Source organism: Arthrobacter sp. KNU40, from assembly GCF_051515115.1.
Classification (GTDB): domain Bacteria; phylum Actinomycetota; class Actinomycetes; order Actinomycetales; family Micrococcaceae; genus Arthrobacter.
Genome location: NZ_CP195850.1, coordinates 959,931 through 1,016,192 on the forward strand (window position 1 = coordinate 959,931; position 56,262 = coordinate 1,016,192).

Below are 56,262 nucleotides of genomic sequence, written 5' to 3' on the forward strand. Positions count from 1 at the left end.
GTCGGCAATGACGAAGCGGGCGTCGAATACAAGCAGGCGCTCATGGCGTTGCTTGAAGCCGATCCCCGGGTGGCGTCCGTAACCGACGTGGGCGTCGGCGCCAACGACTCCACGGCCTACCCGCACGTTGCCGTGAACGCGGCGCGCAAAGTGGCCGAGGGCGAGGCGGACCGGGCCCTCTTGATCTGCGGAACGGGCCTGGGCGTGGCCATCGCGGCCAACAAAGTCCCCGGAATCCGTGCCGTCACCGCGCACGACAGCTACTCCGTGGAGCGCTCGGTCCTCAGCAACAACGCCCAGGTTCTGACGTTGGGCCAACGGGTGATTGGCCTGGAACTGGCCAAGAAACTGGTGGGCGAATGGCTGGGCCACCACTTTGACGAAACATCCTCTTCCGCCGCCAAGGTGGACGCCATTTGCTCCTACGAGCCCGATTACACCAAGGCAGTGTGACATGACTGAATCAGCAAGCAGCGCCGCAGGCGACGGAAGCGCGGCCCGGAAGATCGCCGTCGTCGGATCCGGTTACATGGGCGGCGGGATCGCGCAGGTCCTGGCCCTCGGCGGAGCGCGCGTGGCGCTGGCGGATGTGTCCGCCGAAATCGCGCAAAAGAACTACGACCGCCTGCTCGTCGAGTCGGACGAATTCGTGGCCGCGGGCCTCTTCCCGGAAGGTTCCACGGCAATCCTGAAGGCCAATCTGTGGGCCGCCAAGGACATCGAAGAGGCCGTGGCGGACGCCGACTTCATCGAAGAAGCCGTGCCGGAGGTCCTCGACATCAAGCACCAGACCCTGGCCCGGATCAGTGCAGCCGCCCGTCCGGACGCGTTGATCGGCTCGAATACCTCCACCATTTCCATTGCAGATCTCGCCGAGGCCGTAGCGGGTCCGGAGCGATTCCTGGGCGTCCACTTCTCCAACCCGTCCCCGTTCATCCCGGGCGTCGAAATCATTCCCCACGCCGGCACCACGCCGGACACCGTAGCTGCGTCCCGCGAACTGGTCCACGCGGCCGGCAAGCAAACCGCCGTCGTCAAGGACGTCACCGGTTTCGTGCTCAACCGGCTGCAGTACGCGCTTTTCCACGAGGCCGCGCAGCTGGTGGAGCAAGGGATCGCAACAGCCGACGACGTCGACACCCTGGTCCGTACAACGTTCGGCTTCCGCTTGCCGTTCTTCGGCCCGTTCGCCATCGCGGACATGGCCGGACTGGACGTCTATAACTTCTGCTACAAGTCGCTGCAGACCGGATTCCCGGAACGCTTCGCGACCCCGAAGATCCTGAGCGACCTCGTGGAGGCGGGAAAGCTGGGCACCAAGACCGGGGCAGGCTTCCTCAACGTCCCGGCGGAACGGACGCCTGAACTCATCGCTTACCGGAACAAGGCCTACGTGGCCATGCAGAAGCTCCTCGACGAGCTCGGCCCGGCCCCCATCAACTAGTCCCGACATTCACAGGAGAATACCCATGAGCACCTTCCCCGCAGAACGCACAGCAATCGTCACCGGCGCCGTCTCCGAGCGCGGCATCGGCCGGGCTACCGTCAACTACCTCGCGGCACAGGGCTGGAACATCGGCATCATCGACCTCGACGACGCCCTCTGCAAGAGCACCGCCAAGGAAATCGCCACCGAATACGGCGTGCAGGCCTATGGCGTGGGCGCCAATGTGGCCGATGAAGCATCCGTGCGCTCGGCGATCGACACGCTCGAGGCCGAGTTGCCGCAGATCGTAGCCTTGGCCAACGTCGCAGGCGTCAGCTCACCGATTCCGTACCTGGAACTCGAGCCTGCCGAATGGAACCGCGTCCTGAGCATCAACCTCAACGGCGTCCACTTCGCCACCCGCCGCGTGGCCGAATCCATGGTCAAGAACCGGATCGGACGCATCGTGAACATCTCCTCGGTTTCCGCGCAGCGCGGCGGCGGGACGTTCTCCAAAACCCCGTACTCGGTAGCCAAAGCCGGAGTCATCGGGCTGACCCGCGCCACCGCCCGTGAACTGGGGGAGTACGACATCACCGTCAACGCCATTTCTCCCGGCCCCATCGACACCGACATCATGGGCGGCACCCTCAGCGAGGAACGCAAGGACGAACTCACCAAGGACCTCGTGGTGAACCGCGTGGGCTCCACCCGGGACATCGCTGCCGCCATCGCCTTCCTCATCAGCGAAGACTCCGGCTACATCTCGGGCCAGACGCTGAATGTCGACGGCGGCCTGTACATGCACTAATGCCTGAAACCTGACTACTCAACACTGATTTCTCAACACTGATTACTCAACGAGGAGTTTCGATGTCCGCTGTAACAACGTCCACGAAGGAGATGCTGGATTCGCCGGTCCTGAAATCGGCGATCCGCAAGGCTGCCTTCCGGCTCATGCCGATGCTGGTCATCCTCTATGTGGTCTCCTTCCTCGACCGCACCAATGTCGGCTTCGCCGAAGCTGCGCTCGGCGCTGACAAAGGCGTCTCGGCCGGGGCGTTCGCGCTCGGTGCCGGTATTTTCTTCATCGGTTACGCGATCTTTGAAATCCCCAGCAACCTGCTGCTCAAGAAGGTCGGAGCGAAGATCTGGCTCGCCCGCATTGCAATCACGTGGGGCATCGTCTCTGCTTGCTTTGCCTTCGTGCAGGGTGAGACGTCCTTTGTGATCCTGCGGTTCCTGCTCGGCGTCACCGAGGCGGGCCTGTTCCCGGGCGTCATCATGTACCTGGCCGAGTGGTTCCCGAACAAGGTGCGAGTGCAGATGTTCGCGATCTTCTACCTCGCGCAGCCGTTCTCCCAAATGATCGGCAACCCGCTCTCGGGCTGGCTCATCAACATCGGCGACCAGCTTCCCGGCGTCCGGGGCTGGCAGGTCATGTTTTTCACCGAGGGCATCCTGGCCGTACTCGCCGGCATTGCGGCGTTCTTCTTCCTCATCAACGGCCCGGAGAAGGCCAAGTTCCTCAACCTCGACGAGAAGTTCGCGCTCAAGGAGATCATGACGCAGGAAGACACTGTCAAGGATGAAACCGGGCCGCGGGGCGTGTTCGCGGCGATGCGCAACGGTCGCGTTTGGTACTTCACCCTCATCTACTTCTGCCTGCAGATCGCCGTTTACGGCGTCACCTTCTTCCTCCCGCAGCAGGTTTCTTCGCTGACAGGCCAGAAGGTGGGTCTCGCCGTCGGACTGCTGATCGCCGTTCCGTGGTTCTTCGGAATCTTCTCCTGCTACCTGATCGGCCGGGCAGCCAACACGGTTGCCAAGCGCCGCATGTTCGGCACGGTGCTGTTTGTATCGACAGGTCTGTGCATCCTTGGGTCGGCGTGGGCCGGCACCAACCACCAGCCGGTGCTGGGGATGATCTTCATTACCCTCGCGGTATGCAGCTTCCTCGCAGTCGGGCCGGTCGTCTGGGCCTACCCCACCGCATTCCTTGCCGGTTCCGCAGCCGCGGCCGGCATCGGCCTCATCAACTCGCTGGGCAACCTGGGCGGTTTCGTGGCTCCGATCCTTCGGACCGCGGTCAACAGCGCCACGGCAGACCCCACCGGATCCGCCGGGGTCTACGCCCTCGGAATCCTGCCCTTCCTGGCGGCCGCCATGATGTATGGCACCCGGGCATTCAGGAACAAGGCCGACGATCTTCTGGGCAAGTAGCCCGTTGTACATCGGGGTCAGCACCAAGATGTACATGGGCTACCGGCACAGCTTGTCTTGGCTGGAGCGAGTGCGAAATGAAGTGGACGCCCGTCCGGCCCTCGTGGCCGGGCGGGTGGTCCCGTTTGTGATCCCGTCGTTCCCCATGTTGCCGGACGCCGTCCGGATTCTGGACGGCTCTTCGCTGCGCCTGGGCGCGCAGAACTGTGGCTGGGCTGAGGGTCCGTGGACGGGTGAAGTGTCACCGTCGCTGCTGGCGGAGCTCGGTGTGCGGCTCGTGGAGATCGGACACGCGGAACGGCGCCGGCACTTCAGCGAGGACGACGCCGTGGTCGCATTGAAGGTCAGGGCCGCGGTGGATGCAGGGTTGACCCCGCTGCTGTGCGTCGGCGAGGAGGCGGTCGCCGATCCGGGGGTGTCGGCGTCGTTCGTGTTCCGGCAGATCTCGGCCGCTGTACGGGACGACTGGGCGACGGCGGCCTGCCTGGTCATAGCGTACGAACCGGTGTGGGCCATCGGCGCTGCCGAGCCAGCCGGCGCGGCTTACGTGTCCGACGTCGTCGATCACCTCCGGGGCTTGCTTGCCGAACATGGCCTCGCCGGGCTGCCGATCATTTACGGTGGCTCCGCCAAACCGGGGCTCCTGCCTGAACTGCGGGGCGTGTCCGGACTTTTCCTAGGCCGCTTCGCCCACGACGCCGCGAACTTCGGGGCGGTCTTGGACGAAGCGCTGGGGTTACACGAAGCCCTTGGCTTGCCCAACTAACTCGCAGTAGTTGTCGTTTTCAGCCCTCATAACGACAACTAATGCGTGGGCCCACGCCGCCAGGGTTCCCTGGCCGAGCTTGCGAGGCGAGGGTGGCGGTGGGGATCAGTTGGGTCTCTGCGCTGGCACAGTCCCACGAAACCGCCCAGGTGCTCCAGCCCTTCCGGTTGGGTGGGCAGGTAGTTGGTCAGCTCCGGTGAGCGTACGACGACGGCCCGCCACTGACCGCGCGACACCGCCACATTGATCCGGTTGCGCGAGAGCAGGAACTCCATGCCGCGGGGCACCTCGGCTGCAGCCGACGCAGCCATGGACACGATTACCACAGGAGCTTCTTGCCCCTGGAACTTGTCCACGGTCCCGACCCGCACACCGCGAAGTCCAGCCGCCCTTAGTTCGTGCTGGATGAGCTGAACTTGGGCGTTATAGGCAGCAACCACGAGGATGTCCTTTTCAAGCAGTGGCCGCTCCTCGGATGATTCGCGTGGGTCCAGCCAAGCCAGACCAAGGTGTGCCCTCACTTGGCGGACTACCTCCACCGCTTCTTCGGGAGACTGCGTGGAATTGCCACTGTGCTGGACGTAAACGCACTCGACGCCGGCCCGAACGCCGGACAGACGCCGCGTCGAAGCAGCCGGTGCTGAATGCAGCCGGCCATCGTAGGACAGCTCCGACACCGCGGCGCACAGATCCGGGTGCATGCGCCACGACGTCGCCAGGAAGTAGCCGAGCTCCGCGGGCAGCGTGTGCATGCCGTTGGCCAGCCAGCCGAGAGCGGACTCATCGACCGGTTCGGGGTGCTTGCCCTGGGTGACTTGGGGAAGCTGCTGCGGGTCGCCGAGGAGCAGCAGTCTCTTCGTTGCCCGGCTCACGGCGAGGGTGTTGGCGAGCGAGAACTGACCGGCTTCGTCAATCACCAGCAAGTCCAAGGAGCCAGGAGGAACGGTCCGGCCGGTCATGGTCCACGCGGTGCCGCCGATCAAGCAGCCTTCCGCGGAGGCCAGCAGCCGCTCAAGGTCATCCTTGGTCTGCTGGTCCCACGGAACGGGGTCGTCATGCTTCATTTCCTTGGCGATGAGCGTAGGATCCACCCCGGCCTTCACCGCAGCGTGCAGCATGTTTTCGACGACCGCATGGGACTGTGCAACAACCCCTACCTTCCAACCTGCACGCACCAGCCGCGCCACGACGTGCGAGCCAACGTACGTCTTGCCCGTGCCGGGAGGCCCCTGCACTGCCAGGTATGACTGGTCCAGATCCGATACTGCGGCGGTGATGGCGTCCACATATGCATCGTCGCCGGATCCGACGGCGGGCAGTTCCAGAAGCGCGGCCAGCCTCGGCCGGATACGGCGTAACAAGTCCAACGCCGGATCCTTGGGCCATGACGGCAGACTGGAACGGAGCTTGACGGCCAGTTCGCTCAAGGCCTTCCTCTGCCCGTCCGTATTGACTGGAGCGTCGGGGGTCAATGCCATGGGAAGCTGCGAGTATTCGTCGGCACCCTTGGGCAGTCGCTCCGAAATCGTCACGACATCCGAAGCACCGTCGTCGGGCCCTGAAAGCGCGCCCCCGTCATCAAGGGCGTCGGGATCGCCTACCTCGATTACCTCAGTCCCTCCCGCTCCCGACCTGCCCAGGGCGCTGACTGCCTTGCCGTCGAAAGCCTCCGGCACGGGCGATTCGTACATCCGGAAGTACTTCTTACCGGGCGCGAAACCGGAGCCGTCGGCGGCGTGGCCGAACAGCCGTACCGTCCGGGCCGGGTTGCTGCGGGGAGTTGGCTTGGCCCAGTCGTCCAGCACTTCGCCGCCTTCCACGATGAAGCAGTCCCTCGTGTCTTCCCATTCGGAAACTGGCCGGTCCAGGCGGTCGAAGTGTCCCCACCAGAATTGCTTGTCCTCACGCCGGTGAAAACCGACCGCGGCCGCCACCATGGCCACCGCCCGGTTGTCGTTGGAGCGGAGGGAATCGTCCGGCAATTCCGCAAGGTAGTCGTGGAGGGCTGTTTCCTCGGGCGCGGCCTCGTACTTGTCCGGCTCGGTCTCCGCGGGTAGCTCGGGTCCCGAAGCGGCCGGAAAACCGGGTTCAATGGAGCGTTCCGCTGCCAAGCCCAGCAACCAATTCCGCAGTTCCAGGGTGGAGAGGCAATCGTATTCGTTGTAGTCGGAGATGCCCGCGAGGATGGTTGCCGCCTCGTCGTCGCGGTTCGCGTCCCGGGCCGTGCAGTAGTTGGCGTAGGCAACCACGGAGGCTCCGGCGTCGGTCACGTCGCCCGAACGCAAATGTTCGCCCATATACAGGGGCTCGAGTTTTTTGATGCTGTAGGAGTCTTCAGAAATGCGGATGCTGTGCCGCACGGTGTCGTAGAGGTCCACCAGCACGCCTTCGCGGAGGAGGTTGTCCACGGCGGCTTCGCCCACCGTGTGGATGACCGATAGGTTCCGCAGCGCGGTTTTCTCATAGGCCGCGTAGTGATAGATCCGCATGTCCGGATACTTCATGCGTCGTTCTTCCACGTAGTCGAGGAAATCGATGAACGCCTGCCGTTCCTCAGCCCGGGAATGTGCCCAGAACGGTTTGAACACCGGAGATCCGCCCGGCTCCGTCGGATTTTCCACGACCCCGAACAAGTACTCCAGTCCCCAGCGGCCCGTTACCGGGTCTTGCCACAGGGGGTCTCCCTCGAAGTCGAAGAAGATGTCTCCCGCGTCGGGCCGGGGGAGCCGGGCCAGGGAGTTGGACTCCAGGACGGAGTAGCTGATGCTCTTCGCAGTGCCCGTCTTGTCGGTGTAATTGAGTGTCCCATCGGGTGTGGCTGTTCCGGTTTGCAGTCGGGCTTGTTCCTGCAGTCGGCGCGTGGCGGAATCCGCGGCGTCGGGCATCCCGGCAAGGGCGTCGATGGTGAAGATGCCGTTTTCCATGAGCTTCTTGCGCCGGGTGATCCTCATCCCCGCCACCATCAGCAGATCCCGGTGGAGGCGCACTTGTTCTTTGCAGTAGTCGCAGCGCCCGCACGCGGTGACTCCGGGCGCGCCCCATTGGATAGGCTCCAGCCGCGATCGGTGCGCGTCCGTCAATGTGAGGAAGCGGTCCCGGCGTTCACGGAACACCGGAAGGACATCGGCGAGCCGGTGGTCGCTGTGCACGTAGTCGAAGCCGCCGGCGTCCGATCCGGCAGCGTCCCGCTGAATGGTAGCCCCGAGGACAAGGGTCAGGTCCGGGGCCGGAGTGATTCCCGCCTTGAGCAGCTGGTCGCCGTAGGCAGCCAGTTGCAGCAGCGCAGTGACCTTGGCATGCCGGGCGAGCTTGGTGTCGTACACTGCGTAGCTGCCATCCGGCTGCTTGACGAGGAAATCGGACCGTCCGTGAAACTGGCCGTCGAAGAATGCCGCCTGGAAGACCACATCCGCGCCCGATCGCAGCGCGTCGATCGATTCCGCATGCTTGGCTTGCAGGGTGGCGCGGTCCATCGCTTCGGCGGGAACGACGTCGAACACGCCCGCGCGCGTCAGCGGATCCCAGGTGCCGAACTCGGCCACGAAACGGTCCAGCACCCTGTGCTCGTGAACGTCGCCCAGGGCGGCGGTCCGTTCCAGCATTTCGTCGACGGCGAAGGACGGCTTCTGCGAGAGGCCCAGCTTCTCATCCAACTTGCGCAGCAACTGGTACTCGCACGTGGAGGCCGTGACGAGGTCGCTGGCGGAAAACACCAGATCCCGCTCGTGCCCTGCATCTACTGAATCGAGAAAAAACACCGTGCCCCCAGACCGTTGAGCTGATGAAGCCAAGCTATCAGTGCGGTCCGACAGTAAGGCAGCCCTGGGTCAGCGCGGTGGGCTCAGCCGCTGAAACGGAGGGTGATCACCAGGCCGATGAGCGCGACCACGCCGGCCAGGATCATGGCTGCCCTGGGATTGCCGAAGTTGAGGGTCCATCCTAGGCCGAAGCGCCGCGGAACCATCAGCGCATGGTCTTCGCGGTTGACGTAGAACAAACCGCTCCGCCAGTATTTGTCGTCCTCCCGATGGGTCAGGCCGGTGTCCTCCTCGCCCTCGTCCCTGGCGCGGTTGTTCCTGGCGAAGACGACGACGGCGACCGCGACGGCGGCCAGGATCGGGAGCGCGACCACCAGCGGCGCCCATGGCGTGACCGTGCCCGTCCACATCAGCAACGATGATCCCAGCATCGCCAGGTCGATCATCGCGAGCAATCCGAGGAGTGCCTTGGCGCCCAGCAGCATGTACCGGCGGTGCCAGTGCGCGGAGCCTGCCGGGTGCGCCGGGTCGATGTCGGGCCGGCTGCGGAAGAGGATCGCCGCTGCGATACCCATGAGCAGCGCGGTCACGCCGATTTGCACGAATACCAGTGAGAAGGCGGTGCCGATCGATTTGGCGGCCAATCGATTGGGCATGCCTTTCGCACCGTAGTGCACTGCGAGCACGTCCGGCATGGACGGGTAGCTGATCACGCCGATCACCACAGTGGCGATAGTGACGATCAATGCCGGCGCCAGCCAGAGCCAGGGAAAACGCGGTGGATCGGTCCGCAATTCGGTGTCCACCGCGATGACTTGGCGGACGCCCTCATACCAACCTCCGGCGGCTTTGGCCGCCCGGATTTCGTGGTTGGCCAGGAAGAAGCAGCCGTACCAGAAGCCGACCAGCACCAGCACCGACAGCGGCAATAGCAGCGTTTCGCCTGTCATTGCGTAAATGGCAAGGCAGACCCCGATGGCGACGATCCCGCTCAGGAGAACCCGCCAACGATAGATGCGGGTCTGCCTGACCACGGTCGGGTCGTCGGCACGCTGGGCCGGTACGCGGACCCCGAAGGGAACCGTCGGGCTGTTGATCGCGGGCAGGACCAGCGCGATGGCGAGCACCAGTGCCGCCAACGCGGAGCTCAGGACAATGGCAACGGTCATGGTGTTTCCTCTGGCTGCGTGGTTCCAAATGAATCGAGTATCGATCGGCAGGACTTGAGAACTTCGTCGGCCGATAGTCCCCTGGCGACGGCTTCGGCGAGGAGGGTCCGTGCCCTCGCAGTCCACTCCGCGCCGAACGGCGGGTCTGCGACTGTCGGGGTCACCACCGCGCCGGTCTTGCGGTTGAGCTGGATCAGGCCTTGCTGGCGCAACAGGTCATAGGCTTTGTTCACGGTGTGGAAATTGATCCCGAAGTCCGCGGCGAGCGTCCTGGTTGCCGGCAAAGAGCTGCCCTCCGCCAGCACGCCGTCGGCGATTGCCTCCACGATCTGGTCCCGCAACTGCTGGTAGATCGGTATGTCGCTGGCTAGGTCTACGTTGAGGATCATCACTCACACCTCCGTCTTTATTATATAAGTTATAGAACAAGTAGCGGAAGATCCCCACCACCCGGAAAGCAGGCTCCGAATGACCACGTCTGACGCCAAAACCGCCCAAGATCCCGCCTTCGAAGCCGCATACCAGGCAGCCCAAAAAAGCCTTCGCGAAGGCGGCATTCCCATCGGCGCAGCGCTAGCCCGCGGTGGCGTGGTGATCGCGAGCGGGCACAACGAACGCGTCCAGAACGGCGATCCCATCGCGCACGGGGAAATGTCGGCCCTTCGCGCAGCCGGCCGGCAGAAGAGCTACCGGGACACAACCCTCTATACGACCCTCGCTCCGTGTGCCATGTGCACGGGCACCATCATCCAATTCAAAATCCCGCGCGTGGTGGTGGGGGAGGCCCGCACCTTCGACGGCGAATTCGAGCTGCTGCGGTCCAGAGGCGTGGAGGTGGTGGTCCTCGATGACCAGAGGTGCGTGGACATGATGCGCACGTTCCAGGAAGAGAATCCGGAACTGTGGGCCGAGGACATCGCCGAGTAAGACCAGCGGAGCGCTGGGTAAGACCAGCGGAGCGCCGAGTAAGACCAGCGGAGCAAAAAGAATCTGGCCACAGCCAAACCCCAAGCGTAGGCTGACAGCATCGGCGTCGGTGCCGGGGGTCCGCGTCGATACCCAATCGATCAAGGAGGACTCATGAGTGTTGTGCGCGAATTCATGACCACCAATGCCCAGTGCGTCAAAGAAGAGCAGTCGCTGCGTGACGCGGCTGTCCTGATGCGCGATCTGGACGTCGGTTCGCTGCCGATCTGCGGCAACGATGGAAAACTCAAAGGATTCATCACTGACCGCGACATTGTGGTCAAGTGCGTTGCTGAGGGACTGGATGCCGACCGGCTGACCGCGGCAGATCTCGCCCAGGGCACGCCGATCTGGATCGATGCGGATGCCAGCATTGATGCCGCCATCGACCTGATGGAAAAGCACCAGATCCGGCGCCTTCCGGTCATCACCGACCACAAGTTGGTGGGCATCATCAGCCAGGGCGACATCGCCCGCAACTACACCGAGGAGCGCGTGGGCGAATTGGTGGAGCACATCTCCGCCAAGACCCCCATGGCGCAACTGGGCTAACCGCAACTTTCGCACCCATCAAGCGTCACGGCCCGCCGGCCGTGGCGCTTCCGTGTGCGGGCAATCCGCGCCGTCTTTAGCCACGGCGAACCCATAAGGCAAAATGTCATGGTGACCCATCTTCCCCAGCCCCAGTCAGCACAGCCCCAATCAGCAGACGCCGCCATCCACGCCGTGATCGCCGACGAGCTCGGTGTGAAGGCCTGGCAGGTCAAGGCCGCGGTTGACTTGCTCGACGCCGGATCGACTGTCCCGTTCATCGCCCGGTACCGCAAGGAAGTCACCGGGACGCTCGATGACACCCAGTTGCGCGAACTCGAGGAACGGCTCAGGTACCTGCGGGACCTTGAGGACCGCCGTCGAACTGTGCTTGAGGCGATTGCCGCTCAAGGCAAGCTGACTCCGGAACTGGAGGCTGCCGTCGTCGGCGCGGATACCAAGTCCCGGCTGGAAGACATCTACCTGCCATTCAAGTCGAAGCGCCGCACCAAAGCGCAGATCGCCCGCGAAGCCGGCCTTGAGCCGCTCGCCGATGCGCTGCTCGGGAACCCGCAGCTCGAGCCTGAGCGTGAGGCCGCCAAGTACCTCAACGCCGAACACTCCATCGACGACGCCTCCGCGGCCCTCGCCGGCGCGCGCTCGATCCTCGTGGAGCGGGTATCCCAGGACCCCGATCTCGCCGAAACGCTGCGCGAGCGGTTATGGACGCAGGGACGGATGGTTTCGCGCGTGAAGAAGGGCCAGGAAACCGAGGGGCAAAAGTTCAAGGACTATTTCGAGTTCTCCCAAGTGCCTTCCGGAATGCCCGGCCACCGCGTGCTAGCGCTCTTGCGAGGCGAGAACGACGGCGTCCTAGAGCTTGATCTCGCCGAGGCAGAACCCGCCGACGACGACGCCCTGGCCGCCGCGCGCGGCCGGTACGAGAACGCTGTGGCCAAGTGCCTCGGGGTCGCCGAGCGTGGCCGCCCCGCCGATTCATGGCTTGTGCAGACCGCACAGATCGCCTGGCGCTCGCGCATCCTGGACCGGCTCAGCAATGACCTGCGCGGCCGCATGTTCGCCCAGGCCGAGGATGAAGCCGTGAGGGTGTTCGCCGCCAACCTCCGCGACGTGCTTCTTGCAGCTCCCGCCGGAAACCGTGCCACGCTGGGCCTGGACCCGGGACTGCGCACCGGGGTGAAAGTGGCCGTCGTCGATGGCACCGGCAAAGTCGTCGCCACCGACACCGTTTATCCCCACGCCCCGGCAAAGAAATGGGACGAGGCCCTGGTGACGCTCGAGCGCCTGGCGCGGCAGCACGCCGTCGAGCTGGTGGCGATCGGCAACGGCACGGCGTCCCGCGAAACCGACAAGCTCGCGGTGCAGCTCATCAAGTCGCTGGCAGCATCCGGCGGGCCGACGTTGCAGAAACTCGTGGTCTCCGAGGCAGGTGCGTCCGTGTATTCGGCGTCTGCGCTCGCGGCCGCGGAACTGCCCGGCATGGACGTGTCCTTGCGCGGGGCCGTTTCGATCGCCCGACGCTTGCAGGATCCGCTGGCCGAATTGGTGAAGATCGAACCGAAGTCGATCGGGGTGGGGCAGTACCAGCACGATGTCACGGCTGCCAAGCTCGACCGTTCGCTGGACGCCGTCGTCGAGGACTGCGTGAATGCGGTGGGCGTGGACGTGAACACGGCGTCGCCCGCGCTGCTCGCCCGGGTGGCCGGCGTCGGGCCGCTTCTCAGCGAGAACATCGTGGCGTACCGCAACGAGAACGGCCCCTTCGCTAAGCGGGCCGACCTCAAGAAGGTGCCGCGGCTGGGTGCCAAGGCTTTTGAGCAGTGCGCGGGCTTCCTGCGGATCACCGGGGGAACGGAACCGCTCGACGCGTCCAGTGTCCACCCGGAAGCGTATTCGGTAGCCCGGAAGATCGTCGCTGCTGCACGTGGCGCTGCTGTGTCTTCGCTCGATCCGCAGGCGTTCGTGGACGGGACGTTCGGCCTGCCGACGGTGCGCGACATCATGTCCGAGCTCGAAAAGCCGGGCCGCGACCCTCGGCCGGCATTCGCGGCGGCGACGTTCTCCGAGGGCATCGAGAAGATTTCGGACCTCAAGCCCGGCATGATCCTGGAGGGCACCGTCACGAATGTGGCAGCGTTCGGGGCTTTCGTGGATGTCGGAGTACACCAGGACGGGCTGGTCCACGTGTCCGCGTTGTCCAACAAGTTCGTGTCCGATCCCCGCGAGATCGTGAAGTCCGGACAGGTTGTCCGCGTGAAGGTCCTTGAGGCGGACCCGGAGCGGAAGCGGATTTCGCTCACCCTCAGGCTCGACGACGAACCTGGCACCGCGGGCGGGTCCGGTTCCCGGGGCGGCGGGCGTGAGCGCGGCTCGCGCCCGGCGGCGCCGCAGGGTGGACATAGCGCGAAGGCGGCTCTTGCTAAGGGTGCGCCTGCTCGCAAGGCGGCGCCTGCGAAGGCGGCTCCCCAGGCGCCGGTCAACACGGCCATGGCGGAAGCGCTGCGCCGGGCCGGGCTGGGGAAATAGCCGCACACATTGTCCGGCCCCGGCACCCAAAGGCTGATCATTCTGAAGGGATGCTACTGATTCCCGACGTATGAGTGGCATCATGTAGGAGATCAGCAGCGTTAGCTTGTGCCAGGGGGGGCCATGATTCGAACGCGCGGGCAGGGGAAGAGGACACGGACGTTCAGGCCTAGATGGTGGTTGTATGCCATCTTCGCCATGGAGTTGTGTGTTGCCCTGGCGGTGGGGCTGCCCTACCTCTTCGGCGATGATTCCTGGGAAGCCTGGGGATGGCCGGTCTGGATTTCGGATGCTTTTTCGTTGCTCGTGGTGCCGGCAGTGGTTTTCGCATCATTTTTTTTGGTGCGCCAGCAGCTCCGGGAGCGGGCTGAAGCCTCCCGGACCACCCGCTTGATGGACACGGTGCTGAGCACCAGCCGGGAGTGGTTGTGGGCCATAGGACCTGACGGGCGCTTCACCTTCTCCAGCCCGGCGGGCGTGGATTTGATCGGCTACGAGCCTTCAGAGCTACTAGGCAGGCATTTCCGTCTGATCATTGACCCTGATGATCTGGCCGACGCCCTGCAGGGAAGGGCTTCCACTCAAGATGCTGCCGCCGGGTGGTCCGGACTTCACGCCGTGTGCCGCCACAAGGACGGCAGCAGGGTTCTGGTCGAGGTGTCCGGAAGAGCACTTCGCGACGCCGCTGGACGCCCAAGTGGTTTTGAGGGGACCAGCAGGGCCCTTGATCCCCGGACACGGGACTCGCTGGCTACCGGGGAGATCAGGAGCCGGATCGAGGCGGTGCTCGCCAGGCGTTCCTTGATGACGGCATTCCAACCCATCCGCTCCCTGGAATCAGACTCAATCGTTGGGGCTGAAGCCTTGACGCGGTTCCCGGGATCTCCGAGCATTTCCCCCGAGATGATGTTCGCCGAGGCTACCACCGTCGGACTGGATGTTGAGCTTGAGATTCTTGCCCTCGAGACCGCCCTCGCGGCTGCGAAGGGGCTGCCACTCGCGTTGTCGGTTTCCGTGAATCTCTCACCCCGGGCATGCCTTGACGCGAGACTCTCCGATATTCTTGCGCACTCTGGAATATCGACGGGCCGGATCGTGCTCGAGGTGACGGAACGCCACCACGTTGTTGACTATGGTCCCCTCGCTGCGGCGCTTGCACCTTTGCGCTGCCGCGGCTTGAGGATCGCCGTTGATGACGCAGGTGCTGGCTTTGCTTCCATGCGCCACATCCTGTTGCTGAAGCCCAATGTGATCAAGCTGGACAGGGAGATCATCGCCGGCATCGACACCGACCCGGGCCAGCGGGCCCTCGGGGCGGCCATGGTCGGCTTCGCGAAGGAAATCGGGGCAGCCCTGGTCGCCGAAGGGATTGAAACCGAAGCCGAGCTAAGTGCGGTAGCCGAGCTCGGCATGACTGCGGGGCAGGGCTACCTGCTGGGCCGGCCTTCGGTGCGGCCGGAGGAATGGGCACAGTGGGACGAGGCGTTCCAGCACCGGGGAAGACCGAAGACATCGATGAAGCCCGGGCCCAACTAGTCCCCACCGGCTCCCAGCCTTCGCAAGCTCAGGCCGGGTCCCTCGCCGGCGTCGGCCCACGCAGTAGGTGTCGTTTTGAGCCCTGAAAACGACACCTACTGCGAGTTAGTTGCGTTAGGGGATGGCCTGAGCTGGCACTCATCGGGAACCAGAGTATTCACCAAAGGGCCTAGCGGGCATTTCCAATGTAACTACTCATTCGTCCCAAACAAGAACACTCATTTTGCCGCCGTCGCCTTGGTGGCCTACGAGATCTTGGTTATCCGGGCACTCGTCCGTCGGCAGAACAAGTAGCCGCAACGCCAAAACGACGGCGGCGCCTACTCGTGTGTCACGAAGCCGGTGATGTGAGAGGGGCTCCCGAGTCCGGCGTGGGAGCGGGAGCCTTCTGCCACGGCCAACGCCCGGTGATCTCAAGCTCGATGGAGAAGCTCAAGAACGTCCGGATCAGCACGATGACCGCCAGCACCCCCACGCTCTCAAAAGTGGGGGTGACTGCGACAGTACGAATGATGTCCGCGGCCACCAGAAATTCGAGGCCAAGCAGGATGGAGCGTCCCAGAAGCTGCCTGTAGGAGCGGTAGACCGAAAGCGGCGCCGAGCTTGCCGGCAGGCGTTTGGGCTTGTAACCGCGCAGGGCAAGGGGTATCGATGCGATGGCTCCCACAACCATCACTGCCACACCCGCAAAGTCCATGTACCGGCCGACGGCCTCGATGATTTGCTGGAAATCCATCAGTCCCCTTGTCCCAGGCTAGGGTGCCGGGATCGGGAAGAATGCCCGAGGATCCTGCAACAAGGCCGGGTAGTCGAAGTCCGTGCGGTCAATGATCTTGGTGACCTCGAAGTTGCGGCCGAAACGTCCGTCTTCCAGCGTGATCGGCCGGCCGAGGATCTTGCCCAGGGCGAACTTGGCGCCGCCCTCGATGGGGACGAGGACTGGCGTGTTCCCGGGGAGCGTCCGGAAGGCCTCGTCCTGGCGCTGGCGGTTGCGGGTGGGCCTCTTCACCAGTTGCTTCGGGGCCTTGCGGGCGGTCTTGCCCGGGCGACGGGACGTTTCCGAAGCGTAGACGAATTGGTAGCCGTCGCCGTCGATGTTCGCGGCCTTGGCTTTGCCCGCTGCCGGCATCCCCACCTTGTCGATCTTCTCGGGTTCGACGTCGCCCACCGGAGCGCGAAGCACCCAAATGAAGTCGTCGTAGGGGTCTTCGGGGATGAACTCGTGACTGGGCTCGGGCCAGAGGTACTCAAGGTCGTTCGGAGTGTCGGGAAAAAGCTCGGCGTAGAAGCGGGGCTCTTTCTGGAGCAGCTTGGAGCGGTGGCTCAAGTGGAAGTCGGCGTCGCCGAGCCACGGCGGCATCGGAATCTTGGAGGCGTAGTCCGGGTGGGCTGCTTGGGGTGCGAACTCGGTGATGCTGGCGCGGGTGTTGTCCGGATTGCCGCGGGCGACCCATTCGTCCACCATGGCCAGGCCGTAGAGAGTAAGTGCGGGAACGTAGCCCATCCACATGCGGATAGCGGGGTGGGAGGGCCGGCCGAACTCGGGGATCACCAGTGCGCGAAGGATCTGCAGTGCTTCGACACGCTGCTTGCCTAGCCTTGCGGTGTCCAAGACGGCAGCACTCTGCTTGAAATCGGGGAACGGAAGGAAGGTCTGCATCCTTTCAGTTTGGGGGCCGAACCGCGTAGATCCAAGTTGGCGCGGTGTGGCCTTCCCCTCGCTCGTGGTATCGGGGCCCTGAAGATCGCTTTGGCGGCGATACTTGTCCCATGGATGCTGCGCCGGAATTCGGTCATGAAGTACATAGCAGTTTTGCTTGCTGGTGTTGCGGCACCGAGTATCCGGAGGCCGAGATCGTCCGGCTTGGAGCACATCCGGAGGCGGGAGTATGCCTGTCTTGTACTGTCTCGCTCCGAAGCGCCGCGCGTCGGCGGGAGACTCGTGCCGGAAACTGGCCCGCTCGTGCAGTTCTGGGGTCGGTTGATCGAGCCCGCGGCGCGGTAATGGCCCGCCGCTGGCAGCACCATCCGGTGTTTGGGTCCCTCTTGCGGAGAATCAACCGCTTCCTGCCGTAAAGCCCGCTTTGCGGTTCCGCTCGAATCGGGTGCATTCAGTATTCGTCCTAGTCTTGTCGGGTGGAAACTTTTGGCGAATCGACGACGACGGCGGCACCTCCGGTTGCCGAACTGCACCTACACATCGAGGGGACGCTCCAGCCCGAGCTGATTTTCGCGCTCGCGGAACGGAACGGGATTGAGCTTCCGTACGCGGATCTGGATGAGTTGCGCGCCCGGTACGAGTTCACTGACCTGCAGTCATTCCTGGATCTGTACTACGCCAACATGGCCGTGTTGCGCACCGAACAGGATTTCGCGGACATGACCAGGGCCTATTTGGCGCGCGCCGCGGCCGGTGGCGTGCGGCATGTCGAGATCATGATGGATCCGCAGGCGCACATCTCGCGCGGAGTGGCACTGGAGACGTGCGTGAACGGTGTGGCGTCCGAACTCACGACGTCGGAAGAGGAGTTTGGCGTCTCGACGCTCCTGATTGCCGCGTTCCTGAGGGACATGTCCGAGGAATCTGCGCTGGAGGTTCTGGAGCAGCTCCTTGCCATGAAGGCGCCGATTGCCGGCATCGGCCTGGATTCGGCCGAGGTGGGCAATCCGCCGTCGAAGTTCGAACGGTTGTACCGCCGGGCGGCGGAGGCCGGACTCCGACGGATAGCGCACGCCGGTGAGGAAGGCCCCGCTTCGTATGTGTACGAGGCTCTCGACCTGCTTGGCGTGGAGAGAATCGACCACGGCATCCGCTGCATGGAAGATCCGGCCCTAGTGGAACGGCTGGTGGCCGAGCAGATCCCGTTGACCGTGTGCCCCCTGTCCAACGTCCGGCTGCGCGCCGTGGATACCCTGGCCGATCACCCTTTGCCCGCGATGTTGGCGGCCGGGCTGAATGTCAGCGTGAATTCGGACGATCCCGCCTACTTCGGTGGCTACGTGGACGACAACTTCGAGCAACTGGTCGCGGTGCACGGCTTGTCTGTTGCTGACCGGGCCCGCCTGGCCGCGAACTCTGTGCGTTCGTCGTTCGCGGACGAGTCCCGGAAGGCGGAACTGTTGGACGAGGTTTCGCATTGGGAGAAGGCTTCGGGGGAGTAAGGGAGGCCTTCGAGGGTACCTCAATCGCCTGCTACTGACCGGTACCCGAGAGCCTTCCATCACTTGCCGACCGTTTGGGCGTAATAGTGGGTCACGACACACGGTGTTTACCGAGAACAGTCGCCAGAATTTACAGAACATTGGCAGACTGCTGAAGGAATGTTCGCCGTTGAAGGAGACCCAGTGGCCAAGTCCACCGTCGAAAAAAGCAGTGCCCGTCTCAAGACCGTCCTGGACGTCTTGGCTGAGGGAACCTGGTCCGAGAAGTCGTTGAATGCCGGCGAGATCCTGGCAGAAGCGATTGTCCGTGTCCCGCTGGATGAGCGCGAGAGTGAGCTGCTTAGTGGAGGCATTCCACGCGGCCATAAGAGCCTGACGACGGAGACCGCGAAGCTGGTCAAAGCTGGCTGGCTGATCAAGGGTCGCTCGGGCTGGACCATCACCGACGACGGTCTTCGTGCCACTGTCGCTTTCGCCAAGCCGGACGAGTTCGTTACTGCGCTGACTGAGGGTACCCCCGTCCCTGCAGGCACTCCGCTTCCCACGGCCCCCGTCAAGAAGGCCGCAGCCAGGAAGCCCGCGGCAAAGAAGGCGCCTGCTGCAGAAAAGGCCGCGGCGGCTAAAGCAGCCGCGGAAAAGGCACCGGCCGCCAAGGCAGCGCCTAAGAAAGCTGCCGCACCCAAAGCGACTGCCGCCGTCGAGAAGCTCGACCAGCCGTCCGCCGTCGCGATCGCCGGTGACTTCAACACGATTCTCGGCGCGCCGGAGGACTGGGCTCCGCAGTACGACGAGGTGCAGATGAAGTTCAATTCGCGTCGTAAGGTGTGGACCCTCGCCGCCACGCTGCCTGCCGGTTTCTACACCTACAAGATCGCGCTGAACCGCTCGTGGGACGAGAACTACGGCGCGTTCGGCGCGCGTGATGGTGCCAATCACGAACTGCAGCACGACGGCGGCAAGATCACCTTCACGTACGACCACGCCACGCGCGACATCGTCACGGCTTAGCCGTAACTCCCAAGTTTTCTCCAAGTCCAAATGTGGACTTGGAGAAAACGTGGGAACAAAGCGCCCGGACTCCGAGGTTAGGGTAGGTCAAAAGGACCTAACCGAGGAGCCAGCGATGACCGATGCCACCTTCCGCCACAACGTTGACCGCGAACGCTTTGAAGTGCTCGCTGATGGCCACGTGATCGGTAAGGCCGCGTACAAAGCGTACGACGACGGTGGGTCCCCGCAGCGGATTTTCTACCACACCGTGATCAACGAGGAGTTCGGCGGCCAAGGGCTGGCGGGCAGGCTCGCCGAAGTTGCCTTGGATGAGACTGTGAGCGAGGGACTCGGGATCGTGCCCGTGTGCCCTTTCATCAAGAAGTTCCTCACCAAGCACTCGGAATACGCGGCGAACGTGACTGCACCGACGCTGGCGCATTTGGAGTACCTCAACGCGGCCCTCGTTCCGGCTGCCAGGGCCTAAAAGCGGCGGGTCGCACCGCCGTCGAGCCTCATGAATACATCAATGAACCCGGAGTGGTGAGAACCTCGCCGGTCTCCAGCCAGGTCTTCAGGCCGGAGAGGATCATCGGCCAACCGCCGTAGATCTGGTCGTTACCGCCTTCGCGAAGGTCGCTGTGGGTGACGGTCAAGTGGCAGGAGTCGCCGACGGGTTCGATCTCCCATGTGACGCGTGATGTGCCCTCCGCTTTGACGTCCTCGCCCCAGAGCGCGCGCATGGTTTGGACGAGCCGGCGCGGCGGATCGACCTCCACGTTTTCGCCTTCGCCCAGGACCATTCCGTTGGCTTTGGGATTATGCATCTCGTAATGCCCGCCCGGCGTCCAGTCCGCGGTGTGGGTGTTGCCGAACTGGTACTTGCTGCGGGTGTCGCTGTCCGTGATGGCTTCCCAAAGCCGCTCCGGAGTGGTCTTGATGTAGATTTCGAAGATCTTTTCCACGGGACTTTCCAATCTGGTCTTGAGGTCGCTCAACGCAGCGGCCCACGGTTCTGCATATTTGCTCACCCAGCGGTCGTGGACGAGCCTGATGGGTACCGGATTCAGGTAGTGGAGCTTTTCGCGACCACGACGGCGGGTCACAACCAGCCCGGCTTCCTCAAGGATCTTGAGGTGCTTCATGATCCCGAAACGGGTCATGTCGAACCGTGCTTCGAGTGCGCTGAGCGTCTGCCCGTCCTCGTGGAAGAGCTCGTCGAGCAGATCCCTGCGGGTGGGGTCGGAGAGTGCCTTGAAGACGGCGTCCATGCATTCAGAATAGGTGACCATTTGGTCACATGTCAACGGATTCGGGTGGACTTCAACTGGGCAGGCTTACGTCCGGGTGGGTCTGAAGTGGTGGTTGCGTCGGGGTGTTTGGCGGGGGTCGACGTGGGGTGGTGGTTTGAACCATGCTGTGCCGGTGTCCAGGGTGATGGTCCAGTGTTCTTTGTGGATGACGTGGTGGTGGTGGCTGCATAAGAGGGTGCCGTTGTCGGTTCCGGTGGTGCCGCCGTGGGACCAGTAGGTGATGTGGTGGGCTTCGCACCAGGGTGCGGGGATGGTGCAGTCGGGGAAGGCGCAGCCTTGGTCCCGGGCGATGATGGCTTTGCGGATGTGGGGCGGGAAGATGCGGGTGGTGCGGCCGATGTCCAGAACGCGGCTATCGCTGCCGAGCAGGACGGGGATGATGTCCGCGTCGCAGGCGATCTTGCGGATGACCGCGGGGTGGAGCGGGCCCTGAAAGGTGGACGCGCCGCTGCTGAGGCGGGGACCGGCGGGCGTTTCGCGGCCGAGGTGGTCGAGGTGTTCGAGGAGGTCCCGGTAGTCGATGGTCACCATCACCTGGGGCCGGAGGCCGCCGTTGGCGGGCAGTTCGCCGGTGGCCAGGGCCACTGCGCAGGCGCCGGTGAGCCCGTCGAGGAGTTTCTGTGCCCGGGAGCGGCGGTCCAGGCCGGGGCCGGTGCCTGTGCCGGTGCCTGTGCCGGCGGCGTTGGGCTGCAGGCGGGGGTTGGTGGCGGTGTTCATGGCGGTGGCGAGGGTTTCGAATTGTTCGGCGGTGGCGAAGATTTCCAGGTGGTGCAGGCCGCGGCGGGGTTTGCGGATGAACGCTCCTTGGCGGTGGCGTAGTTCTTCCTCGCCGGGTTCGGTTCCGTCCTGGTCGATGGCGTCGACCCAGCGTTTGGCCATGCGGGAGACGAAGTCCGGATCGCTCTCAAGTGCGGTGTCGGTCAGGGAGTGTTCCATCTGCAAGGTGGTGTCGGTGTCGGCGAGGTGGCGTACCTGGTCCAGGGCGGTGCTGATCACGGTGGCGGAGCGGGAGGGCAGGGCCGCCGAGGCAAGGGCCGCGGCGAGGACCTCGTGCCGTGCGGGGAGGTCCTGTCCGGCGATCCCGGTCTGCGGGAGCACCCCTGAGGCCAGGACGAGCCGGCGCCTGGCTTCGCCGATGCCGATCCGCAGCCTGGCGCGCAGGAATTCGGCGGCGTTCCGGTACCCGTCGTCGGCCGCGTCGGCTGCGACCGCAAGGCCGGCCGCGTCGGCTGCGACCGCAAGGCCGGCCGCGGCTCCCGTGTCGGCTTCAGTTCCCGCGACCGGTGCGGCTGCGGTGTCGGCTGCGGTGGGTTCGGTCCAGCCGGTCCGCCACCCCGGCGCCGGGGATGCCTGCCATGCCGTCTGGGCTTCGCGCCGGGTCCGTTCCACGGCCTGGGCTGCGACGAGCTGCAAAAACTCGACCGTCCGGGAGATCTCCTCGACCTTGCCGGCGAAATCGGCGGCTTCGGGGAAAGCCAGCACGCGGGCGTCGGCGAAAGCGGTTGAACGCAGCGCATCCATCGCCGCCACCGCCTGATCAAGCTCATGTGCGGGGGACAGCGCGGCCCGCGGGGACAGCGCGGCCGGCGACGGCACGGCGGCCGGGTTTTGCTGCCCGGCATGCCAGGCAGGGACGGGCTTCAGGCGGCGGGACAGTCGTCCCGGCGCCGCGATCCCGCCATCGGGCGAGGCTGCCCGACGTGCCACGAGTTGACCGATGCCTTCCATGAATAAACCCTGTCACGGGGGTCTGACTTTTTTAGCCCCTGCGCTGCCAATCGACGTCGCGCAAAGCGAAACAAGGAAAACAGGTCCCAAAAATCAGGTGTTGAGGTCCCAATGAACCCTGATCGCCTCGGCGACCGGGCCGGTGACGTCGATCTGGAAGGCAACGGGTGCGGTTCCCGTCTCTTCAATGACGGTGTCGTGGTAAACCCGGCCGCATGACGGACACAAAGTGTAGAGGTCCTCATCGTCGGGCCACGGAGCCAGCCCTGCGGGGACCGGCTCGGTTGCTCCGCTGTACACCGGGACGCCTTGAGAGTTGGCCTGAATCAATCCCTCTTTGCTGACCGTGTTTCCGCACAGGCAAGTGATCGTCGTGACATCGTGACCGATGACATCGGCAAATTCAGTGTCCATTTGAGCTCCCCGGAGTCGGAAGAGACGTTCTGCTTGTAGCTTATGCCCGTGATCGCCTCCCGTCGCTGCCAGTTTGGCCGCGCCTTGATTACGTGGACGGGGGTGGGCCCAAGCTTCAGCCTAGACTCCTTGGATGGCTACGGATCTTGAGAGTGTTTTCCTCAATGGCACGGTTGGTGCCGGCAAGACGACCACGGGCGAAGCCTTGCACTGGCTCCTCGCCGACGACGGAATCAGCAATGCCGTGATCGACCTCGATGAGTTGCGGCGGAGCTGGCCTGCGCCTTCATCGGACCGGTTCAACCACGAGCTGGAACTGAGGAATCTTCAAGCTGTCGCGGGGAATTATCGTGACGTTGGCGTACGGAGGTTCATTTTGGCAGGAGTGCTTGAGCAATCCACCGAGGTGGATCGCTATCGTGCAGCCCTCGGTGGAGGAAAACTCACCGTGATCCGGCTGGACGCGTCAATCGAGACTATCCACGAGCGGCTCAGGAACCGCCACGAGCCGAACAGCCGGGAGCTGACCTGGCACCTGGATCGCAGCGTGGAGCTCGATGAAATCCTGACCGGCGCTCGACTCGAAACACATGTGGTGGCGACGGGACCGCGAAGCCCAAAACAGGTTGCCCAGGCAGTTCGGGCTCTGGTTGGGTGGTAGGAGCAGCCAAGCCCGGCGGACCCATGGAGCCCGTCGACAACGCTTAGTGAGGGGACGCGATGAAATCCAACGAACTGCTGCAGGATGCCTTTGGCCGGATCCGTGACACCGTGGCCGCCACCCTTGAAGGGCTCGACGACGGCTCTCTGGTCCGTCGGCCCGCCAGCACCGGAAATTCGATTGCGTGGTTGATCTGGCACCTCAGCCGGGTGGAGGACGTCCAAGTCGCCTCCGCCGCCGGCGTCGAACAGGTGTGGACTTCGCAGGACTATGCTGGCCGCTTCAAGCTGCCGCTGCCCGAGCGCGACACCGGCTACGGCCACTCGAGCGATAAGGTCGATGCGGTTCAGGCCCCGCCGGAGCTGTTGCTCGAATACTACGACGCCGTCCACCGGCAGACGGTTGCGTTCCTGAAAACTCTCGGGGACGAGGACCTTGATCGCATCGTCGACACCCGCTGGGACCCGCCCGTCACTCTCGGCGTGCGGTTGGTCAGCACTATTGCCGATTGCCTTCAACACGTGGGGCAGGCCGCCTATGCCAAGGGCTTAGGCGGCCTGTGAGCGCACTCCTCATACCGCTTTCCGGGGTTTGAAGACCAACCCCACGACGACTGCCAGTGCGAGTGCGGAAAGGACGGTTGCCGACCAGAACCCGGCCCGTCCGCCGGTCAGGAAGTCGCCGGGGATAGCGAAGGCCGCGTAGATCGAAGCCACAATGGCCAGGCCGACGGCGCCGCCCAGTTGCTGCATTGTCTGGAAGAGTCCAGACGCGGACCCTGCGTGCTCCGGTTCGACGTTGCGCAGCGCGAGCGTCGTGAGCGGCATGAACGTCATGCCCGCCGAGATTCCAGTGCCCAGAAGTGCAAGCAAAACAAGGGCGAACGGGGTGTCCGTGTTCAGTTGCGTCAGCGGCAAGAAGGCGACGACGCGAAGGGCGGTGCCGAAGATGACCAGCCGGACGGCCCCGAAGCGCTCAAGTAGACGCGGGACGATCCGCGACATCGCGAAGATGCTCAACGGCATCGGCAGGAACGCGAGCCCGGTGACCATGGGCGTGAGGTGCAGATCGTCTTCGAGGTACTGGACCATGAGGAAGAACATCGCCAGCATCCCGCCGTAGGTGGCCGCCATCGCGGCGAGCGCCGCCACTCGGCTCGGGCTGCGCAGCAGCTGTGGACGGAGCAGTGGGTGGGCGAACCTCCTCTCGGTGACGGCGAGCACTGCGATAAGCGCTGCCCCGACCACCAGGCCGCCGATCGTGCGCGGGCTGGACCAGCCGACGTCGCCCGCTTGAATGAGACCCCACACGATCGCGACGGCGCCGCCCGTCGCGGTCACCGCTCCGAGGATGTCAAAGCGGCCGGGCCGCCGGGGAGTTTCCGCGACGAGGCGCGGCACCGCGATGAGGACCACGACGCCGATCGGCACGTTGATGAAGAGGGTCCACCGCCAGCTGGTGGTGTCGGTGAGCAGTCCGCCGAGGATGAGCCCGAGCGCGCCACCCATTGAGGCAATGGCGGAGAACAGGGCGAGCGCCCGGTTCCGCGCGCCGTCGTCCTTTGCGCTGGTGGTGATGAGCGCGAGGACGCTCGGGGCGGCGAATGCGGCGCCGAGGCCCTGGAGCGCGCGTGCGATGACAAGGAGGAGGGGCGAGGTGGCCAGGCCGCCAAGCAGTGAGAAGAGCGTGAAGGCTGCGACGCCCACCAGGAAGGTGCGACGGCGGCCGACGACGTCTCCGATCCGTCCGCCGAGCAGCAGGAGGCCGCCGAAGGCGACGGCGTAGCCGTTCAGGACCCAGCTGAGCTCGGCCCGGTCGAAGTGGAGGTCGGTGGCGATGTGGGGGAGCGCGACGTTCACGACGGTCGCGTCGAGGACAAGCATGAGTTGGGCCAGCATGACCAGCCAGAGGCCAATGCTGCCGGCGCGGCCGCGCGGATTTCCGCTGGTCAGGGCGATCCCGGCGGGTGCGCGTGTGGCGATTGTGGGTGTCATTGGAGGTGTCCTGTTCTAGCCGAGAGGGCTGACGTACACTAAGAGGAGAGATGCTCCGTTTAGAACTATACGGAGACTCTCTCCGTTTTGCAATGGTGTATTGAAAGGTGTTTCTGTGCGCGCTGACGCTCAACGCAACCGCGATCGGATTGTGGAGGTTGCACGTGCGCTCTTCCGGGTCAAAGGCTACGAAGCCGTTTCGATGGACGAAGTCGCCAAGGCGGCCGAGGTGGGACCCGGTACGCTCTATCGGCACTTCCCGACCAAGGAGTCTCTGTACGACGCGGTCCTCGAAGCATGGGCAGAGAAGGTCAACACCGCCGTCGACCGCGCCCTTACCCTCGACGCCCCTGCGCGGGAGCGGTTGTTGAATTGGCTCACCGATTATGCGTCGATGCTGACCGAGCACAAGGGTGCCGCCGCGCGGATTACCGCAGCGCTGGGCGACCCGGGTTCACCATTTGCGGCAAAGTGCCAGACCTACCTGGGCGCCAATCAGCGCGTGATCGAAGCGTTGGACTCGGCCTTGCGCCCTGGAGTCGATGCAATGCAGATCAGCCGGCTCGTCGGCGGCGTGGCTGCAGTGGTAGATAACAGCGAACTTCCGGCTGATGCAGCAGCATCGATGCTCGCGGTAGTCGCTGACGGACTAATCGCTCCCTGACGCGGTTCAGCGCTGGGCTGAGTACTCCAGCATCTGAGCTGTACTCCAAGTGCGCCACGTCACTTACTCGCAAATTCGTTAACCAAGTCCAGTAGAGATCACTCAAGGCTGCCCAGAAGCCCGTCCGTAGGATCCGTAGTGAGCCGAAGATGGCTCACTGCCATTGCTTTTGGGATGCAATGTGCGGCAGTACCAACCCCGGCAGGGCCCTGAACCATGCCAAGGACGCACATCATGAAAACTGCAAAACTCATGGCCGTCGCTTGCCTCTTGCTTGCTTGGACAGCCACACCATTCTCCGCCGCGAATGCCGCACCGATGGATGCTTCGGGCATTGTTTTGGGCAGCGACATTTCCTGGCCCCAATGCGGTGGCGGACTTCCTGGGGGCCAGGCGTTCGGGATTGTCGGCGTGAACGACGGCCGTCCGGGCACCGCGAATCCCTGTTTCGCCGAGCAGCTGGGCTGGGCCAGCGGCTCGGCGGGCGGGACAAGCCAACCGGCGGCCGCCTTGTACGTCAACACCGCCAATCCCGCCGAGTACGGCGGGTGGTGGCCGGCATCCGATGCGGACGTGGGCATGAGCCGTCCAAACCCGTATGGGAGCTGCGACGGGACGGCTTCGCCGGCGTGCGCCTACCTCTACGGTTACGGCATCGCGTTCGACGACGTCAATCATTACGGCGTACCCGACCCCACCAAGCACATGTGGTGGTTGGACGTGGAGACCGGAAACGCGTGGTCCTGGGACACCATGGCCAACGCCGCGGATATTGAAGGCATGGCCGCCTACCTGCAAGACATTGGAGCGGCGGTGGGGATCTATTCAACCTCGTACCAGTTTGGAGTAATCGCCGGTCAGCTTCATCCCGACAGCAACCTGAACGGGCTCAAGAGCTGGCTTGCTGGAGCAGCGTCTCCGGAGTCGGCAGTGGAACTCTGTTCGGCCCCGCCACTGACGGCCGGCGGCGTGGTTGCACTGACCCAATTCACCACTGACTTCGATTACAACCACTCCTGTATTCCGCCGGCACCGCCACCACCCCCGCCACCTGCTCCGGCAGTGGCCCCGCCGAAGCCCCCGGTCCCGACGCTGACTACAGACGCCAGCGGTAAGCGGAAGCCGGTGCTGTCCGTAGCGCAGAACTGACAGTTCCCAGCCGAGGTTCGCAGCCTGGTCTAGCTCTGCTCCACTGCAAGATTTCCCCAAGATTGACCTAGTTTGCCCCGTCCGGAGCTGTAGCTAAGTAATTTCGATCCGGGGGACGAACGGCATGGCCGATAACTGAGGTTGACGGGCGACTCCCGAAATTGTTACTCGCAGCGACAAAGCAGTCGAAAGGTGTCAAAATGTCTCAGCCAAACTATAACCAGCCGTATCAGTACCCGAACTACCCGAACGTCCAGCAGAACAACTCCCTCGAGCACTTTCAGGGGAGCAAGTTCAAGGAAAAGTCGATAATCTTCGGGGTCATCGGTTTCTTTTTCCTGGGCATTGTTTTCGGGCCCCTGGCGATTGCCAATGCAAGGAAGGCCGAAGCCCTGCACCACTCGGCAACCCTGGGGAAGGTCCTTGGGTGGATCGACACCATCGCTTCGGTATTGGGCCTTTTGGCCTTCCTTCTCATTTTCCTTCCGGCGGCGTTCGGCGGGGGACACTAGCGCGCCGGCCCTGACGGTTCCCAGCCGAGGTTCGTGACGCGTCGTTTCGTGACCTCAGGCAACGATGGACCAGACTTAGGGACGTGAACAACAAACCCCGCCCCGGCCTAGCGATCGCTGCACTGAGTCTCGGGACGGCGCTTAATCCGTTGAACTCGTCGATGATCGCTGTCGCGCTGGTGGTCCTGCGCCAGGACTTTGCGCTCGACGTCGCCACGGTCACCTGGGTGATTACGTCCTTCTACCTCGCCTCGGCCGCTGGCCAGCCGCTCATGGGCAGGCTCGCAGACCGCTTCGGTCCGCGGAGGTTGTTCACCTTCGGTATGGCGGTGGTCGCCATTTCCTGCCTTTTGGCGCCGTTCTCGCCGAACTTCGCATTGGTCTGCGTGGCTCGAGCGCTCATGGCGGTGGGGACCGCGACGGCGTACCCGTGCGCCGTCGTCATGGTTTCGACGCTCAGCCGGCAGGCGAACATCAGCTCCACCCGACCCCTGGGGCGCATCCAGATGGCGAACACCTCGGCCGCTGCGGTGGGGCCCGTCGTCGGCGGCCTTCTGGTGAGCTTGGTCGGCTGGCAGGCGCTGTTCGCGATCAACGTGCCGATCTCGCTCCTGGCCCTGATCGTGGTGCGGAGGGTGGCACCGCCCGACGTCGGACGCGAAAGCGGCAAGCTGTCGGCCCTCCTCCGCGATTCCGACATTCCGGGCATCCTGGCGTTCATCGCCTCACTGACGCTCGCAATGATGGCGCTGCTCAACGTGATGCCGGCCTACCGCTGGTGGTTCATCGCCGTCGCTGTTGTCCTGGCGGGGCTGTTCGCATGGCGCGAGTTCCGGTTCAGTCCGCCGTTCCTGGATTTGCGGCTGCTCGGGCGGAACCGGCCGCTGTTGCTGTTGTACTTGGGTTTCGCGGTGTTCAGCGCAGTTTACTATTTTGCCTTCTTCGGGCTTCCGCAGTTGCTGCAGCAGGCTGGAAAGTACGACGCCGGCGTCGTCGGCCTGCTGATGCTGCCTCTGGCTGCCATGTCGGTTTTCGTAACCCCGGTGGCGGTGCGGTTCATTGAGCGGTTCGGCGTGCGGTCCGTGATGATCGCCGGCGTCGTGCTTTTGGCCCTGGCTTCCTGCGCCCTCGGGGCGCTGACGTTGTCCTTCTGGCCACCACTGGTGCTCATACTCACGGCGTTGATGGGTGTTCCGTATGGCGTGGTCAGCACGGCGTCCAACCAAGGTTTATATGTGTCCGCGCGGCCCGAGGACAGGGGAGTGGCAGCCGGGATTTTCCAGACGTGCAGATACCTCGGGGCCATCACGGCGACGGTTCTTATTGGTGTGCTGTACGGGCCCGGGGTCAACCAGGCGAACTGGGGGCTCATGGTGTTGGTGATGCTGGGGCTGAGCGGGGTGGTGTTCGTGTTGGCCCTGGCTTGGCGGAAGCCGGGGGCAGTGGGATAGGTCCACCTTCACCACTCATTTTCAGCGCAACGCACACTCATTTTCAGTGCGATGCACACTCAATTTCTGTGCAATGCATACTCAGCGATCATTTTCGCCCGTAGCGTTGGATAGATTGTCAGGCTAGGGCTCTGGGGCGCTCTCCTCAGATTTGGAAGGCCACTAGGCTCTCATTTCAAAGCTGGGGTGTCTGCGTGAGGAGTTGGGAAGTGTTCGAAGAGGAAGTCCGACGGGCACTTGACTACGTGGCTCGCGGTGTCAGTGTCCGGATCGTCGGCGGCCCCGGAAGTGGAAAATCAACGGTCCTGCAGTCGATCGCCGCTGGGCTCGAAAAGGCCGGGTTCACGGTCTACAGCCTCTCGGGTTCGCGGCTCCTGAATGAGACGCCGTTCGCAGGGATTGGCGCACTCGGACTGGAAGGGCGCGGACAAGAGAATGGGCCGCTAGGAGTCGCGAACGTGCTCGCCGAACAGTTGGCGCAGCGAGGCCCCCGGGCAATAGTCGTTGATGATATCGATGAGCTCGACAAGGAATCAGCGGCAGTCATTGACATTGTTCAGGGGCGGACGCAACGGCCGCTGGTGGTGACGATGGACGATGCCCCGATGGACTCAGGGGTCTCCGTGTTCACGCCTGCCCGATGGCCGGAGACAACGATACGACTCAGTCCACTTCACTACGATCAAGTCAATAAACTCCTGGCCCAGACGCTCGGTTCGCCGCCGGACGTGGATTTGACCACCGCCGTGCTCATGAAATCTGGGGGCAACCCGCGGCTCGTGGTCAGAATCGCCCAAAGCGCGGAGCTGAGCAAGCAGCTTGTCCTCCATGACGGACAGTGGAGAATGGGTGGGCGCACACTCTGGAACGAATATCTCCAGAGCACCGTCCAGGAACTCCTTCATGGACTAAGCACCGATGAACGGACGGCTTTGCATACCCTGTCCGTGGTGGGAGCCCGGCCGCTGGGGTCCCTGAAGCCAGTAGTTGAGGCAGATGTCCTGGACAGGCTCGAAATGCGGGGGCTGGTTGCACTCACCGAAGACAGCGCTGGAGCCATGTGGGCAAGCGTCAGTCCCCACATTGTTGTCGACCATTTCCGCGACCATCACGTCCGATCCTCCCGCAGGGTGCTGGCGGATCGGAGTAACCGGGAGATCGATTCCCATGACCCGCCGGTAAAGAGTTCCTCGCCTGAACTTCTGGCCGAATTGATCCGAGACCTGCGGAGTGAAGCCGGCGGCGGCACCGCTGCGACGCAGCATTTCCAAGAACAGCTACGGGAACTGGAGGAATCACAATTCAGCGTCTGGGAGTCCGAAAAGACCATGTCCAACGCAGCAGCGTTCCTCAAGTTCTACTGGGGCGGCCCGATCGATCCCTCACGCATCGAACAAGTCTTCAGCGAAACTGGGGCGGCTGGCGCTGATTCCGGCGATCACTTCTTCTTCGCCATGACCCGGGCGCTTTGGGCCATCGTCAGCGGCGGGGAAGCATCTGCTGCGACGGGCATACTCCAGGCGATCGGCCAAGCTCACCCCGATTGGGAGGCAGAAGCCCAAGCGTTCGCGCTCTACCTCGAGGCGTCCTTCGACCGAATGCCCTCAAACCTCGACGAAACCCTGGACAGGCTCCGCAGCCGCCACCACGAGAGCGGCGTTCTGCCAGTCATCCGGGGCATTCTGGAGCTCTACCGCTTCGACGCCCAGGCTGCCCTCCGGGCCCTTGATTCAGCAGACGGCTTCGGCCTTGCCGCAGGCATGGAACCCTTCGTCCGCGGACTCGCGCTCCATTTTGCCGGCCACGGCGAAGAAGCAATGATCTTCTCCCTCAGCCAACGTGCCGCGGCGCGGCGCCGCCTTGATCAGTTCGGCTTCGTCGCGAGCAGCTACGTTGCGGTACTGGCAATGACACAACAAGGACTCAGCAAGGAAGCTGACTGTGTAATGACTAGCGTCTTCGCGCTCGGCCGGCCCGGCTTTCTGGTGAGCTTCCTCCACGACGCGATGCTCAGAATCGCCGGCCTTCGCGCACTGGCCGGCCCCGGCAAGAATGCCGCCTCCCTCGGGATCCAGGCACGCAAAGACGTCGCTGACATTGGGCCCCTGCCTGGTACCGGCAAAGCGGTCTATGAGCTCGTTTCCCGGAAATACGCCGATCCAGCCGACTTTGACGAAAAGGCTGCGGACCTTCTGGAACAACAGCTGGACCGCGGTTACATCACCGAAGCCGTGTATGCCTCATTGTTCATGTTGTCCCTCTACCCCGGACACAAGATCCTGGAGACTACGCAACGGCTACTGCAGGAAAACGGCGTGAGCACCCATGCCCAGTTCCTCGCCATCGCCGGTGCCATTCGTGACCGCGACCACCAACTGCTAAAAATCCTCCTGGACCAATACGAAGCCGACTCCGACCTTCCCGCAATCACGAGGCTCCTGAAAGGCGTGGTGAAGGGTCACCTCCTCAAACGCCGCCGGGGGTTGGCCAAGACTTTTCATCAGATCATCTCAACTTTCGAAAACCGCTTCCCGCCACAAGGGGTGCAACTGACCCTCGACACGGGAGGGCATCCCCAAGGTCTGACTCCTCGAGAGAGGGAAATCGCCATCCTGGCAGGCAGCCAACGCACGCCTGAAATCGCTGTCCTCCTGGGGATCAGTCCGCGGACCGTGGAAAACCACATCTCCAGAGCCCTAGCCAAGACCGGAACCACCACGCGCCAGTCCCTTCATGAGCACGCTCGAAACTCCCAAACAAAGCGCGGATAGTTGGACAACCGGCTGCGTGAGTCCGGGCCCTGCCTGGGTTGGATCTTGAAGCACTCCCTATCTAAGAGTGTCAAGTGTTTTGCTTCTATTGAGTGATGAATGCTCGAAATTGAGTATGCGCACACTTCAAATTGAGTGGTGCAATAGTCAAAATTGAGTAGTGGCAAATCTTGCACAGATGCATCGACCAATTCTGGTTTTTGACTTTAAAATTTTAGCCTTCCGACAGCTATTGATCTTTAAATTGATTCCAAATATTGTTGCTGCTGAACAAGCCTTTTGCTTATATTTTTGGGGGATCCGTAATGTTCGATTTCCGAAAGATTCTTGGCTCAATCGCGCTTTCTTCAGTGTTGGCATTTTCGGGCATAAGTGCTGGCACCGCCGCCGCGCCGACTTCGAGCGTTGCCGGCGCCGTGGTGGATGCAACCATGGAGCCGCAGGTTGCCTTTGTTTGGAACGTCTGGCAAGACAACTTCTACAGTAAAGAGACATGTAAAAGGGCTTCCTTCGCAGTCCTAAGCATGCACCGCTATATTCTCAACTACGACTGTCGTCAGAATCGTCCGGGCACCTTCAATGCCGGCCGCTGGTCGCTTTGGGTTTGGGTGCCTGATTCCGTGAGGTAACCACGTCCTATGAATAGCAACAGATCATCAAACAGCGGCCAGCTGTTACTTCCTGTCCGAGACGGAAGCTTGGTCGAAGTGCGCGGCCGTCTGTTCACGGGGGCCGACGGACACGCCTATGTGCGGCCGAGAATGCACCCTGATGAACCGCGTGTCGGTTTGCCCGAGCAGGCTCAAATGGACACAACAACACTAAGAATCAGGGTCACGGGCCTTGCGATGGGTGACCCGGGGCTTGGGAGGCTGGAGAGTTCTTGGCACACAATTCTTGGCGTCTTAAGAGGTACGACCATCGAAGTTGACGCTGTGCTCGATGCTCCTGCGGAATGGCTCGACTCGTGGGAGGAAACGGACCCGAGATACGCAGAGGCGAAGGCTGGTACTCCGTCGGAGTGGTTCCTTAGTCCGGACCGCCAGAAGCTTCTGGAAGGAATCTTTGCCAGCTTTGATGAGCACAAGGACTTCTATCCTCTTATTTCATTGGGACTTAACGGCACCTACGAAGGCACCTTCCGCGCCACGCTGTACATGCTGGCGATCAACGAAAGTTTTGCATCGTGGGCAGGCAACTTCAGCGCCGATGACCTCCTTGTTCGATCGTTCGTGAGGGCCCTGTAGCTAAGGGGGTTGTTGTGCGTTGGAGAAGCAATGCAGGCATAGTTTCCGCGATGCTGCTCCCCGGTGCGGCCGTATGGTTTTGTGAGACAGCTTGATGGGAGCCTCAGTTTCAGATGACCACCCGCAGAAAGACATACGACGCCGCGTTCCGGGAGGAATCGGTTCGACTGGTTTTGTCTTCGGACCGGCCGGTGAAGCAGATCGCGCAGGAGATCGGGGTGAAGGAAAGCACGCTGGGAAACTGGGTACACAAGTCCCGGGACAAGCAACCGGACACCCCTGCCCAGCCCGAGGACCGGGGGCCGGTGGCGTGGGATGAACACCAGAAAGCGCTGGCCGAAAACGCCAGGTTGAAGGCCGAGGTCGAGTTCCTGGGAAAAGTCAGCGCCTTCTTTGCCGCGAAGCAAAAGTAGAGGATTTCTACGAGTTCATCGAAGCGGAGAAGGCCAACCATCCCGTGGTGTGGCTATGCCGGAAATTGAACGTCTCCCGGGCCTCCTATTACCGGTGGCGCAAACCTGCCGGCCCTTCACCGCGCACCGTGCGGCACGGGGAGCTGGTCACCGCGGTCACCAAGCTCTACACGAAGGAGTCCGGGCGTGCCGGGCGGGACCAGCTGACCCGGCTCCTGAACGCGGCCGGGACCAAGGTCTCCGCCCCGACCGTGGGGGCCATCATGCGCGAGCACGGCCTGCGGGCCATCCGCACCCAGGCCTGGAAAAAGACCACGCTCCAGGACCCGCAGGCCAAGACCGCCCACATCCAGAACCACATGCTCGATGACCAGGGCAGGCGCGACTTCACCTCCGCGGTGCCCGGGACCCGGCTGGTCGGGGACATCACCTACCTGCGCACCGGCGAGGGCTGGCTCTACCTGGCCACGGTCATCGACCTGTTCTCCGGGATGGTCATCGGCTGGGCCATGGCCGAACACATGCGCGCCAGCCTGTGCACCGCGGCCCTGCGGATGGCCCGGAACCACGGCCACCTCATCGGCGGCCCAGTCGTCTTCCACTCCGACCGGGGCACCCAGTACACCTCGGAGGAATTCCAACGATGGTGCGCCCAGAACGAGGTCACCCAGTCCATGGGCAAGGTGGGGGTGTGCTGGGACAACGCGGTCGCCGAGAACTTCTTCTCACACCTCAAGACCGAGTTCTACCACCACCACCGCTTCGGTTCCAGGCTCACCGCACGGACCGCCGTGATGGACTACATCGAGGGCTGGTACAACCGCCGCCGACCCAACCGACGGGCCGGCGGCATCCCGCCAGCCACCGCCCACGCAAACCACCACACCAGCGTCCAGGAACCCCTGGCCGCCTAACCAAAACAAACAACGAAAATGTCTCAAAAACTTGACGACCGCACGGGGCCGCGTTGACTGCGTGCGACGGAAACGTCCAACACCATGCCGGCCCCATGAAACCTACCGATCCGGTTCATAGTGCGGAAACGGTCCCGCAAGACGGGGCGCTGTCGTCAGCGGCAAGCCTCATCACCAAAGAGTTGAGCGGCGACCCCAAGTTCGGGTCAGTCGCCCTTGAGCAGGGGAAGCTCGTCATCATGTGGCACGGCCCGGAGAACGACCGCATCGAACGCTTGCGCGACCAACTCCCTGGCGTTGACATTTCGATCCGTTCGGCAGCATGCGTTCCGGGAACCGTCACGGCCCGGGCGGGAACCCATCTGACAGAAGATGCAAGAGTCAGGGTCGTCGGGATGGCCAATGACGGATCCCATGTGGTGGTCACGGTTTCAGAGGGCGCAGACAGCAGTGCCCTGGCTGCCGCTTATGAAGCCTGGCTCGGCGGTCCGGTCCGCCTCGAAACGGGGGACGTGGTCCCGGCCACGGGGTCGCCCTGAAGGGCTTCCTTGGGAGGCTCGCTCTTTGGTTTAGCAGAGCTTGTTGACACCCCTATCGGGTGGGAATAATCTCTGCCTTACGAGGTTCGTGGTCTCGGTTTGAGTGTTTTCGGCGCTGCCTCTGGGGGAGCTCCGCTAGTCGAATGAACTAGCGAGGAGAGTCCTCAATGTCTTGGGAAATGTCCGGAAAATATGTTGCTAATTGCAGTTGCGCTTTGATCTGTCCCTGTCCGGTAGACGGCAGGCCCAACAGTGCCAACGGCGAGTGCCGCGGAGTGGCAGTGTTCCATGTTGCGAACGGGAAGCTCGATGACACCGACCTTTCGGGTGTCGACTTCGCCTTCGTCAATTTCTTCCCGTCGAACCTGACCGCGGGAGGTTGGAAGATCGGCGTCGTGGTCGATGAAGGCGCTTCCGACGGGCAGGCGACCGCCCTCGAAAGCATCCTGCACGGTGAGGTCGGCGGACCGTTCGGGGATCTGGCGGCCCTGTATGGCGAATGGTTGGGCGTTCAGCGGGCCGGCGTCACGTTCTCGGATGGCGATAACCCGTCCGCCTCGGTGGGAGACAGTGTGAACTACACACTGGAAACGCTGCCCGGCCCGGGTGGCAGCGTCACCACAGTCAAGAACGCGATGTACGCCTTCGCTGCCGACTACATGATCGGAAAGGCGCCGGGGCACTCGGATCTCTTCGGCCTGGACTTCGACGGGATCTACGGCGAGAGCGGAGAGTTCGCCTACGCAAGCGAAATGGCTGAAGGCGCCCCCAAGGGTAGGGCATGACAGCCGGGAACCTGCCTCGTAGAAAGTTGAATCGGGGAGCTGTGGCGGGCGGTACGCCGCGCGCCACAGCCTTTAACTTGGATCCACGCGAGGCCGGTCTGGTTGCTGTGTTGCTGATCCTCGCGGCCGTGAGCTGGATCGTTTCTGCCGTGCAAACGGCGGGGATGGACATGGGGCGTTGGACAGATCCGGGGCCGCTCGGCTTCTTCCTCACCACCTGGGTGGTGATGCTCGCGGCGATGATGTTTCCGTCGGTGGCGCCCATGGTGGTTGCTTACGCCAGGATCACCCACCACCGTCGGGAGACCGGTCGCTATGCCCCGCCGGGTTCCACGGCAGTGTTCGTGGCCGGCTACCTCATCTCCTGGACGATCTTCGGCCTCGCCGCGTACGCGCTCTACGCACTTGTCGCGTCCCTCATCCCCGGTTTGTTTGTCTCCGATCCGGGCGGTCGCTACCTGGCGGCCGGCGTGATTTTTGTGGCGGCCCTCTACCAAGTCACGCCAGCCAAGAACGTCTCCTTGATGAAATGCCGGACGCCGATGGACTTCATCCTGCGCCGCATCCGCTATGGACGCCTTGGCGCGCTGCGCCTCGGACTCGAGCACGGCGCGTGGTGCGTCGCCTGCTGCTGGGCGCTGATGGTGGCACTCTTCGCGCTCGGCGTGATGAGCGTCGGCTGGATGGCTGTGGTGGGGGCGTTCATTGCCTTGGAGAAGATGCTTCCGTGGAAGCGGATCGCCAACCGATTGGTCGCCGTCGCGCTCGCCCTGATCGCCGTGGCGATCGCCTTTGCGCCCGCGATGGCGCCAGGAGTCGGGATGTAAGTGCGGGGGGAAATGGGACGGTCTCACTCATAAGGGAGTCAGAAATGACTGATGGTACTGGACTGATCGGGCGTTTTTACAATCAAGGTCAAGACGATAGAGCCGTGGCTGACTGACGGACACTTGGAGGCGTGCCACGTGGTTATGACGGGTACGCACCGCGGTGACATGGCGGGCGTTCCAGCGTCGGGCAACAGCGTCGAATTCTGCGGGACCGACATCATTCGCGTCGAGGACGGCAAGGTTGCCGAGCACTGGGGATCCACTGACACCCTCAGCCTCATGCAGCAGATCGGCGCGATTCCCCAGTAGCGATTCCGCAATAGCGTCTCCCGCCCGCGCTCCTAGCTGCGGGCGGGAGGCATTCGGAGGTGAGCCGGGAAGTCTGGTCGGCAGCTCGATAAGGCTGTCATGGAACCGGAGATCGCCGTGAAAATTCCGAGCGGAACGTCCCCCGGAGGTGGACTGGGAAGAGGTCTGCGTTCCCGCACCGCACTGCTATTGGCGTTTGCCTTCGCGGTCATGGCCGACCCTGTCTCCTCTGTTGCGTACGCGATCGAAGCGGCTCTGCGCGCCCTGGACGGCGATTTGGCGTTGCTCGTCCCGGCGATGATCTTGGTGGTGGCAATCGTTGCCTTGGTCATCGTGAACTACCGACAACTCGTCGCGCGCTACCCGAGAGGCGGTGGGGCTCCGGCCGCCGTGGGTGAGGCCTTCGGAGATGGCTGGTCCTTCATCCCCATTGGTGCGCTGGTGGTGGATTTCCTGCTCACTATCGCGATCAGCGTCTCGGCCGGGTCCTCGGCGGTGATCGCCTATTTTCCCGCTCTTGCTCCCTGGCGTTTACTGCTCGGGCTGGGCTTGGTGGTCCTTGTCGGTGCCGCGACCTGGTTCGGTCACCTTGGCAGGTTGGTCTTCGCGGCGATGACAATGGCCTTTATCGTCGTTTCCGTTGTCGTCCTTCTCTACGGCTTGGGCGCAGCACCTAAACCGGTCAGCGCGATCGCCGGCGTTTCCGGGCATCCACCTGTCCTTGCCGTGGTGCTTGCGTTCCCGGTCGCCATGGCCATGGCCACCGGTGTGGAAGCGGCGACCTCGGCGGTTGCCCAGCTCGGGCAGCTCGACAATGACGGGAAGCGACGTTTCGGGCAGCTCACTCTCTGGCTGACTCTCGCGATCGTCGGCACCATCACGCTGGGCCTCGCCTTGGAGGCCGCGCAGCTGCACGTCGGCATTCCGCCGAAAGACAGCACGCAGATCGCCGAACTCGCCCGCCTCGCTGCGCCGGCGCCCGTGTTCGCCGCCTTCCAGCTCGTCACTGCCCTGCTGCTGCTCTCAGCGGCTTCCTCGGGATTCCAGGCGGGACCGGGCCTGCTCAAAGCCCTGGCGCGCCACATCAACCCCCACGGTGAGACCGTCGGCGTCCTTCCGCTCTCCCTGGGCCACACCAACCAACACCACACTCCCTATTGGGGCGTGGCTGTGTTTATCGTCCTGGCCGGTGCGGTGACCGCCATCGCCGGTGCCAACGACCAGGAGCTTGTCCTGTTCTACGCCGTCGCAGTCCTCCTCAGCTTCCTCGGCGGCCTGGTCTCTATGGCACGTTTGGCCCGCAAGGACCGCCAGCCGGGAGTCCTCATCCTCAGCACTGTCGGGGCCCTCGCTGTGGCATTCACCCTCGTTGCCAATCTCTCCCGCGGCTTCCCCATCGTCAGCCTCGCCGCCGCCCTCGCCGTCGCAGGCCTCCTCTACCGGCTCTGGACCAAAGCAGGACGCCCCCGCGGCATCCGCAATGTGGCCGCGGAAGCAGAATTCGATTGACGTCCGCACCGAGCTAGCTGCCGGCGTCGCTCCCGTCGTCGGTGTCGTCGAAGGCTTCGAGCAGTGCCGCGCCCTCCGCGAGGAGGGGTTCGCGATCGGCCGGCTGGGCCACGAGCCGGGTCACGTCGCTCATGAGGGTCTCGATGTATTGCCGCACGACGGCGTGGTGGGCCGCGTCGCCGAACCACACGAGCTCACGGCACACGCGCAACAGGGCCCTGACGACGCGAGGCTCGTTCGCTCCGTACCGTCGGACCTGTCCGAGAGCCAGATCCACGAGATAGGCGAAATCGCGGGCCGGGACGTGCAGCCTTATGGTGCCTTGCGCGTCCGCCACCGCCCGCGGCCCGTGCTGCCGGAGCGAGAGGGCAGCAAGGATCGAGGCGAGATGGTCCACCGCTTGGTTCGCGGTGTAGGGATCGTTGATGGCGGGCGAGAGCGCCTTGGACGCGACGTCGGCGAGTTGCCGGATCCCGAAGGCGACGTCCTGCTCGAGGGTCCGCTCGTAACCGATTCGTACGCTCTGGGCGAGCGCCCGGCGCAGTTCAGTGCCGCCGTCGGGCGCAAGCCGTGCGCCCTCGCCCGTGGCCTCCCACACCCAGGCGAGCGGGGAACCCGCGACGACGTGTCGGCCGATCATGGGCACCATCCGGGCAGTGAGGTCCCGGCTCGCGAGCACCCCGACGAACGCCTCGACATGGAAGGCCTGAACATATCCCGATTGCGGTACCAGCAAAGCGGTGGCGCCGGGCGGCGGGTTTGGCATGCGGATTCCGGGATCCCCAGGGACGAAGGACCGCTCGATCACCTTGAGGGTGGCCTTCTCGACGCCCTTCATGACTTGGTCCACCTGGATCGAGTGGGACAGATGGTGGGCGAAGAAGACGAGCATGACCATGCTCACGAACAGCAAGAGGAGTGCGCCGCTTACCGCGAGGCGAGGGTAGTCCTGGGTGCGCTGTCCGGCGGCGATGCCGACCGTATAGAGGCCCGCCGTGCTGTAGGCGAACGTGGCGACGAAGGCGCTGAGGGTTACCTGGTTGGGGATGTCGCGCAGGAAGTTCCGCAGCAGCCGCGGGCTGAACTGCGTCGACGCGAGTTGCAGTGCCACGACGGTGAGGCCGAGCACGACGGCGATGACAGTCACCATGGTGCTCGCGATGCCGATGAGCAGGTTCCGCGCGTCGTCGGACGTCCCTTGGAAGAGGAGGACGGCGAAGGGTGAAGTGGCGTCGAGCTGAACCGCGGAAAGGCCCGCGCCCGCGATGATCGCGACGACGACGGCGCAGGTCGGCATCGCCCACAGGGCACTCGCCAGATACTCCCGAACGGCATCACGCCTCACATGTGACACTCTCTGCCGACGGTCCTCGTCAGTCAAGGGGATGCGTGTTGAATACCGGGAGGACCTTGGACCCTAGAGCGGCCGCCCGGAGCCGGGACAGACTGGCATATGGCCAACATCTATATTGCTTACGGGACCGTTGAGGGACAGACGGCCCAGATCGCTGAGTATATTGCCGACGTCGCTCGGGGCCACGGCCACGAGGCGCAGACGGCGGACATCAAGAAGTCCGGGGATACCCTGCCGGAGGGTTACGACGCCGTCGTGGTCGGTGCATCCGTCCATGTGGGGAAGCACGAGGGCTATGTGCGGGACTTTGTACGGAAAAACACCGCCGCGCTTCAGCGCATCCCCTCCGCGTTCTTCTCAGTCAGCCTCGCTGCCCAGGGCGATGAAGTGAACGCCGAGGGTTATGTGGAGAAGTTCGAGGAGGAGACGGGATGGCGTCCGGCCCACGTGGGGCTCTTCAGCGGCGCCCTGCTCTACACCCATTACGGGTTCCTCAAACGCGCCATGATGAAGAAGATCGCCCGCGACAAGGGCAGCCTGGACACGGATACCTCGCGCGACTACGTCTACACCGAGTGGGACGGGGTGAGGCGGTTCACTGAGGACTTCGTGGCTGGATTGACTGCTCCCGCAGCCTAGGCAGGGCCGGGGGGCGCCGGAAACCTTGACTTCACGCCGAGGCTCAACAAGGGTGGAAGGGATCGATCCAAGCGAATTCTTTCGAAACAGGAGATCCAACAATGACTCTTCCCACAGGTTTGACTTCCGGCACCTGGTTGCTGGACATGTCCCACAGCGAGATCGGCTTCAGCGTCCGGCACGCCGGCATCAGCAAGGTCCGCGGCCGCTTCACGGAAGCCAGCGCCGAGGCCCGCGTGCGCGAGTCCCTGGCCGACGCGTCGCTCCACGCAACCGTCAAGACCGCGAGCTTCGACTCCGGCGATGCCAACCGTGACGGCCACGTCCGCGGCGCCGACTTCTTCGACGTCGAGAAGTTCCCGGAGATGACCTTCCGCGCCACGAGCGTAGAGGGCGACGGCGAGGACTACACCCTCACGGGCGACCTCACCATCCGGGGAATCACCAAGCCGGTGGAGCTGGAAGTGGAGTTCACCGGCGTCGCGGTTGATCCTTTCGGCGCGACCCGCGCCGGCTTCTCCGCCGAAACCGAAATCAGCCGCAAGGACTTCGGACTGACCTGGAACGCAGCTTTGGAGGCCGGCGGTTTCCTGGTGAGCGACAAAGTGAAGATCAACCTCGAGGCTGCCCTTGTGAAGCAGGCTGAGCCCGTAGCAGCCGAGTAGCCGCGGGGCACGGTAGCGGGTTCCGGCAGTTGACCCTGCCGGAGCCCGCTCGTCCAGTCGATTGAGGTCTTGTTCGGAGAGTTCGACGGCGGTGTCCCCAAGTTCTCGGCCGGAAGTTCGCGCATCTTGGTGCAGGGAGGGTGGGCGTACTATGGGCCATGGCGCGTTTTGGAATGAAGATGGCATGCACGTTCCTGGCTCTTATTGGACTGTCGCTCGCGGGCATGGCTCCCGCAGCAGCGGCCGCACCGACGCGGACTACGGACTTGGTCGGCAACGATGTTTCCTGGCCACAGTGCGGCAAAACCCTCCCTGCGGGGCAAGCCTTCGCGATCGTGGGCGTGACCGGCGGCCTGGCCAATAACACCAACCCTTGCTCGGCCCAGCAACTGGTTTGGGCGGCTGGCTCAACGGGGGGAACAGCGCAGCCCAAGGTCGCCCTGTACGTGAACACTGCCAACCCAGGACTCGCCGGCTCATGGTGGCCGTCGTCGAACTCCTACGCAGGCACGCAGGTCGCCAATCCTTACGGGACGTGCGGCGGCGGAGTCGATCTTGCCTGCTCCTACATGTACGGCTACGCGAAGGCCTATGACGATGCCACTATCCGCGGCGTGAACAACCCCGGGAACTACTTCTGGTGGCTGGACGTGGAAACCGGCAACAGCTGGCAGACCAACACCGCACTGAACAGGGCCGACCTAGAAGGAATGGTCGCCTACTTCACGAGAATCACCTCCGGCGCTGCCGGTACAGGTGTCGGGATATATTCGACGGTCAATCAGTGGGCGATTATTGCCGGAACCGTGCCCGTCGGCAGTCCGCTCGCTGGGCTGCCGAGTTGGCTTGCCGGTGCCAAGACCTTGCGCGGAGCGAAGTCCAATTGTTCTTCGCCCGGCCTTACGTCTGGAAGCCAGGTGTCTGTGACCCAGTACGTGGCTGCCGGAGTCGACTACGACTATTCCTGCCCCTGAGGAGGCTCGCTCGCGCTGGCGAGACCGCGGTGGCCGCCAGGTTCCAGGCCAGGCGTTTGCGCTTCTTGGAGACCGGCAGCTCCCCGCTCAACTCACAGTGTAAGAGTTGAGCGGGCGGCCGGTGCTGCCATACGTCAGGTCCAAAATGAGAAGCCCTTTTTGCTCCAGGACACTGAGGTAACGCTGGGCCGTCGGGCGGCTGACACCTAGCTGCCCGGCGATCTCAGCGGCGCTGATGGGACCCCCGGCAGCGCGGACGGCGTCGAGCGCTTTCTGCATGGTGGGCTGCAGGCGCGGCGCCGGAGCAGCGGTCCTGACCCCGGCCGAGCGCGCGTTGTAGAGGCCGTCAATAGTCGCCTGGTCGGCAGTTGAAGCGGAATCCAGCTCCTGCCGCCAGATCCGGTAAGCCTCCAACTGCGTGCGCAGCCGGTCAAAGCTGAAGGGCTTGACCAGGTAGTAGACCGCGCCGCTCGTCATCGCTGACTTGACGGTGGCCAGATCCTGGGCCGCGGTGATGATGATGCAATCGACGTCGGTTCCAGCCGCCTGCAGGGACCGCAGCATGGAGATCCCGTCCTCGTCCGGAAGGTGTACATCCAGCAAGAGCAAGTCCGGGTTGAGGCGCTCTATCGCCTCCCGAGCGGCTGCGGCGCTGTAGACCTGACCGACGCATTCGAAACCGTCAACCCTTGCCACGCGGGCAGCGTGGATTCCGGCGACCCGGAAATCGTCGTCGACCACCAATGTCTTAATCAACGTCTGCTCTCCTGTCCTTGTCCGCGACGATGCGGGCATTTTCCCGTTAGTTGAAGCGACGGCAGAAAACGCACAAAACGTGCACTTTTGCGGCTAAGGCGCACAACTTACTGAAGACTTCTGGCCCGGATGATCCCTTCCTAAGCTTTACATAGTTTCAGTGATCCACATCACTAATTCGTCGGACTCCCAAGGAAGGGATCCGTAAGACAGAGAGGTCTTAGCGTAATGAATGCTATCCACCCCAACCGGCCGCCCGGGGCCCCCGAGAGGGCTGAGGACGCCGCGGGCATCGACATTGTCGGATTGACCAAGCGTTACCTCACTCCCAAGAACGAGACCTTCACTGCCATCCGCGATGTGACCCTGAGGGTCGAACCCGGCCAGTTCTGCGCGATCGTCGGACCGACGGGCTGCGGCAAGTCGACCACCCTGGCCCAGGTTTCCGGCCTCGAACGGCCAAGCGCCGGTTCGGTGAGAGTCCACGACCAGCTCGTTGACGGCATCACCAACGGCGTCAGCTACATGTTCCAAGCGGACGCGCTCTTCCCCTGGAAGACCGTCCTCGGGAACGTCTTAATCGGCCCGGTCCTGCTCGGGACGCCCAAGAAGGAAGCCACCTTGCTCGCAAGGGACTGGCTGCGCCGCGTGGGCCTGGCCGGCTTCGAAGACCGTTACCCGCACCAGTTGTCCGGCGGCATGCGCAAGCGCGTCGCCATGGCGGCAGCACTGATCAACAACCCCCGGATCCTCCTGATGGACGAGCCGTTCGGCGCCCTCGACGTGCAGACCAAGGCCATCATGCAGAACGAGCTCCTGCAGCTCTGGGAGGAACTGCGCCCCTCTGTCCTGTTCATCACGCACGACCTCGACGAGGCCGTGGCGCTCGCCGACAAGGTGGTCATCATGACCAGCAGCCCGGGCACGATCAAGGATGTCTTCGACATCGATCTGCCCAGGCCGCGTGGAGATGTCCAGAAGATCCGGCACGAGGAACGATTCCTGGAGCTGCAGGGCCAGATCTGGGAGTCCCTGAAGGACGAAGTCACCCGCGCCTACAAGCAATCGGCGGGTGCAGCAGCATGACAACCACAATCAGTAGAGGTGCTCCCGTGCAAGAGCAAGAAAAAGCACAAGCGAGTGAGCTTAAGAATTCCGCCCGGCGTGCCATGAACCGCCGTACCACGTGGGTCTGGGCCGGCCGTGCCATCCTCGCCGTCATCGTGATCGGTGGCTGGCAGTGGTTCACGACCGAGGGCTGGGTGGACAAGTTCTTCTTCGGCCAGCCGACCGAAATTTGGAACAGCCTGGTGGATCTCTTCACCAAGGGCACGGCCTTCGGCACGATCTGGGAGAACCTCTGGGTCACCATGCAGGAAGCCATCTACGGCTTCGCGCTCGGAACGCTCGTCGGCGTCGTGCTCGGAATCCTTCTTGGCTCGAACAAGTACCTGTCCGAAGTTGTCGGCCCGTACATCCGGATCGTGAACTCCATCCCCAGAATCGTGCTCGGCTCGATCTTCATCGTGGCTTTCGGCCTCGGCGTCTTCCCGAAGGTGCTGCTCGCAGCGGTCCTGGTCTTCTTCGTCGTCTTCTTCAACGCTTTCCAGGGTGTCCGTGAAGTCGACCAGAACCTGGTCGGAAACGTTCGCGTCCTGGGAGCATCGCCGCTCCAGGTAGCGATCCACGTGACCATTCCCTCGGCAATGACCTGGATCATCGCAAGCTTGCACACGGCGTTCGGTTTCGCGATCATCGGTGCGCTTGTTGCTGAAGTGCTCGGCGCCCAGCAGGGAATCGGCCTCATCATCAGCCAGGCACAGGGAACATTCGATCCCAATACGGTCTTCGCCTGCATGGTGATCATCGCAGTCATCACGCTCGGCGCGGAATACCTCATCGCACTGCTAGAGCACACGCTGCTCAAATGGCGGCCACCAAACCGTTCCGAAGCACAGGCGATCTGACGCTCGCCGTCTTCCATTCCACTTACCCCAACGCTCGAATCCTCAAAATAGAAGGAAACGCACAACCATGATGAAGAACAAGATCTACGCCGTCGGCGCTGCCGGAGTGATCGCCCTGAGCCTCGCGGCGTGCGGCACCAGCACCGCAAGCAGCAACGGCGCGGCAAGCGGCGGTGCTTCCGCGGACACCGCCTCGATGCCCACCGTGAAGATGATGGTCGGCGGCATCGACAAGCAGATCTACCTGCCGTACCAGCTCGCACAGCAGCTCGGCTTCTACGAGAAGTACGGCGTCAAGATGGAGCTTTCCACCGAGTCCCAGGGTGGCGTCGGCGCCGAAGACGCAATGGCATCCGGGCAGGTGGACATGGCCGGTGCGTGGTACGTCCACACGGTCGACTTCCAGTCCAAGGGCAAGAACGTCATCAACCTCGTGCAGCTTTCGAGTGCACCGGGCGAACGCATCATGTGCAGCCCTAAGGCGAACGTGAAGACGGGCGCAGACCTCAAGGGCAAGACCGTCGGCGTCACCGACCTCGGCTCGGGAACCGATGAGCTCACCCAGTTCATCGCTGCGAAGGCCGGACTCGCGAAGAGCGATTACCACACGATCGCCGTCGGCGCCGGTGCAACCGCAATCGCGGCAATCCAGCGCGGATCCGCTGACTGCGTCATGACCACCCAGCCGACCGTGGGCGCCCTTGAGAACAAGAACCTCGCCGTTTCCGCGATCGACCTCGCCACCTCTGACGGAGCCAAGGCAGCGCTTGGCGGCACCTTGCCGTCGGCCGGCCTTCTGGCCCAGTCTGACTGGGTCAAGACCCACGAGGACGCAGCCCAGAAGGTCGTCAACGCCCTTGTGGACACGATGCACTGGATCAGCACCCACTCCGCCCAGGAAATCGCGGACAAGCTGCCCCAGTCCTACGTCCAGAACAGCACCATCTCCAAGGACCAGTACGTCGCCGCGCTGAACCAGGACAAGGGTCAGTTCCTCCCGGACGGCATCATGCCTGCAGGTGGCCCCAAGACGATCTTCGCCGAGGAGAAGACCATCGGCGTTGACACCTCCAAGGTCAACATCCCCGACACGTTCACCCAGAAGTACGCCCAGGCCGCGCTCAAGCTCGAGGGCTACACCGCCACCACCACCCCTGCCGGCAACGACGGCTAATCCCTACCCCCTATAGCTAGCCCCCAAACGATCGGCCTGCGTGGTAATCCACGCAGGCCGATTGTTTTGTTTGGGGGTACAGGCGATCTTCATCTTGGTTGGGTATTGCGCTTGAATCTTGTTCTGCTGACCGTCCAGACAGTGATCCAGAGCAGAATGACGAGGATCAACGTCTCGGTCCCGTTGGGAGCAAAACCGAACAGTCCCCAGATAACGTATGGAACGACGAACACAAGTAAGCCTGTTGCTACAGCGGCAAATACAACAGCACGACCAGACATCTTGCAGACCTCCCTAACGGCCGTCGATGCTTCCACGCAGGCCGATCGTTTTGCTTCCGGTGCTTGTGGACCCGCGGCGTTAGAGCTGCCGTGTACTGCTTCGATCCCTCTTTTGCCATTCCTCGGATCTGAAGAAACTTTCCAGCTCCGGTCCTGCATTCTCCGAGATACGTACGTCGTCATCGGTCATGTCAAACAGGGGAAGATAGCCTTTTTGTTCCGCCAATTCATTCGCTATCACCAAGACCGACTTTTCTTCGGCGGACACTGACTCGCCACCGATCGCACGCTGTGCAATGTGCTCGCACCCGGAAATTTGCAGTATGACCATGAGGTCGAAGTTCCTGAGCTCATGCTCATGCCAGATGCTCTTCAGTTGGAGAGGCCCGATGGTGTTCCTGTCCCCGGCTCTGCTTTCATGGCTCGTCGTGGGATCACTTCGCCGAGCAGAAGCAGTTTCCTTACGAGGCGCATGTTGATCTCCATCAGGGAGCAGGCATTCCAAAACCGGACGAGCGGTTTGTTTAAACTAGGCCATAACGCTCCCACGGGTCAACCCTTGGGAGCGTCTGGATTTACGTGTCGATGCTGGCCATGTTGGGGTAGCGGTCCCCGGCCGTGGACCCAGCCGGGGCCAGTTCGTCGAGGCGCTTCAGGTCCTCTTCGGAGAGTACGACGGCGGTGGCCGCCAGGTTTTCTGCCAGGCGTTCGCGCTTCTTGGTGCCGGGGATCGGGACGATGTGGTCGCCTTGTGCCAGCAGCCACGCGAGGGCAAGCTGCCCAGGCGTGCATTGCTTCTGGTCAGCGAGTTCCTTCACCCGGTCCACGAGCTCGAGGTTGCGCGTGAAGTTGTCGCCTTGGAAACGAGGGGAGTGCCGGCGGTAGTCGTTCTCGGCGAAGTCCGCCTCGCTGCGCAGCTGTCCGGTCAGGAACCCGCGGCCGAGAGGGCTGTACGGAACGAACCCGATGCCCAGCTCGGCCAGGACCGGGAAGACCTTCGTTTCGGGCTCCCGTTCCCAGAGGGAGTACTCGGTCTGCAGCGCCGTGATCGGATGCACGGCGTGGGCCCGACGGATGGTGTCCGGTGCGGCTTCGGACAGTCCCAAGTGCCGGACCTTTCCGGCCTGGACCAGTTCGGCCATGGCGCCCACCGTGTCTTCGATGGGTACCGTCTTGTCTACGCGGTGCTGGTAGTACAGGTCGATGTGATCCACACCGAGGCGTTGCAGGCTGGCGTCGCAAGCGGAGTGGACATATTCGGGCCTGCCGTTGACACGCAGGAAGGATCCGTCCTCGCGGCGTTCGTTCCCGAACTTCGTGGCCACAACGACGTCGTCACGGCGGCTGGCGATGGCCTGGCCGACGAGCTTTTCGTTGGTGAAGGGCCCGTACATGTCGGCGGTGTCCAACAGGCTGCCGCCCGCGTCGAGGAAGGCGTTGATGGTGGCAAGGGACTCCCGGTCGTCCCCTTCGCCGTAGAACTCACTCATGCCCATGCAGCCGAGGCCGAGAGCAGAAACGGTCAATGAACCAAGCGTGCGGATTTCCATGGGGTTCTCTCCTATAGGTGGCAGAACGTGCTGGATAGCAGGACGGTGCTCAGAGAGGGGTGCGGGTAGGGCCACTATAGGCACGTCGGGGGAGAGTGGACAACGTTGAGGCAGGGAGAGCGGCCAAGCTACTGAATGGCAACTTCGGATTGGCCGAACAGTTCTGCATCGAGCTGGTCGAGGGCTTCGGGATACCCCGCCACATCGATGGGTCCGCGTGTGGTCTGAAGTGAAACCACTCGGAAACCAGGGCCGAAGTTGACTGCCGCGAAATCCCACAGTTCCAAGTGCCTGCGGGTCGCCGGTGTCCGGCCATTTACGAGGAAAGTAGCTGGATTGACCCATGATCCGTCTCGAGACTCGTTTGCCACGAAGTCAACTAGCGGTGCGCGGACGGAAAGCAGGCCCCGCACCCAGCCATTGGCCACGCCGCCGGGCAATGGTTCGGGCGAACGAATCCAGAATTCCGTCCACCCGCGCCGTCGCCATAGCTTAAACCTGAGTCGATTAACTACGCGGGCTACCACTAGGGAAACGATCCAAGTGGCCACAAAAGTGATAGCGAATATGGGAATCGAGCTGGGCTTTGCGCCATCGAACACAAGGAGGACGATCGAGCCCGAACCTACGAGACCGATCGTCAGCAGATGCTTGATCCTGGCTTTCTTCCCGGTCATGCCACACTATAGTCCCGGGTCCCACGCGTTGTCCCAGACATGGACCCACGCGAGAACCGTCTAACCGCCGAAGCGCTCAGCGAAGTCCTTAGCTGATTCGATGGACTCAATCCCGATGATCCAACAAAACACTGCAGCGGCAAGCGCGATGAGCAGGAAAACCGACGAGGCTGTGATCCAAAAGACCTCTCGCGGCAGGTTAAGAATGGAGCGCACCGACGCCATATCAGCCATTGCCGGAATAGCGACGGACGCTGCCATCACCCACTGGCGTTTGGCGATCTCGGCCCTGTAGTGCGAGCCGGATTTGTCGTCTGGATCAAAGTCGAACCCGAACCAGAAGGCAACGAACGTCGACACCGCCGTCAGGCACGGAAGCGCGAACGTAATGCCTATCCAGACGGCCCCGTTTCCAGATTTCCCCATATCCATCATCCAATCACCTCCGCCTCCACGGATCGGAACGGGCCGCAGACCGCTGCGGGAAAGTAAGTTGGTGTTGGAACACGACATGCCGTCCGGCCAAATCGACCGGCAAAAGGGAATCAGGAAACGACAAATGAGCGAAACCGCGCTGCATGCTGCGAAGGTCAATCTGATGGTGGCGCGGTGACGGCCCGGCTGCGGGTGTGCCTGCCCGATCAGAAACTCCTGGACGCCATGGAACCTTCCGCCGACGTCGAGTTCGTCGTGTGGGACCTGACTGGCCCCGCCCCGGCGGACAGCTTCGACCTGCTGGTGCCGCCTTACATGGGCCGGCCAGACGCGCTCACGGCGCTGGATGGCGTGCCGGTCAGGCTCGTGCAGAGCCAGTCGATAGGGTACGACGGCGTCGCTGACGTCTTGCCGTCGGGTTGCGTTTTCGCCAACGCGGCCGGCGTCCATGAGACGTCGACGGCGGAACTCGCCTTGGGAATGATGATCGCCAGCCAGCGTAGTATTCCGGACTTTGTGCGCAACCAGGCGTCCGGTACGTGGGGCTATGGGCAGAGACCAAGTTTGGCGGACCGCAGGGTGCTCCTGGTCGGCTACGGGGGAGTGGGGAAGGCGATTGAAGCCAGGCTGTTGCCGTTCGAAACGCAGGTGACGCGGATGGCAAGCCGGGAACGGGACGATGACCACGGCCGTATCCTCGGCATCGACTCACTTTATGAGCAGTTGCCGCTGCACGAGATCGTGGTGGTTAGCGTACCTTTGTCCGAGCACACCCGTGGGCTGGTGGATGCTCGGTTCCTCGCGGCCATGCCGGACGGCGCGTTGATGGTGAACGTGGCGCGGGGCCCGGTGGTGGACACGGAAGCCTTGCTGCGGGAGACGTCTTCGGGACGGTTACGTGCTGCTTTGGATGTAACGGACCCGGAGCCTCTGCCGGCCGACCATCCTTTGTGGACGGTGCCTGGCGTGTTGATCACGCCCCATGTGGGCGGGGCGAGCTCCGCGATGTTCCCCCGGATGGTCCGGCTGATCCAAAAGCAGATCTCGTTGCTGCTGGCCGGTGAGGTGCCGGTGAACGTGGTGCTGGGTGCGGAATCGGTGGGCGAGTAGCGGGCTGAGCGGGCAGACGGAACGGATGGACTCGGGCATGCGGTTGACACCGACGAAGGAACCGTCGTGGCCGTATTCGGTTCCGAACTTTTTGGCCACGACGACGTCGGCCGGTAGCCGGCGATGACGAGCTTTCGTTGGTGAAGGCCCCGATCCACGGTGTCCAACAGGATAGGGGAGGAGGGACAACGGGTGCGTGGGCCGCGGAAGCTTTGCTTGTGATCGCGCAGGCTCGGCGGCGGCAGGAGTGACGACTCCCAAGCTATCCTGGGCAGATGGCCGCAATTGGGGAAACCGACACAGTGAATTTCGACGCGAAGTTGCGGCGTGAGGCGATGGCATGGCTGACGGTACGTACTAATGATGGCGAGGATTGGCTCACCCGAGAGGACATCAAGGACTTCACTTTGGACGGGGAGCCAAGAAGACTGCAGGCCACGCAGACGGGGATTTGGAAGCCGAAGGATCTTGGGGCGGCACTTTCGATCCAAACCGTTTACAGGGCTCCCGGTAGGGAACGCCCATACAACGATGAAATGGGGGAGGACGGGCTCCTTCGCTATGCATGGCGTGGAGATAACCGGGAGCACCCGGATAATCGCGCGCTTCGAGCTGCCATGGAGCAGCAGTTGCCTCTTATCTGGTTCTTCGGTGTTGGGATGGGGCCCGCCGTTTTTCAACCTGTCTTCCCTGTCTATCTTCTTTGGGAAGAACCTGAACGCAAGCGATTTGTCATTGATCCAAACGTTGGCAAGGGCCTCGTCAGTAAAGAAAGCCCGATAGAAGAACACCTCCGTCGCTATCTCACCGTGGAAACCAAAAGGCGATTGCATCAACCTGTATTTCGCTCGACCGTACTTCGGGCCTACAAGACTAGGTGCGCGGTGTGCGCGTTGGCTCACCGAGAACTGCTCGACGCAGCGCACATCGTTCCAGACTCCTCAGAACTGGGCATTGCTTCCGTTGTAAACGGTATGGCGCTGTGCAAGATTCACCATGCCGCTTTTGATGCGCACATACTGGGCATTCGTCCGGATTTTGTAGTGGAAGTTAGGGACGATATTTTGGCGGAAGTCGATGGCCCAATGTTGACCTATGGGATCCAAGCCCGGCACGGTCAACGTCTCATGGAACTGCCGCAAAACCGTCGCGAGTACCCCAGCCAGGATCTACTTGAACACGCCTACCAAGCTTTCAGGAGCGCTTGAGGTCCGTCCCCGAAGAGCGAATTCACTTTAAGACCCTGGCAGAGTCATCGTAAGAAATGGGTGACAAGCGCCTTCGCATCAGACACTATAACAAATGCCCAATTTCAGCACAAAGACTGCAGATGGGCATTGGCGCGGACGTCGCTAAAATAGTTAGAGCTTTTGGCTGCCTATATGCCGCAAGCCTGAAGGTTCACGATCGGTGGCAGTGTGCTAGTCGACGTCAATAACCCTCTTCGAGATCGCGGATGAAATAGCTTATGGAGAGTCGACGGGTTTGTCTTCATCCTCGTTTTGCCCGACTTCTCCCCTGAACATCCGAAGTCCTTCAATGGCGCGATATCGGCGAAGCTGCGCTGTTCCGGAGTGCGGAATCTGCGCATCACTAACTTCGGTTGGAAGGGGCGCAGTACGAAGTACTTCCAGTGGGATTAATTCCTTGAGTTTTTGAATGTCTAAACTGTCAAAATTGTTTCCATTCGATCCGAGGTAGAAACGGCCACGTTGCGAATCGCCTCTGTAAGCGAAGTGCCCGGCGACTGTAATAAGGTCAAAATGCTGCGATTCGATTGTTTCTTGTAGTCTGAGTCGGACGTGTTCCAATCCATCAAAGAAGTCCAAACATGACCAGACCTCAAGGAACTCACGGTCGGACGTTGCATAGGATTCGCTGAGGAGAATCTCGACCATCCAATCTGCGGCTCGCAGTTGCCATGCATCCGCCAGGTCAACCAGGAATTCAGGTGCTTGTGGGCCGTTTGCCTCAGTGGACTCGGCCGGCTCGTCAGCGGCCATGTTCTTCCCAAATGGGTAGTAGGTGTTTGTGGCCCTTCTGAGTGCCGTGCCGAGCGATGCGGGCGACCCAAAGGGGCTCTTCACGGTTCGTGGGGAAATGGATCCCTGGGATGAGCGTCATGCCGCCGTCCGAACGGCACTTCTCAAGAGAATAACCGACTTGTAATTGGCCGGGTTGCGGTAACCGCGGGCGGTGCGTTTGATGTTCTTTATGGCGGTGTTGTTGGCTTCAACCTTGCCCGTCGTGGCACCGGTAATGATCAGCACCTCGATCTCTTTCCACCACCGGCAGACGGTGCGGTAGAGCCTGTTCGTCTCCGGTCGTCCGGCTGCCTTGACCAGTTCCTCAAGTTCGTTCTTCGCCGTCGCGGCGTCCTCCAGGGAGCCGGTGCGCAGCAAGACCCGCAGCTGTTCCTTGACCTTCCAGACCGCCTGGAGCGTGCCGGTCGGATCGTCGGCAGCGAACACTTCTGCTAGCCGGTGGGCGGCCTTCTCCGTGAGGGTATTGCCAGCGCGCAGGAGAAGCATCCGGTGCGCCCAGGCCTTGTCGACGGCCCTTCCGCGGCGGCCCTTGACCTGTTGGGACAGGTTCTGCCGTGTCTCGGTCACGGCCTGGTTGGCCAGGGAGATCAGGTGGAAGTGATCGACCGCGACAGCGGTCCGGGGAAGCCACATCCGCAGCGCCTTTCGGAACGCGGCCGAGGGGTCGATCGCCACGACCTGCACGGCCAGACGCCATGCCAGAGGCCGGGCGAAGAGCCACTCCCCGACGCCCCTGTGGTCCCGGCCGTCCAGGACGCCCAGCACCTGGCCGCTGTCCAGATCCACGATCGTGGTCATCCACGGCTCGAACCGTGTCCAGGCCTTGGATTCGGGGTCCTGGAAGTAGCGCACGGACCGGAACCGGTGCTCATCGATACCCAGCATTCTTGGACTCAGCTGATCCACATCCGGAAGGGTGAGAAAGCAGGCTTCATTGAGCGCGACACGGACCATCCACCAAGACACCGCGAACGCGGCAGCAGTCTCCGAGACGGCCCGGCCCGAACGGATGACCGCACCCACGAGCTGGTCCCGGAGCCGGCCGGTAGAGCGGGCACGCCGCGGGACCTGGGCGGTGGACTCAAAGAACGAGAGCCTCTCGCACGCCGGTTCTTCGCAATACCGGCTCTTCGTGGTTGGTGGGGAAATGAGTTCGTGTCGTTGAAGACAAGGGGGCCCGTGGCCCTGCTGGGATGAGTGTGTCTAAGCATTCAACCTGGAACAGGACCACGAGCCTTGAACGAGCCTACCGGGGTCGCAGCTGAGGCTGCCACCAACATCTTCAACCTGCCCGATTACCGTGTCATTTCCACCGGAGTGAGCCCCGATGGCGGCCGGAGGGTCATTGTCGAAACCGACCAGCCGCCGGGCTGCCCCACGTGCGGGGTGGTTGCGTCGCGGCGGAAGGAACGACGCTTCCAGCGGATCCGGGACATTCCTGTCGCCGGCCCGGTGGAGGTCCTCTGGTCCAAGTACCGCTGGTATTGCGAAGAACCGGCGTGCGAGAGGCTCTCGTTCTTTGAGTCCACCGCCCAGGTCCCGCGGCGTGCCCGCTCTACCGGCCGGCTCCGGGACCAGCTCGTGGGTGCGGTCATCCGTTCGGGCCGGGCCGTCTCGGAGACTGCTGCCGCGTTCGCGGTGTCTTGGTGGATGGTCCGTGTCGCGCTCAATGAAGCCTGCTTTCTCACCCTTCCGGATGTGGATCAGCTGAGTCCAAGAATGCTGGGTATCGATGAGCACCGGTTCCGGTCCGTGCGCTACTTCCAGGACCCCGAATCCAAGGCCTGGACACGGTTCGAGCCGTGGATGACCACGATCGTGGATCTGGACAGCGGCCAGGTGCTGGGCGTCCTGGACGGCCGGGACCACAGGGGCGTCGGGGAGTGGCTCTTCGCCCGGCCTCTGGCATGGCGTCTGGCCGTGCAGGTCGTGGCGATCGACCCCTCGGCCGCGTTCCGAAAGGCGCTGCGGATGTGGCTTCCCCGGACCGCTGTCGCGGTCGATCACTTCCACCTGATCTCCCTGGCCAACCAGGCCGTGACCGAGACACGGCAGAACCTGTCCCAACAGGTCAAGGGCCGCCGCGGAAGGGCCGTCGACAAGGCCTGGGCGCACCGGATGCTTCTCCTGCGCGCTGGCAATACCCTCACGGAGAAGGCCGCCCACCGGCTAGCAGAAGTGTTCGCTGCCGACGATCCGACCGGCACGCTCCAGGCGGTCTGGAAGGTCAAGGAACAGCTGCGGGTCTTGCTGCGCACCGGCTCCCTGGAGGACGCCGCGACGGCGAAGAACGAACTTGAGGAACTGGTCAAGGCAGCCGGACGACCGGAGACGAACAGGCTCTACCGCACCGTCTGCCGGTGGTGGAAAGAGATCGAGGTGCTGATCATTACCGGTGCCACGACGGGCAAGGTTGAAGCCAACAACACCGCCATAAAGAACATCAAACGCACCGCCCGCGGTTACCGCAACCCGGCCAATTACAAGTCGGTTATTCTCTTGAGAAGTGCCGTTCGGACGGCGGCATGACGCTCATCCCAGGGATCCATTTCCCCACGAACCGTGAAGAGCCGCAATACCAGCGGTACTTGGACCAGAGGACCTCCACCGGGCCGGCGACAGGAATGTCCCGGATCCGCTGGAAGCGTCGTTCCTTCCGCCGCGACGCAACCACCCCGCACGTGGGGCAGCCCGGCGGCTGGTCGGTTTCGACAATGACCCTCCGGCCGCCATCGGGGCTCACTCCGGTGGAAATGACACGGTAATCGGGCAGGTTGAAGATGTTGGTGGCAGCCTCAGCTGCGACCCCGGTAGGCTCGTTCAAGGCTCGTGGTCCTGTTCCAGGTTGAATGCTTAGACACACTCATCCCAGCAGGGCCACGGGCCCCCTTGTCTTCAACGACACGAACTCATTTCCCCACCAACCACGAAGAGCCCCCAAAGGAATCGACAATAAACGAGACGTGCTCACCATGATTTTCGAGATTGGCGTCGAGCAGCCTGGCGAGCCATCCGACTTTCTGCATCCCTGGGGAGATCGGAAGGTCAAATTGAACCGGATCTCTGGCCAACGATCTCGCGACAAACTTAACCAGGTTCATGTTCGGCACTGCACTGCTCCAGTCGGAATGTAGGTTCCCCTTCTGAACTGCAAGCATTCGAATATCGATATTGGGATGGTCGAAGGTATCAATCAATGGCTGCCCGGCTGGGGTTACTCCTTTAGACAAGCTGTCTATCTGCGTAAGTATCAATTGGTCAGAAATGTCGCCAAAAGGTAGCGAGAACGTAAAATACCGGTCAAAGTATGCGGGGTCGCAAGCCCGAAATTTTCCCGAAGAGTCCGCCGAGCGGCCGAGTTCACCTGCCATTCTTGGGAATAGGTCAGAAATTGCTCGACCTAGTGCGAGTATTTCGGTCTTGCTTGTATATCCGGATTCGCTGATGAGTTCATCCCATTCCGCCTGGGCCTTGGGGCGATCTTGAACAGGAGCAACAACTTTTTTCATTCCGATCAGACGACCCCTCCACTTCGGGATCTGCGCATAAATCCTCGGATGATGAAGCCGCAGGAATGTGATAGCTAAGAAATCCGCGGGATCCACTTCATTCTCCGCGAGGGCAAGATACGTCTTGGCCTGGGCGCAGTACCTCCGACATGCCCTGGGGGTTGTCAAGTGGTCCCACATATGGTCCGTATAGAACGCCTGAAACCGCTGGAATGGGGAAAGTGTAAACGGGCTGGTGGTGTCAGTTAATATTGATCGGACTTCATCGAAAACGATTCTTTGAAGGTGAGTCTGTTGCGCCGGCGGAAGTGAAAGCGGATACTGAACAATCTTCTCCAAGAAGGCGTTGGCCGTCTCGGTCTTACCCCGAAGACCGGCGGCTAGTATCTCAACAAGTGAGTTGTGATCATAGGAAAGAAGGTAATTGGTCCGTGGAAATCTTCCAGTCAACCGGACCATTTTCATCAACGTCATGATTTCGTCAGGTTGCAATCGGTCAATGTCGTCGATTATCACCAGAACCCTAGACCCGGCTTCGTTTATAGCATCGGAGAGACGTTGAAAGGCACTGTCCCAGGATTCTTCGGGTAGTGTCTCCTTGACCAGCTCAGCAACTCCATTGCCAAGGCCCCACGGAACCGACTTCAGCAATGGCGAGGAACGTCTCATGATCGTTTTGACGTTTTTTCGTACTTTTCGATGACTGCCTTTCGGGAATGCCTCAAGGAACGATGCGAAGAATTCACGCTGTATCTCTGTCGAGCCTTCAGCCGACCAAGGACTGAACGTAACCACCTTAACCTGGGGTCTAAGAGCAGGTCGCAGGAAGTTTAGCAGGGTGGACTTTCC

At 62.8% G+C, this 56,262-nt stretch carries 55 protein-coding genes (2 of these 55 running past the window's edge); 36 read left to right on the plus strand and 19 right to left on the minus strand.

Annotation, left to right across the window (positions count from 1 at the left end; translation table 11 throughout):
* The 5 genes from ACSKT0_RS04540 to ACSKT0_RS04560 all read left to right on the plus strand — a co-directional run.
* Positions 1–453: the 3' portion of a ribose-5-phosphate isomerase gene (locus ACSKT0_RS04540; protein WP_437772695.1), read on the plus strand. Its footprint begins 30 nt before the window's first position; 453 of the gene's 483 nt are visible here — the last part of the coding sequence; its start codon lies beyond the left edge, outside the window; it ends in the stop codon at positions 451–453.
* Position 454: 1 nt separating this feature from the next.
* The gene (locus ACSKT0_RS04545; protein WP_437772696.1) at positions 455–1,444 is read left to right on the plus strand and encodes a 3-hydroxyacyl-CoA dehydrogenase family protein; all 990 of its coding nucleotides are present in this window, start codon (positions 455–457) and stop codon (positions 1,442–1,444) included.
* A gap of 25 nt (positions 1,445–1,469) precedes the next feature.
* Positions 1,470–2,237, plus strand: a complete 768-nt coding sequence (locus ACSKT0_RS04550) for an SDR family NAD(P)-dependent oxidoreductase (RefSeq protein ID WP_437772697.1) — start codon at positions 1,470–1,472, stop codon at positions 2,235–2,237.
* A gap of 62 nt (positions 2,238–2,299) precedes the next feature.
* Positions 2,300–3,649 carry an MFS transporter gene (locus ACSKT0_RS04555; protein ID WP_437772698.1) on the plus strand — a complete coding sequence of 450 codons (1,350 nt, stop codon included), beginning with the start codon at positions 2,300–2,302 and terminating at the stop codon, positions 3,647–3,649.
* Complete coding sequence (locus ACSKT0_RS04560; RefSeq protein ID WP_437772699.1) at positions 3,600–4,415, plus strand: triose-phosphate isomerase family protein; 816 nt, start codon at positions 3,600–3,602, stop codon at positions 4,413–4,415. Before ACSKT0_RS04555 ends, ACSKT0_RS04560 begins: the two co-directional genes overlap by 50 nt.
* 38 nt (positions 4,416–4,453) lie before the next feature.
* On the opposite strand, the gene ACSKT0_RS04565 is transcribed toward ACSKT0_RS04560, so the two are convergent.
* From ACSKT0_RS04565 to ACSKT0_RS04575, 3 genes are all read right to left on the minus strand, one after another.
* The gene (locus ACSKT0_RS04565; RefSeq protein WP_437772700.1) at positions 4,454–8,173 is read right to left on the minus strand and encodes a TM0106 family RecB-like putative nuclease; all 3,720 of its coding nucleotides are present in this window, start codon (positions 8,171–8,173) and stop codon (positions 4,454–4,456) included.
* 83 nt (positions 8,174–8,256) lie between these two features.
* The gene (locus ACSKT0_RS04570) at positions 8,257–9,342 is read right to left on the minus strand and encodes a DUF1648 domain-containing protein (RefSeq protein WP_437772701.1); all 1,086 of its coding nucleotides are present in this window, start codon (positions 9,340–9,342) and stop codon (positions 8,257–8,259) included.
* Positions 9,339–9,731 (minus strand): GntR family transcriptional regulator, encoded by a 393-nt coding sequence (locus ACSKT0_RS04575; protein WP_437772702.1) that lies wholly within the window; start codon positions 9,729–9,731, stop codon positions 9,339–9,341. Before ACSKT0_RS04575 ends, ACSKT0_RS04570 begins: the two co-directional genes overlap by 4 nt.
* A 79-nt stretch (positions 9,732–9,810) precedes the next feature.
* On the opposite strand from ACSKT0_RS04575, the gene ACSKT0_RS04580 reads away from it, so the two are divergent.
* From ACSKT0_RS04580 to ACSKT0_RS04595, 4 genes are all read left to right on the plus strand, one after another.
* On the plus strand, positions 9,811–10,269 hold the full coding sequence (locus tag ACSKT0_RS04580) for a nucleoside deaminase (protein WP_437772703.1): 459 nt from the start codon (positions 9,811–9,813) through the stop codon (positions 10,267–10,269).
* 153 nt (positions 10,270–10,422) lie between these two features.
* A complete protein-coding gene (locus ACSKT0_RS04585; RefSeq protein ID WP_437772704.1) occupies positions 10,423–10,860 on the plus strand; it encodes a CBS domain-containing protein in 438 nt (145 codons plus the stop codon).
* 108 nt (positions 10,861–10,968) lie between these two features.
* Positions 10,969–13,386, plus strand: coding sequence for a Tex family protein (locus ACSKT0_RS04590; RefSeq protein WP_437772705.1), 2,418 nt, complete (start codon positions 10,969–10,971; stop codon positions 13,384–13,386).
* A 123-nt stretch (positions 13,387–13,509) separates the two neighbouring features.
* Complete coding sequence (locus ACSKT0_RS04595; protein WP_437772706.1) at positions 13,510–14,922, plus strand: sensor domain-containing phosphodiesterase; 1,413 nt, start codon at positions 13,510–13,512, stop codon at positions 14,920–14,922.
* Between the two features lie 331 nt (positions 14,923–15,253).
* Here the strand turns inward: ACSKT0_RS04595 and ACSKT0_RS04600 are convergent, their stop codons facing one another.
* Both ACSKT0_RS04600 and ACSKT0_RS04605 read right to left on the minus strand, forming a co-directional pair.
* A complete protein-coding gene (locus ACSKT0_RS04600) occupies positions 15,254–15,658 on the minus strand; it encodes a DUF1622 domain-containing protein (RefSeq protein ID WP_437772707.1) in 405 nt (134 codons plus the stop codon).
* 18 nt (positions 15,659–15,676) lie between these two features.
* Positions 15,677–16,582 (minus strand): MSMEG_6728 family protein, encoded by a 906-nt coding sequence (locus tag ACSKT0_RS04605; protein WP_437772708.1) that lies wholly within the window; start codon positions 16,580–16,582, stop codon positions 15,677–15,679.
* 476 nt (positions 16,583–17,058) lie between these two features.
* On the opposite strand from ACSKT0_RS04605, the gene ACSKT0_RS04610 reads away from it, so the two are divergent.
* From ACSKT0_RS04610 to ACSKT0_RS04620, 3 genes are all read left to right on the plus strand, one after another.
* Positions 17,059–18,084 (plus strand): adenosine deaminase, encoded by a 1,026-nt coding sequence (locus ACSKT0_RS04610; protein WP_437772709.1) that lies wholly within the window; start codon positions 17,059–17,061, stop codon positions 18,082–18,084.
* 183 nt (positions 18,085–18,267) lie between these two features.
* A complete protein-coding gene (locus ACSKT0_RS04615) occupies positions 18,268–19,092 on the plus strand; it encodes a pullulanase X25 domain-containing protein (RefSeq protein ID WP_437772710.1) in 825 nt (274 codons plus the stop codon).
* A 115-nt stretch (positions 19,093–19,207) separates the two neighbouring features.
* Positions 19,208–19,561, plus strand: coding sequence for a GNAT family N-acetyltransferase (locus ACSKT0_RS04620; RefSeq protein ID WP_404502402.1), 354 nt, complete (start codon positions 19,208–19,210; stop codon positions 19,559–19,561).
* Between the two features lie 28 nt (positions 19,562–19,589).
* On the opposite strand, the gene ACSKT0_RS04625 is transcribed toward ACSKT0_RS04620, so the two are convergent.
* The 3 genes from ACSKT0_RS04625 to ACSKT0_RS04635 form a co-directional block, all read right to left on the minus strand.
* Positions 19,590–20,345 carry an ArsR/SmtB family transcription factor gene (locus ACSKT0_RS04625; RefSeq protein ID WP_437772711.1) on the minus strand — a complete coding sequence of 252 codons (756 nt, stop codon included), beginning with the start codon at positions 20,343–20,345 and terminating at the stop codon, positions 19,590–19,592.
* A gap of 66 nt (positions 20,346–20,411) precedes the next feature.
* Entirely contained in the window at positions 20,412–22,115 is a 1,704-nt protein-coding gene (locus ACSKT0_RS04630) for a DUF222 domain-containing protein (RefSeq protein ID WP_437772712.1), read from the minus strand.
* 93 nt (positions 22,116–22,208) lie between these two features.
* Entirely contained in the window at positions 22,209–22,529 is a 321-nt protein-coding gene (locus ACSKT0_RS04635) for a hypothetical protein (protein ID WP_437772713.1), read from the minus strand.
* A 133-nt stretch (positions 22,530–22,662) separates the two neighbouring features.
* On the opposite strand from ACSKT0_RS04635, the gene ACSKT0_RS04640 reads away from it, so the two are divergent.
* Both ACSKT0_RS04640 and ACSKT0_RS04645 read left to right on the plus strand, forming a co-directional pair.
* Positions 22,663–23,190, plus strand: coding sequence for an AAA family ATPase (locus tag ACSKT0_RS04640; protein WP_437772714.1), 528 nt, complete (start codon positions 22,663–22,665; stop codon positions 23,188–23,190).
* 59 nt (positions 23,191–23,249) lie between these two features.
* A complete protein-coding gene (locus tag ACSKT0_RS04645; RefSeq protein WP_437772715.1) occupies positions 23,250–23,753 on the plus strand; it encodes a mycothiol transferase in 504 nt (167 codons plus the stop codon).
* Between the two features lie 9 nt (positions 23,754–23,762).
* Here ACSKT0_RS04645 and ACSKT0_RS04650 read toward each other — a convergent pair whose 3' ends face one another.
* Positions 23,763–25,184: an MFS transporter gene (locus ACSKT0_RS04650; RefSeq protein WP_437772716.1), complete on the minus strand. Its 1,422-nt coding sequence runs from the start codon at positions 25,182–25,184 to the stop codon at positions 23,763–23,765.
* Positions 25,185–25,299: 115 nt separating this feature from the next.
* Between ACSKT0_RS04650 and ACSKT0_RS04655 the strand changes: the two genes are divergently transcribed.
* The 13 genes from ACSKT0_RS04655 (at position 25,300) to ACSKT0_RS04715 (ending at position 38,277) form a co-directional block, all read left to right on the plus strand.
* Positions 25,300–25,848, plus strand: a complete 549-nt coding sequence (locus tag ACSKT0_RS04655) for a TetR/AcrR family transcriptional regulator (RefSeq protein WP_437772717.1) — start codon at positions 25,300–25,302, stop codon at positions 25,846–25,848.
* Positions 25,849–26,082: 234 nt separating this feature from the next.
* A complete protein-coding gene (locus tag ACSKT0_RS04660; RefSeq protein ID WP_437772718.1) occupies positions 26,083–26,997 on the plus strand; it encodes a hypothetical protein in 915 nt (304 codons plus the stop codon).
* Between the two features lie 200 nt (positions 26,998–27,197).
* Positions 27,198–27,509 (plus strand): hypothetical protein, encoded by a 312-nt coding sequence (locus ACSKT0_RS04665; RefSeq protein ID WP_437772719.1) that lies wholly within the window; start codon positions 27,198–27,200, stop codon positions 27,507–27,509.
* Between the two features lie 83 nt (positions 27,510–27,592).
* Positions 27,593–28,960, plus strand: coding sequence for an MFS transporter (locus ACSKT0_RS04670; protein WP_437772720.1), 1,368 nt, complete (start codon positions 27,593–27,595; stop codon positions 28,958–28,960).
* A gap of 209 nt (positions 28,961–29,169) precedes the next feature.
* Complete coding sequence (locus ACSKT0_RS04675) at positions 29,170–31,731, plus strand: LuxR C-terminal-related transcriptional regulator (RefSeq protein ID WP_437772721.1); 2,562 nt, start codon at positions 29,170–29,172, stop codon at positions 31,729–31,731.
* 257 nt (positions 31,732–31,988) lie between these two features.
* Positions 31,989–32,360, plus strand: coding sequence for a hypothetical protein (locus tag ACSKT0_RS04680; protein WP_437772722.1), 372 nt, complete (start codon positions 31,989–31,991; stop codon positions 32,358–32,360).
* Between the two features lie 177 nt (positions 32,361–32,537).
* Positions 32,538–32,978 (plus strand): hypothetical protein, encoded by a 441-nt coding sequence (locus ACSKT0_RS04685; protein WP_437772723.1) that lies wholly within the window; start codon positions 32,538–32,540, stop codon positions 32,976–32,978.
* 113 nt (positions 32,979–33,091) lie between these two features.
* A protein-coding gene (locus ACSKT0_RS04690) for an IS3 family transposase (protein WP_437771182.1) occupies positions 33,092–34,305 on the plus strand; the annotation gives its coding sequence in 2 pieces (ribosomal slippage) (positions 33,092–33,353 and positions 33,353–34,305; 1,215 coding nt in all).
* 95 nt (positions 34,306–34,400) lie between these two features.
* Positions 34,401–34,844: a hypothetical protein gene (locus ACSKT0_RS04695; RefSeq protein ID WP_437772724.1), complete on the plus strand. Its 444-nt coding sequence runs from the start codon at positions 34,401–34,403 to the stop codon at positions 34,842–34,844.
* 179 nt (positions 34,845–35,023) lie between these two features.
* Positions 35,024–35,629, plus strand: a complete 606-nt coding sequence (locus ACSKT0_RS04700) for a DUF1326 domain-containing protein (protein WP_437773967.1) — start codon at positions 35,024–35,026, stop codon at positions 35,627–35,629.
* Positions 35,626–36,456 (plus strand): DUF2182 domain-containing protein, encoded by an 831-nt coding sequence (locus ACSKT0_RS04705; RefSeq protein WP_437772725.1) that lies wholly within the window; start codon positions 35,626–35,628, stop codon positions 36,454–36,456. The genes ACSKT0_RS04700 and ACSKT0_RS04705 overlap by 4 nt, the downstream gene beginning before the upstream one ends.
* A gap of 144 nt (positions 36,457–36,600) precedes the next feature.
* Positions 36,601–36,768, plus strand: a complete 168-nt coding sequence (locus ACSKT0_RS04710; RefSeq protein ID WP_437772726.1) for an ester cyclase — start codon at positions 36,601–36,603, stop codon at positions 36,766–36,768.
* A 99-nt stretch (positions 36,769–36,867) separates the two neighbouring features.
* A complete protein-coding gene (locus ACSKT0_RS04715) occupies positions 36,868–38,277 on the plus strand; it encodes a hypothetical protein (protein ID WP_437772727.1) in 1,410 nt (469 codons plus the stop codon).
* Positions 38,278–38,290: 13 nt separating this feature from the next.
* Here ACSKT0_RS04715 and ACSKT0_RS04720 read toward each other — a convergent pair whose 3' ends face one another.
* On the minus strand, positions 38,291–39,622 hold the full coding sequence (locus tag ACSKT0_RS04720) for a DUF2254 domain-containing protein (RefSeq protein WP_437772728.1): 1,332 nt from the start codon (positions 39,620–39,622) through the stop codon (positions 38,291–38,293).
* 108 nt (positions 39,623–39,730) lie between these two features.
* Between ACSKT0_RS04720 and ACSKT0_RS04725 the strand changes: the two genes are divergently transcribed.
* The 3 genes from ACSKT0_RS04725 (at position 39,731) to ACSKT0_RS04735 (ending at position 41,909) form a co-directional block, all read left to right on the plus strand.
* The gene (locus tag ACSKT0_RS04725; RefSeq protein ID WP_437772729.1) at positions 39,731–40,270 is read left to right on the plus strand and encodes a flavodoxin domain-containing protein; all 540 of its coding nucleotides are present in this window, start codon (positions 39,731–39,733) and stop codon (positions 40,268–40,270) included.
* A 101-nt stretch (positions 40,271–40,371) separates the two neighbouring features.
* Entirely contained in the window at positions 40,372–40,935 is a 564-nt protein-coding gene (locus ACSKT0_RS04730; RefSeq protein ID WP_437772730.1) for a YceI family protein, read from the plus strand.
* A 158-nt stretch (positions 40,936–41,093) separates the two neighbouring features.
* Positions 41,094–41,909 carry a hypothetical protein gene (locus ACSKT0_RS04735; RefSeq protein ID WP_437772731.1) on the plus strand — a complete coding sequence of 272 codons (816 nt, stop codon included), beginning with the start codon at positions 41,094–41,096 and terminating at the stop codon, positions 41,907–41,909.
* A gap of 87 nt (positions 41,910–41,996) precedes the next feature.
* On the opposite strand, the gene ACSKT0_RS04740 is transcribed toward ACSKT0_RS04735, so the two are convergent.
* The gene (locus ACSKT0_RS04740; RefSeq protein ID WP_437772732.1) at positions 41,997–42,665 is read right to left on the minus strand and encodes a response regulator; all 669 of its coding nucleotides are present in this window, start codon (positions 42,663–42,665) and stop codon (positions 41,997–41,999) included.
* Positions 42,666–42,893: 228 nt separating this feature from the next.
* On the opposite strand from ACSKT0_RS04740, the gene ACSKT0_RS04745 reads away from it, so the two are divergent.
* The 3 genes from ACSKT0_RS04745 (at position 42,894) to ACSKT0_RS04755 (ending at position 45,806) form a co-directional block, all read left to right on the plus strand.
* Complete coding sequence (locus tag ACSKT0_RS04745) at positions 42,894–43,751, plus strand: ABC transporter ATP-binding protein (protein WP_437772733.1); 858 nt, start codon at positions 42,894–42,896, stop codon at positions 43,749–43,751.
* Positions 43,752–43,834: 83 nt separating this feature from the next.
* Positions 43,835–44,632: an ABC transporter permease gene (locus tag ACSKT0_RS04750; RefSeq protein ID WP_437772734.1), complete on the plus strand. Its 798-nt coding sequence runs from the start codon at positions 43,835–43,837 to the stop codon at positions 44,630–44,632.
* A gap of 67 nt (positions 44,633–44,699) precedes the next feature.
* Positions 44,700–45,806: an ABC transporter substrate-binding protein gene (locus ACSKT0_RS04755; protein ID WP_437772735.1), complete on the plus strand. Its 1,107-nt coding sequence runs from the start codon at positions 44,700–44,702 to the stop codon at positions 45,804–45,806.
* A gap of 360 nt (positions 45,807–46,166) precedes the next feature.
* On the opposite strand, the gene ACSKT0_RS04760 is transcribed toward ACSKT0_RS04755, so the two are convergent.
* The 4 genes from ACSKT0_RS04760 to ACSKT0_RS04775 form a co-directional block, all read right to left on the minus strand.
* Positions 46,167–46,418, minus strand: a complete 252-nt coding sequence (locus ACSKT0_RS04760) for a hypothetical protein (RefSeq protein ID WP_437772736.1) — start codon at positions 46,416–46,418, stop codon at positions 46,167–46,169.
* Positions 46,419–46,662: 244 nt separating this feature from the next.
* Entirely contained in the window at positions 46,663–47,637 is a 975-nt protein-coding gene (locus ACSKT0_RS04765) for an aldo/keto reductase (RefSeq protein WP_437772737.1), read from the minus strand.
* A gap of 128 nt (positions 47,638–47,765) precedes the next feature.
* A complete protein-coding gene (locus ACSKT0_RS04770) occupies positions 47,766–48,314 on the minus strand; it encodes a hypothetical protein (protein ID WP_437772738.1) in 549 nt (182 codons plus the stop codon).
* Between the two features lie 60 nt (positions 48,315–48,374).
* Positions 48,375–48,908 (minus strand): hypothetical protein, encoded by a 534-nt coding sequence (locus ACSKT0_RS04775; protein WP_437772739.1) that lies wholly within the window; start codon positions 48,906–48,908, stop codon positions 48,375–48,377.
* Positions 48,909–48,923: 15 nt separating this feature from the next.
* Between ACSKT0_RS04775 and ACSKT0_RS04780 the strand changes: the two genes are divergently transcribed.
* Together ACSKT0_RS04780 and ACSKT0_RS04785 are read left to right on the plus strand one after the other, a co-directional pair.
* Positions 48,924–49,859, plus strand: a complete 936-nt coding sequence (locus ACSKT0_RS04780; protein WP_437772740.1) for a 2-hydroxyacid dehydrogenase — start codon at positions 48,924–48,926, stop codon at positions 49,857–49,859.
* A 275-nt stretch (positions 49,860–50,134) separates the two neighbouring features.
* The gene (locus tag ACSKT0_RS04785; RefSeq protein ID WP_437772741.1) at positions 50,135–51,067 is read left to right on the plus strand and encodes an HNH endonuclease; all 933 of its coding nucleotides are present in this window, start codon (positions 50,135–50,137) and stop codon (positions 51,065–51,067) included.
* Positions 51,068–51,325: 258 nt separating this feature from the next.
* On the opposite strand, the gene ACSKT0_RS04790 is transcribed toward ACSKT0_RS04785, so the two are convergent.
* Together ACSKT0_RS04790 and ACSKT0_RS04795 are read right to left on the minus strand one after the other, a co-directional pair.
* Positions 51,326–51,862: a hypothetical protein gene (locus tag ACSKT0_RS04790; protein ID WP_437772742.1), complete on the minus strand. Its 537-nt coding sequence runs from the start codon at positions 51,860–51,862 to the stop codon at positions 51,326–51,328.
* Positions 51,863–51,979: 117 nt separating this feature from the next.
* Positions 51,980–53,053, minus strand: coding sequence for an ISL3 family transposase (locus tag ACSKT0_RS04795; RefSeq protein ID WP_437773968.1), 1,074 nt, complete (start codon positions 53,051–53,053; stop codon positions 51,980–51,982).
* 87 nt (positions 53,054–53,140) lie between these two features.
* On the opposite strand from ACSKT0_RS04795, the gene ACSKT0_RS04800 reads away from it, so the two are divergent.
* Positions 53,141–54,433 carry an ISL3 family transposase gene (locus tag ACSKT0_RS04800; RefSeq protein WP_437770063.1) on the plus strand — a complete coding sequence of 431 codons (1,293 nt, stop codon included), beginning with the start codon at positions 53,141–53,143 and terminating at the stop codon, positions 54,431–54,433.
* On the opposite strand, the gene ACSKT0_RS04805 is transcribed toward ACSKT0_RS04800, so the two are convergent.
* Positions 54,396–54,728, minus strand: coding sequence for a transposase family protein (locus tag ACSKT0_RS04805; RefSeq protein ID WP_437772743.1), 333 nt, complete (start codon positions 54,726–54,728; stop codon positions 54,396–54,398). The genes ACSKT0_RS04800 and ACSKT0_RS04805 overlap by 38 nt on opposite strands.
* Before the next feature lie 85 nt (positions 54,729–54,813).
* Positions 54,814–56,262: the 3' portion of a KAP family P-loop NTPase fold protein gene (locus ACSKT0_RS04810; RefSeq protein WP_437772744.1), read on the minus strand. Its footprint extends 177 nt past the window's final position; 1,449 of the gene's 1,626 nt are visible here — the last part of the coding sequence; its start codon lies off the right edge, out of view — the gene reads right to left on this strand; its stop codon occupies positions 54,814–54,816.

Bases quoted from the DNA above. Each gene is read 5' to 3' on its own strand.
- ACSKT0_RS04575 (WP_437772702.1), bottom strand. From the start codon at position 9,731: ATGATCCTCAACGTAGACCTAGCCAGCGACATACCGATCTACCAGCAG.
- ACSKT0_RS04660 (WP_437772718.1), top strand. From the start codon at position 26,083: ATGAAAACTGCAAAACTCATGGCCGTCGCTTGCCTCTTGCTTGCTTGG.
- ACSKT0_RS04620 (WP_404502402.1), top strand. From the start codon at position 19,208: ATGACCGATGCCACCTTCCGCCACAACGTTGACCGCGAACGCTTTGAA.
- ACSKT0_RS04635 (WP_437772713.1), bottom strand. From the start codon at position 22,529: ATGGACACTGAATTTGCCGATGTCATCGGTCACGATGTCACGACGATC.
- ACSKT0_RS04585 (WP_437772704.1), top strand. From the start codon at position 10,423: ATGAGTGTTGTGCGCGAATTCATGACCACCAATGCCCAGTGCGTCAAA.
- ACSKT0_RS04590 (WP_437772705.1), top strand. From the start codon at position 10,969: ATGGTGACCCATCTTCCCCAGCCCCAGTCAGCACAGCCCCAATCAGCA.
- ACSKT0_RS04710 (WP_437772726.1), top strand. From the start codon at position 36,601: ATGACGGGTACGCACCGCGGTGACATGGCGGGCGTTCCAGCGTCGGGC.
- ACSKT0_RS04560 (WP_437772699.1), top strand. From the start codon at position 3,600: ATGGCACCCGGGCATTCAGGAACAAGGCCGACGATCTTCTGGGCAAGT.
- ACSKT0_RS04715 (WP_437772727.1), top strand. From the start codon at position 36,868: ATGGAACCGGAGATCGCCGTGAAAATTCCGAGCGGAACGTCCCCCGGA.
- ACSKT0_RS04630 (WP_437772712.1), bottom strand. From the start codon at position 22,115: ATGGAAGGCATCGGTCAACTCGTGGCACGTCGGGCAGCCTCGCCCGAT.
- ACSKT0_RS04555 (WP_437772698.1), top strand. From the start codon at position 2,300: ATGTCCGCTGTAACAACGTCCACGAAGGAGATGCTGGATTCGCCGGTC.
- ACSKT0_RS04760 (WP_437772736.1), bottom strand. From the start codon at position 46,418: ATGGTCATACTGCAAATTTCCGGGTGCGAGCACATTGCACAGCGTGCG.
- ACSKT0_RS04765 (WP_437772737.1), bottom strand. From the start codon at position 47,637: ATGGAAATCCGCACGCTTGGTTCATTGACCGTTTCTGCTCTCGGCCTC.
- ACSKT0_RS04645 (WP_437772715.1), top strand. From the start codon at position 23,250: ATGAAATCCAACGAACTGCTGCAGGATGCCTTTGGCCGGATCCGTGAC.
- ACSKT0_RS04705 (WP_437772725.1), top strand. From the start codon at position 35,626: ATGACAGCCGGGAACCTGCCTCGTAGAAAGTTGAATCGGGGAGCTGTG.
- ACSKT0_RS04725 (WP_437772729.1), top strand. From the start codon at position 39,731: ATGGCCAACATCTATATTGCTTACGGGACCGTTGAGGGACAGACGGCC.
- ACSKT0_RS04625 (WP_437772711.1), bottom strand. From the start codon at position 20,345: ATGGACGCCGTCTTCAAGGCACTCTCCGACCCCACCCGCAGGGATCTG.
- ACSKT0_RS04735 (WP_437772731.1), top strand. From the start codon at position 41,094: ATGGCGCGTTTTGGAATGAAGATGGCATGCACGTTCCTGGCTCTTATT.
- ACSKT0_RS04785 (WP_437772741.1), top strand. From the start codon at position 50,135: ATGGCCGCAATTGGGGAAACCGACACAGTGAATTTCGACGCGAAGTTG.
- ACSKT0_RS04745 (WP_437772733.1), top strand. From the start codon at position 42,894: ATGAATGCTATCCACCCCAACCGGCCGCCCGGGGCCCCCGAGAGGGCT.
- ACSKT0_RS04605 (WP_437772708.1), bottom strand. From the start codon at position 16,582: ATGCAGACCTTCCTTCCGTTCCCCGATTTCAAGCAGAGTGCTGCCGTC.
- ACSKT0_RS04700 (WP_437773967.1), top strand. From the start codon at position 35,024: ATGTCCGGAAAATATGTTGCTAATTGCAGTTGCGCTTTGATCTGTCCC.
- ACSKT0_RS04750 (WP_437772734.1), top strand. From the start codon at position 43,835: ATGAACCGCCGTACCACGTGGGTCTGGGCCGGCCGTGCCATCCTCGCC.
- ACSKT0_RS04545 (WP_437772696.1), top strand. From the start codon at position 455: ATGACTGAATCAGCAAGCAGCGCCGCAGGCGACGGAAGCGCGGCCCGG.
- ACSKT0_RS04770 (WP_437772738.1), bottom strand. From the start codon at position 48,314: ATGACCGGGAAGAAAGCCAGGATCAAGCATCTGCTGACGATCGGTCTC.
- ACSKT0_RS04730 (WP_437772730.1), top strand. From the start codon at position 40,372: ATGACTCTTCCCACAGGTTTGACTTCCGGCACCTGGTTGCTGGACATG.
- ACSKT0_RS04595 (WP_437772706.1), top strand. From the start codon at position 13,510: ATGATTCGAACGCGCGGGCAGGGGAAGAGGACACGGACGTTCAGGCCT.
- ACSKT0_RS04665 (WP_437772719.1), top strand. From the start codon at position 27,198: ATGTCTCAGCCAAACTATAACCAGCCGTATCAGTACCCGAACTACCCG.
- ACSKT0_RS04755 (WP_437772735.1), top strand. From the start codon at position 44,700: ATGATGAAGAACAAGATCTACGCCGTCGGCGCTGCCGGAGTGATCGCC.
- ACSKT0_RS04570 (WP_437772701.1), bottom strand. From the start codon at position 9,342: ATGACCGTTGCCATTGTCCTGAGCTCCGCGTTGGCGGCACTGGTGCTC.
- ACSKT0_RS04640 (WP_437772714.1), top strand. From the start codon at position 22,663: ATGGCTACGGATCTTGAGAGTGTTTTCCTCAATGGCACGGTTGGTGCC.
- ACSKT0_RS04580 (WP_437772703.1), top strand. From the start codon at position 9,811: ATGACCACGTCTGACGCCAAAACCGCCCAAGATCCCGCCTTCGAAGCC.
- ACSKT0_RS04550 (WP_437772697.1), top strand. From the start codon at position 1,470: ATGAGCACCTTCCCCGCAGAACGCACAGCAATCGTCACCGGCGCCGTC.
- ACSKT0_RS04685 (WP_437772723.1), top strand. From the start codon at position 32,538: ATGGACACAACAACACTAAGAATCAGGGTCACGGGCCTTGCGATGGGT.
- ACSKT0_RS04790 (WP_437772742.1), bottom strand. From the start codon at position 51,862: ATGGCCGCTGACGAGCCGGCCGAGTCCACTGAGGCAAACGGCCCACAA.
- ACSKT0_RS04695 (WP_437772724.1), top strand. From the start codon at position 34,401: ATGAAACCTACCGATCCGGTTCATAGTGCGGAAACGGTCCCGCAAGAC.
- ACSKT0_RS04600 (WP_437772707.1), bottom strand. From the start codon at position 15,658: ATGGATTTCCAGCAAATCATCGAGGCCGTCGGCCGGTACATGGACTTT.
- ACSKT0_RS04650 (WP_437772716.1), bottom strand. From the start codon at position 25,184: ATGACACCCACAATCGCCACACGCGCACCCGCCGGGATCGCCCTGACC.